Origin of the sequence: Bacillus cereus group sp. BfR-BA-01522, from assembly GCF_022662635.1 — a bacterium.
Classification (GTDB): domain Bacteria; phylum Bacillota; class Bacilli; order Bacillales; family Bacillaceae_G; genus Bacillus_A; species Bacillus_A cytotoxicus.
The window spans coordinates 115344-173014 of the sequence record NZ_JAKUDY010000005.1 but is presented as its reverse complement, the minus strand read 5'-3'; the positions used below and the strand labels follow the sequence as shown (position 1 = coordinate 173014).

Sequence of the window (57671 nt, the reverse complement as noted above, 5' to 3'; positions counted from 1 at the left end):
AGTTGTCCTTCGATTTCTGTATAGGGATTATTTTCTTCCGTTATAATATCATCACCTATATATGTGTGAATCCAGACACCTTCTTCTTTACTAATCTCATATAAATTGTGAACGATTTCAGGTGATAACGTACTGCTAAATATTTTTTCATCTGTTTTACAATTAATAATTTTTGCACCGTTAAATGATAAGATAAAGCTTCCATATTCTTCTAAACGAAGTTCTTTCGCAATATGACGCATACCAAATGTTGGGCGTCCTGAAGCAAGTACGACTTTAACACCTTGTTCTTGAGCTGTCATTAAAGCTCGCTTTGTACGCTCTGAAATCGTGTGATCATCACGTAATAAAGTATCATCTAAATCTAAAACAATCATTTTATAAGACATATAGAAAGTTCCTTTCTGTATCGGAATAATAAATAACATTACTAGAGATAAAAATATGAAGAAGCAAATCGTAAGACGTCAAACTTCTTCTTGCATAACGAAAAGGTAATTACATTGTTAGTATAAAATATCAAGGGCGATATGCCCATGATATTTTATGACTATCGTAGCAACTTGAAAAGTAGAGTGTAATAATAGAAGTTCTGCTATTTACGAAAATTGTTTGTCTTTTGAACGAGAAAATAGAACTTCAAGTAAAATGGCCATAACGGAGCCAAGGACGAGACCGTTACTAAAAAATGATGCGAAAACGGGTGGAAGGACGGAGAATGCCTCTGGTGGTACAAACATAACTCCAATTCCAGTAAAGAGCGATAACCCAGCAACGCGAAATAGACGTTCTTTATTTTGTACTGAATCATATTCACGAAAGGCAAGGCCAATCATACTTGCAAATACGGGATAAATGGCTGCGTATCCAACGGCGATAGGAATAGCTGCAAAGAATGAAGTAATCTTTGGAAATATGCTAATTAGAATAATAAAACTTGATCCTAATATAAAAGGAATTCGCTTATAAATATTTGTTGTTGCGATAAAACCAGCTGATCCTGAAATAGCTACAGGTCCTACCGATGAAAATAGACCGCCTAATAATTGATTGATACCTGTTATAATACCAGCTTGCTTGAAGCGATTTTGTACTGCATTTTCTTCGTATTGGGAAACTACTTTTTGAACAACGCGAATACTTGCTAACATGTTTGTAAGAAGAAGTAGTGTGACAAACAGAACTGTGATTGCCATATTCCATTCAATACGAGGTGATCCAAAAACAAATATAGATGGAAGCTGAATGATCTCTGTTACAGGCGGAATCGGATTAGATAAACCGAAGCAAGCAAATAAAACCCATCCGAAGACAATACTAAACAGAACAGAATATTGCCCAATAATAGGTAGCTTCATAATGAAAAAAGATAGTACAATAACAACAAGTGAGAGAATAAATACGTTTATTTGCACTTTCGTATGACTTCCATCCAGCCCAAACATTCCTTTTAAGAAAGCACCGCTCAGCTGTGCAACAAGAAGAAATAAATACGTTCCGATTACGGTTGGTGTAAAATAATGAACGAGCTTATCAATAAGTCCAAAAACACTAAGAATAATACAAATCATACCGCTTAATAGGAAAGCGTATTGTAAGACGCGGAGCGTTTCAATGTTTGATCCGAATAGTACGATACCTAAACTTGCATAAAGAGAGAAGACGCCCCACCAAAGGCCGGCCGGACCTTCTTGAATAGGTAGCTTATGGCCAAACAGAGCTTGCAATAAGCCTGCAAATCCAAGAACAAATAATGTCCTTTGTATAAAAGCAATTGCTTCGGTACCACCCAGTCCATAACTGGTGGCAACGCTAATCGGTACAATTAGGCTACCGGCTAAAATAAATAGTGCCCACTGCAGGGCAGAAAGAAATGTTTTCATGATATCGACCTCTTTCATAGATTCCATTTCTAGTATATATGTATTTTATTTTATCTGGCAAAGATTTGTAGATTGAGAAAGGAGTTGAGGAACCATATGAATGCACGCAGGCAATTGTTAATAGCGATTATATGTATGTGTTTTGTTGTCATACTTGGAACAATTGGATTTATGGTAATAGAAGAAATTAGTTTGTTTCAAGCTTTTTGGATGACAATGATTACAGTATTAACAGTAGGGTATGGAGATGCAATTCCAGTAACACAAGCTGGGAAAATTTTTGCACTTTTAATTATACCTATTGGAGTAGGGATTGTTACATATGCCATTGGGGTAGTAGCGGCAATGATTATAGAGGGCAATTTATTTCATGCAGTTCGGAGGAAGAAAATGGATAAACAAATAGCGGGATTAAAAGATCATATCATTGTATGTGGCTGTGGTAGAGTAGGACTTCAAGTTGTACATGAATTACAGGAAAAGAAAGTTCCTTTTGTTGTGGTCGATAAAGATAGAGAAGTACTAGAAAAAGAAAAAATTTTATATGTACATGGTGATGCTACGGAAGATCAAATATTAATGAAAGCTGGAATTAAGAGAGCTGCTGGGCTTGTAGGGATTGTTGCCAATGATGCTGAAAATGTATTTATTGCGTTAACAGCAAGAGGACTCAATCGTAACATCAAAATTGTGGCTAGAGCTGAAAAGCCAGAAACGGAAGAAAAGTTACGTCGCGCTGGTGCGGATAAAGTGATCAATCCATCCAGTATGGCTGGAATTCATATTGCAAAAGGTATTGCAAATCCATTGGCGGTTCATTATATTGATACAGTGCTATATGGGACAGAACAATCCTTTGCAATAGAAGAGTTTCAAATCGGAAAAGATGCGATTGTGATTGGAAAAACATTGCTGGAAAGTAACGTGAGAAACCAATTTGATGTCACCATTTTAGCGATTTTAAGAAATGGAGATATGATCCATAATCCGACCGGACAGGAAAAACTACAAGAACGTGATATGATAATAGTATTTGGTCCGGTAGAGAGGCTGGAGCAATTTAAGAAAGAAATAGAAAGTAAGAGGTGACGATGTATGCAAGTGTCTAGTGACAAAATTTTAAATAAAATGGCAAATGAGATTGCAAAAGCAAAAGGGAGTGAAGGGCAGAAGGTGAAGGAGCATTTGTCAGTTGTTCGCGCACTATGTGATTTACTATTAGATGAACAGACTGAAACAAGTGTGTATGTAGAACCGAAATTACAGTCACAAGTGATTTCATCTCATCCGATGGCAGCGCCAGTAACCCAACAAGTAACGACAGTATCGGCTGGGGAACCTGTATATATGAAAGAAGAAGATGCAAACGGAAGTTCCTTATTTGATTTTTAAAGGGTAAAACGTTTGGCTTATATGTAAAAATTTCTTATCATAAAGATAAAAAGGGGAATTCTTATGAAAATTTTCTTCTTATTAGGTTGTATTGCAGCAGGACTATCAGTGGCATTAGGGGCTTTTGGCGCACATGGTTTAGAAAACAAAGTCTCCGCTAAAATGTTAGAAGTGTGGAAGACAGGGGTTACATACCAAATGTTCCATGCAGGAGGATTGTTGATTGTTGCATTATTAATGGATAAACTTCAGTCATCTCTTGTAAGTGCAGCAGGTTGGTTTATGGTAGCCGGAATTATTATGTTTTCTGGAAGTTTGTATGCATTAAGTATAACTGGCATTAAGTTTTTTGGACCAATTACTCCTCTTGGCGGTGTCGCGTTTATTGTAGGATGGATTTTATTAGGAACTGCAGTTGTAAAAGGATTATAAAACAAAGCTGGCATTTGCCAGCTTTGTTTATTATCTTGGAGCATAAGTCGCTTGTTGACTAGGTAGATACGTAATTTCTTCGGGGAATTCAACGTAATCTAAATAAATCATAAGCAATAAATAGCGTTTTCCAGACTGTGGTTCGCTAATTACGATATGGTCGCGCCCAGCAGCCTCAATAATACCAGTATAAGATTGAGTCCCTAAAGAACTACTGCGTTCATATGTCATAACGACAGTCGCTTGTTTCCCTTTATTTAAGCGAAGAATATTTTCGATATAGGATTGCTCTAATGGAAGCATTCCTTGAGATATTGCATATTGTGCTTGTGCAGCTTGTTGCTGCAAAGCTTGCTGTTGTTGCGGAATTATTTGTTGTTGCTGTGGTTGTTGCATATAACCTCCTGAAGGTTGATAAAAACCTGTTCCGTAGTATGGATTTTGTTGCTGTGCCATTCAAAAATCCCTCCTCAGTTTATTCTTTAATACACTCTTGGACAATCTGCACTGGAAGGTTGAAAGAAACAATGCTTTTTAAAACGGCCGGAATTTTGCTGGTTATACCAAGTTGGTGGACAATCACCTTCAGGCCTAAAGAACCATAATGCAAAATTTGCAGGCCAAAAACGCTGACCTTGAATATTCCGTCTGGCAAGTGCAATATCTTGCTCGCGTGCTCGTTGATAGAAATAGCCTTTTTGAGTTGCTTCAAATCCACCAGGTCTTTGATAAACCATTTGACGTAAATTTCGTATGTTTTTAAAGTCTAAACAATTTCCACGAACACGGTTTACCCCAACATTCCCAACCATTAGCATACCTTGTTTCCCTTCACCTTCAGCTTCGGCACGCATTAGCCTAGCTAATAACTTCACATCTTCTTCTGTATGCGAAATAACAGTCATTATGTCTCACCTCTCTGTTTGGAATGCATTAGAGAAAGAGGTTTATTTCTGGATGAAGTTTAGAACAATTACTAGTTCATACGTATGAGGAAAAGGAAGCAGATATGACAACCAAACAAAGTTTTAAGAAGGAGAATTTTAACTGTAAAGGGAGGAAAATAATAAAAAAGGCTAGCACTTTGCCAGCCCTTTATGATTCAAATGTGTTTGCCCATATGTTTGAAAAGAAACCACCAATGGATCGCAACGTTAATATAAACCAATTCGCTTTTTCCACTTCTTCAGTTGTTTTAGCCGCAACTTTCAGCTGTTTACTACCATCTAAGAATCCATATCGATCGGTTGTTTCTAAGACAATTGAACCTACTTTCGCATCCTTCTTAATAGGAGCAATTAGCTTTCCCTCTTCAGCAAGTGAAGGAATAGCCTCGGTTGAAGTTTTGTAAGGTGGTTTACTTCCTTTTTTTGTGACAACTTCTATTTCCTTTTCAGGTGCTATAGATACGGCATCTTCTTTTCCTTTTACGACAGAAATCGTATTGTTTTTATCTAGTGTTAACTTTTTCTTTTCAAAGTTACGAAATCCGTAATCAATTAATTCGCGAGATTCTGTAAAACGTTCATCCATTGATTTTGTTTTTATAATGACAGAAATAAGGCGTAAGTCGCCACGTTTTGCTGTAATGGTAAAACCATATCCCGCTGTGTCAGAGCTTCCCGTCTTTAATCCATCTGTTCCTTCATAAGCGAAGGCAGCACCAGGGAGCATCCAATTCCAGTTTTCCATTCGAATTGGTTTTGGGTGATTATCAGGGAAGTTTCGAAACCTTTGTTTTGTATCTTCTAGCATTTCTGGATACTTTGTAATCAGTGTTTTTGCTAGAATACCCATATCGCGAGCTGATAAGGAATTTTCTCCATTTGGATCGGTTCCTTCAGGATGTTTTCCTTTTAAATCAGCGTTATTTAACCCTGTCGCGTTTACAAATTTATATTTCTTTAACCCTAGTTTTTTGGCATATTCATCAGCAAGCTTTAAGAAGTTTTTTTCACTTCCTGCAAGAAGTTCAGCAAGTGCAATGCTAGATCCATTTGCGGAAAAGATAACAATAGAGTGATATAATTCTCGCACTGTATATTGTCTTCCCTTTTCAAATGGAACATTAGAAAATTCATTATTACGCGATACTTCGTAAGCGTAGTCCGAAATATTTACTTTTGTATTCCAAGTAATCTTTCCTGCTTTAATTGCTTCTAAAACAGCATACACAACCATCAATTTCGACATACTCGCAACAGCTAGTAATTCATCGGGATTTTGTTCATGTAGTACCTTTCCCGTGTCTGCATCAAATAAAATAGCAGCAGCAGCTTCTATATGTATGTTTTCTTCTGCATGGGAGTTAGTTGCTCCTAAGGAAGAAAATAACAATAGAAAAGCTAGTAAAATAGATAAGATTTTCCTCATATACATAATCACCTTCGCATCGTTATTAGCATATAGCTTGTATCATTCTAGCATGATTTTGTGAGGATTTTGACAAAACTTTCTCTATTTTAATTTAAAATTGCCGAAAAATGAGGATTTTAATGGAATATGAAAAGATATAAAAAAATGGGTAGGTCTATTTGTTATGAAGAAATGTAAAATGGGAGGAAGGGGTATCCCCTGCCTCCCGTTTTACATTCAATATTTTTCATTATTTTTTCTAAAACGACTTATCTCATTATAAGAAGAAATCTGTCTCCAAAAGATCAGTATGTAAGGCTTTTTGGTACAGGCTTTCGTTTTCTTATACATGTAAAAAGCTTGTTACTTTTTCGCTTGGTAAAATGTTTCCAACAAAGAATGTGCCAAATTCGCCGTAGCGTGCACTTACTTCATCAAAACGCATTTCGTATACGAGTTTCTTAAACTGAAGGACATCATCAGCAAATAGTGTTACACCCCATTCGTAATCATCAAAGCCAACGGAACCTGTAATCACTTGACGTACTTTACCAGCATATTGACGACCAATTTTACCATGGCTATACATAAGTTTTTTGCGTTCTTCCATCGGAAGCATGTACCAGTTATCATTACCTTGACGACGTTTGTCCATTGGATAGAAGCAAATGTGATTTGCTGTTGGTAATTCAGGATATAAACGTGCTAGAATTTGAGGGTTTTGATATGGATCTTCATCAGCTGGAAGATAATTACTTAACTCAACAACAGATACATAAGAATATGCTGGAATCATATATTCAGCTAATGTTGTTTTATTTAATTCTGTTTCAATTTCATTTAACTCTTCCATTGTTGGACGCAGTAGCATGAACATAATATCAGCCTTTTGACCAACGATTGTATACATTGCATGGCTACCTTGTTTTTCTGCAGCTACTTTATTCCACTTTTCAATTATATTTAAAAATTCAACGATTGCTTGCTCACGTTCTTCGCTAGATAATGTTTTCCAAGATACCCAATCGATAGAACGTAAATCGTGCAAACAATACCAACCATCTAATGTTTTTGCTGCTTCACTCATTTCTTTCACCTCAGTTAATGATATTTTATACGTTAACTATAGCATATATAGTTTTAAATTCACCTATGTAACGCTTGGGTGCATAAAATTGTCACATTGTAAGATGATAGAAATAAGAGTGAACTGATATTTAACAAGGCCGAATTTTATGAAAATATAATCATTTTGTTTTTCCCTATTTTTTAGGAGCTATAAGTTTAAAATATATGTGAAAAGAAGTATTCTTAAAGGTAGAGTTTTTTAATATTTGTAGGAGGGTTTATTCGTGAGCGATTTATTTACAACAGTAAAAGAAAAGGTTCAAGGAAAAGGCATTTCTATCGTACTTCCTGAAGGAACGGATGAAAGAATTTTAGGCGCTGCAGAGCGTTTAGCAAAAGAAGAAATTGTAAAACCAATTCTAGTTGGTAATAAAGAAGAGATTAGCGCAAAAGCTGCTAGCCTGAATTTAACATTAGCAGGCATTGATATTTATGATCCAGCTACATATGAAGAAATGGATGCAATGGTAGCGTCTTTCGTTGAGCGTCGTAAAGGGAAAGCAACAGAAGAAGATGCTCGTAAAATCTTAAAAGACGAAAACTACTTTGGCACAATGCTTGTATATATGGGAAAAGCACACGGTCTAGTTAGTGGGGCAGCTCATTCTACAGCAGATACAGTTCGTCCGGCACTTCAAATCATTAAAACAAAACCAGGCGTTACAAAAACTTCAGGCGTATTCATTATGGTACGTGAAGATGAGAAATATGTATTCGCTGATTGTGCAATTAACATTGCACCAAACAGCCAAGACTTAGCTGAAATTGGTATTGAAAGCGCAAAAACGGCAGAATTATTCGGTATCGACCCACGCGTTGCAATGTTAAGCTTCTCTACAAAAGGTTCTGCGAAATCTCCAGAAACTGAAAAAGTTGTAGAGGCAACTCGTATTGCAAAAGAAATGGCTCCTGAATTAACATTAGATGGAGAATTCCAATTTGATGCAGCATTCGTACCATCTGTAGCTGAGAAGAAAGCTCCAGGTTCTGTTTTAAAAGGTGACGCTAACGTATTCGTATTCCCAAGCTTAGAAGCTGGTAATATTGGTTACAAAATTGCTCAACGCCTAGGTAACTTTGAAGCTGTAGGACCAATCTTACAAGGTTTAAATATGCCGGTAAACGATCTATCTCGTGGTTGCAACGAAGAAGAAGTGTACAAGCTAGCGTTAATTACAGCAGCTCAAGCACTATAATGATAAACCCCGCCTATTAAAGCGGGGCTTTTTTCGTTATTTCTCAAGGCCGAGCGCTTTATTATTACGATCAATAATGCGCTGTAAGTTCATCTCATATAATGGAACTTCATCTACTGTTAGTTGTGAAGGAGTTAACTTTTGTGCAAACTGTTGCAATGTTTTTAACAGGCGCAGCATTAAGTCTTGAACAGTAATTGTTTCACCTAGTAATTCAGATAATGAAGCCATTGTACTTGGTACAATGTTAGGATACGTAAACCTTGTTTGTTCTCCTTGAATTGCTATATTGTAAAAATCACGAACAAGAGCTGCGCGCCCAGAGCCGCTCCCTGTAACGCATAAATAAATTTGTACAGCTACTCCTCCGCGAATACGGCGCTGTGAAATACCAGCAAATTTTTGATCATGAATGCTTAAATCATAGCTTCCAGGACAATAAGAGCCGACGATTTCCTTTGCTTCAATATTTACATCGTAATCTTTTAGCATTTCTTTAATTAAGTGCCACATTGTATCATATCCAAGGTCAATATCGATACCTTTATCAGATTCTTGGAATAAAAGTGATACATTTAAAACTCCTTCATCAAGTACGACTGCAAGTCCGCCGGAATTGCGGACAATGACATTGAAATTCTGCTCTTTTAAGAAAGAAATTCCTTCTTGTAAATGAGGAAGCCTTGAATCCTGGATTCCGAGAACAATTGTATTGTGATGAACCCAAGAGCGCATTGTTGAAGCTGAAGCACCATTTCCAATTGTTGTACATAGCGTATCATCCATTGCAAATGATTGCAGAGCATGGAACGTAGGCCCTAAACTAGACTGATCAATAATGCGCCACTCTGGTTGAGATAAAATCGAATGGGAATTTCTCATATCATTAACCCCTTATCTATAAAATGACAATCTTTATTATAGCAAAAAAAGGTTGCGGGGGAGATTGTAAAAGAATCTTACTGGGGCTAGGATGGTTGGAGATATAGTGATGAAAGAGAATGTGATCAATTAGAGAGAAATACGGAAATTTAATTGCAGAATAAAAAGGATGCCTTATTCGCATCCTTTTTATTCTGCAATTTTTTCTAAGTTACCGTTTCGGTCCATTCGGAAAGAGGTTTGCGTGCGTTCTTCTTCGTCCATCAGTGCCAATTTACGAGCACGATTCATAATATTCATCAGTGTTTCGTAATCTTCTTGCACTGTATTCGATTGTTTTTCTAATTTTTCCAGTTTCTTTTCTAATTCTTCGTTGCGAAGGATTTGCTTTTTTAATTCTTGATTTAATCTCGTATTCTCGTTTTCGAGTGCGGTTACTTTCACATTGGAAGATCCTACTGTTTGTAAAAATTGAATGACATCTTGCATTGTGATAGAAGATTCAGAAGCAGTTGATGGTACTTGTACTGCTTGTTCCTCATGCGACGTTATTACTGATGGAGTTGGCGGTGTATAGAGTAGACGTTTTTTTGCATGTTCACCGCCAGCAGCTCGCATTTTATCTTTGCGATGTTTTTTTGCTAACTGAAGAGCTTGTTCATAGCTATAGCGAACGACAGCATTCCAACGAAACCCACAAGCTGCTGATGTCCGGTTTAAACGATCTCCAACTTCCTCAAATGCATTTAACTGTGTACTTCCTTCTCGAACATGACGGAGGACTGTTTCGGCGAGTAATAAATCATCCTCATCTGTCCAAGCATCTTGTCTTACTTTCATAGATTCAACTCCCTTTCTTTTTATGAACTTCCTATTTTTATATTGGGCAAAAAGAACAGCTTTTATACAAAGCTTTTAAAATTATGGTAGATTTTGATGATTTATTTCGTCTCTTTGCTGGGGATACGGTATAAGGTTTGAATGAAGGTGATTTACGTAGGGAAAGGTAAAAAATAAAACAAAGGTTTTCTGCTGTGCAAAGCGATAGAGGAAACTTGCATCCAGCTTCAAAGAGCGGTAAAATACCATTTAGTGTTTAGGTTAAATGTACTTGTGAAAAGTTTAAAATAGAGGAAGTGTTATATAAAATGGGAAACGAATTTCGCGTTTGTGATGATTGCCAAGCAACGAACATTAAAACGTTGATACCGAAGCTCAAAAAAATAGATTCATGTGCAAGTATTGAAATTGGATGCCAATCTTATTGTGGACCGGGTCGGAAAAAATCATTCGCTTTTGTAAACAATCGTCCAGTTGCAGCACCTAATGAAGACGAGTTAATTAAGAAAATTGAAGCAAAGTTAAATAAATAAGAGGAAGAGTGAGCGTTTCACTCTTCCTCTTATTTATATTCAAATGGCAGTTCGATTCGAATGCTTGTAATTGTATATTGCAAAATAATAGTTGACAGCCTTTTATAGCGCTAGGTAGAATAAGGAATATGATGATGAGAATCATTATCAAAAAAAGTAAGAAAGTCAATATTCTTTTTATTATTTCTTGAGAATCAATCTCATTTTGTTACATATATTATTGGTTAGGATGGTTGAGGGATGGGAGCAAGTGCGAGGAGTATAGAGCAGCAAGTAAATATAAAAGAGATTAAGAGCAGACCGCTTATTGCTTCTATTATTTTAATAGCAGGCACGATTTTGTTGGCTATAAGCATGGCAGTTTCCATTTCATTTGGAGCTGCAGATATTAGCTTAAAGACGGTATGGCAAGCTGTTTTTCAATTCGATAATTTATTGACACATCATAATGTCATTTGGGAGCTTCGCATGCCAAGAGCAATTGGAGGCGTAGTTGCAGGTGCGTTTCTAGCAGTATCAGGAGCAATTATGCAAGGGATGACGCGAAATCCGCTTGCATCGCCATCTTTAATGGGAATTACAGATGGAGCAGTATTTGGAATTGCGATTATGTATGCGTTTTTTCCAAATTCACCATACTTAATGTTTGTGATTGCTTCGTTTGTTGGAGCGGCATTTGGTGCAAGTATTGTATACGGTGTGGGAGCTTCCTCACCAGGAGGACTAACACCTGTTAAGTTAGCGCTAGCTGGAGCGGCAATTAGCGCCCTGCTTGGTGCCATCTCATCTGGTATCGCCCTTTATTTTAATCTCGCTCAAGAAGTAAGTATGTGGAATGCAGGTGGCGTTTCAGGGGTGAAATGGGCAAGTATTAATATGTTGTTACCAATTGGACTTGTTTGTCTTGTTCTAGCAATTATAATGTCTAGATACATTACAATCTTAAGCTTCGGTGAAGAAATTGCGATCGGACTTGGACAAAATACAACTTTAATTAAATTTATTGGAACTGTAATTGTCCTTGTTTTAACAGGATCAGCCGTATCGATGGCCGGATCAGTCGGGTTTGTAGGTCTTGTGATTCCACATATGACACGCTTTCTCGTTGGGTCTGATTATAGATGGGTCATTCCATGTTCCGCTGTATTAGGTGGCTTATTAATTGAATGTGCAGATATGTTATCTCGCATTATCAATCCTCCATTTGAAACACCAATTGGTGCGATTACAGCCTTAATCGGTGTTCCATTCTTCCTTTACTTAGCTCGTAATGAAGGGAGAGGAAAAATGTGAGGACAAGTATTTTAACAAAAAAGAACATTTCTGTTTTAACGATTATAGCGGGGTTAATTGTGTCCGTATTTTTCATTAGTTTAAATACAGGGACATTTAAAATACCGCCGATAGATGTATTGAAATCGTTAGTAGGATTAGGGGTTGAAGAGCAATCCGTTATTTTATTTGAATTTCGTATGCCTCGAATGGTTATTGCTATTTTAGTGGGTTCAGCATTAGCGATATCAGGGGCAATCATGCAAGGTTTATCAAGAAATCCACTTGCTGACCCTGGAATTATCGGTATTAATGCTGGAGCAGGATTGACAGTTGTAGTTTTCGTCTATTTCTTCTTTGGAAAAGTAGGAACCGGTACGTTCTTATCCGTATTCATCCTTCCATTTTTTGCTTTGGTTGGTGCGATATTGGCAGCAGTTATTATTTATACACTTGCATGGAAAAATGGCGTTTCATCAACGCGTCTTATTCTTGTTGGGATTGCAGTGGCAGCAGGATTTGGAGCGGTTAGTTTAATTTTCTCCATGAAGATGACTTCGAATGACTTTCGCTTTGCAACGATTTGGTTAGCAGGTAGTTTATGGGGGACGGATTGGAAGTTTGTATTAAGTGTGCTTCCATGGATGCTCATTTTTTTACCGATTGCAATCCGAAAGGCTCATGTACTGAATGTCATGAATTTAGGTGATGCAGCGGCAGTCGGTCTCGGTGTCAATGTTGAGAAAGAAAGACGTAAATTATTATTTATTGCTGTTTGTTTAGCTGGTGCATCTGTAGCTGTTGCAGGTGGAATTGGGTTTATCGGATTGATGGCACCACACTTAGCAAGGCGCCTTGTCGGAGGGAAGCACCAAATTATGTTACCGACAGCAGCATTAATTGGAACTTTTCTGTTATTGTTTGCAGATTTGATTTCTAGAAGTGTACTCACAACTTCAGAAATACCAGTAGGTCTTGTTATTTCTGTTATTGGTGCACCATATTTCATTTATTTACTTATGAGGACAAAATAAAGGGAGGCGCGTTTTGAATGGTGACTTTAGCAGTTGATTCGGTATCCGTTGGCTACAATGAAGGATTAATTATTGATGGATTATCAGTGGAAATTCCCGAAGGAAAGATCACGACAATTATTGGACCAAACGGATGCGGGAAATCCACATTGTTAAAGACAGCTTCTCGTATTTTAAAAGCAAAACGAGGGACTGTTTATCTGGATGGAAAAGCAATTGAGAAACAGCCAACAAAAGAAATTGCAAAAAAAATGGCGATTTTACCACAGACTGCAGAAGTGCCAACAGGCCTTACTGTGTTTGAACTTGTTTCATATGGTCGTTTTCCGCATCAAAAAGGATTTGGAACGTTGAAAGAAGAAGATTATCGCTATATTCATTGGGCCCTTGAAGTGACAGGGATGACAGAGTTTGCGCATCGACCAGCAGAGGCATTATCAGGTGGTCAACGTCAACGAGTATGGATTGCAATGGCGCTTGCGCAAGGAACAGACTTACTTGTATTAGATGAGCCGACAACATATTTAGATATGGCTCACCAGTTAGAAGTATTAAACTTATTGAAGAAGTTAAATCAAGAGGAAGGCCGTACAATTGTTATGGTTATTCACGATTTGAATCACGCTTCTCGTTTTTCTGATCATATGATCGCGTTAAGATCTGGCAAGCTCATTAAGCAAGGCACTCCAGATGAAGTTATGACAAGTGAGACATTGCGCGAAGTGTTTGAAATCGAAGCGCAAATTGTTCCGTGTCCTGTAAATTGTAAACCGATTTGTTTAACGTACGATTTAATGATGATTAATCAACAATTGCGTAAAAAAGCATAAATAGGGAAGCTTCCTCTCTTCATCGGATAGAGGGGAAGCATTCTAATGAATGTTGAACTTCTCACTTTCGTTTGGGAAGTTGAACACCCGTTAGAATGGGATGTACGAAACTTATAATAGGGATATATTGATAAATTGCTTTTATTGTTTCGTATAGTGATATACAGCTTATAAAGAAAATGATATCCAGGAGGAGAAAAGAATATGAAGAGATTCAAACTAACATTATTAGCAATGGTACTTGTTGTTACTTCTGTATTATTTGCAGCTTGTTCTTCTGATAAGAAGGAAGAAAAGAAAGCTGACGCAAATGCGAAAGAGCGCACTGTACAGCATGCAAAAGGGGAAATAAAAATTCCTGCAAAACCAAAGAAAATTGCTGACCTTAGTGGTTCGACGGAAGAATTATTAATCTTTGGAATGAAACCAATTATTACTGCAAATACGTCTCAAGAAAAAATTGATGCTCATATTGCAGATAAATTAAAAGGTGTAAAACCAGTTGGCTCTGCTTGGGGCGACAAAATCAACATTGAGGCAGTAGCTGCTGCAAAACCAGATTTAATTCTTGTGAATAATCGTCAAGAAAAAATCTATGATCAACTATCTAAAATTGCACCAACTGTTATGTTAAAAACTCCATTAGATCAATGGCGTCCGAAGTTTAAAGAATTAGGTAAAATCTTTGATAAAGAAAAAGAAACAAAAGAATGGTTTAAAAAGTATGATGATAAAGCAAGCAAATTACATGATAAAATCGTTGCGAAAACTGGCGATGCGAAGTTCATGAAAATGGCTGCATATCCAAATGCATTCCGTGTATATGGTGATTACGGTTACGGTAGCGTAATCTTTACAGATTTAAAATTACCGGCAGTTGCAGGGACACCAATGGATAAACCGTTAGTACAAGTACAAAAAGAAGCATTAATCGACTACAATCCAGATTACTTATTCGTATTTACAACAGGTGACGGTTCTCAGCGCTTAAAAGAATTCCAAGAAGAAACAATTTGGAAAAATATGAACGCTGTTAAGAACAACCACGTATTTACAATTAAAAATGATGCAGTAAACAAAGGATACTTCCCACTTGGTAAAGAAATGATTTTAGACGAAGTTGCGAACTTTGTTTTAGGGAAATAATAAAAAAGAAATCACTTTCGGAATCGTGAAAGTGATTTCTTTTTTATATAACAGTATTTTTATACAGTCTTTCATTTCTTTCTCTTTCCTATTTCGTTTATAATATAAAGTAAGAATGTAGTAAAGAAAGGAGGATGTCGATGGTATATTTAAACGACAAACTCAGCGAAACGAAAGTATTTAAAGACCCAGTACATAAATATGTGCATGTACGTGATCGCGTCATCTGGGATTTAATTGGGACAAAAGAATTTCAACGTTTACGCCGTATTAAGCAACTTGGAACGACATTTTTCACATTTCATGGCGCGGAACATAGTCGCTTTACTCATTCATTAGGTGTATATGAGATTATTCGTCGTATGATTGATGATGTATTTGATGGCAGACCAAATTGGAATGCAGAAGATAGATTATTATGCTTATGTGCTGCGCTCTTGCATGATGTTGGCCACGGACCATTTTCGCATTCATTTGAAAAGGTGTTTTCACTTAATCATGAGCAATTTACACAAAAAATTATTGTTGGTGATACCGAGGTTCATGAAGTTTTACGCCGGGTAGATTGTGAATTTCCGCAGAAGGTAGCAGACGTGATTGCGAAAACATCTCATAATAAATTGGCAATTAGTATGATTTCAAGTCAAATTGATGCGGATCGTATGGATTACTTGTTGCGAGATGCCTATTTCACGGGGGTAAAGTATGGGAATTTTGATATGGAGCGTATATTGCGTGTAATGCGTCCATATGGTGATCAAGTTGTTATTAAGAGCAGTGGTATGCATGCTGTTGAGCATTATATTATGAGCCGTTATCAAATGTATTGGCAAGTATATTTTCATCCTGTAACGCGCAGTGCTGAAGTTATTTTAACGAAGATTTTACACCGTGCGAAAACATTGCATGAACAATATTATACATTTAAGTATCATCCAGTACATTTCTATTCTTTATTTGAAGAAGAAGTAACAGTAGAAGATTACTTAAAACTAGATGAAAATGTGATGTATTACTACTTCCAGGTATGGCAAGAGGAAGAGGATTCAATCCTTAGCGATTTATGTCGCCGTTTTATGAACAGGAATCTTTTTAAATATGTAGAATTTACCGAGAAGCATGGTTTAGATAATTGGATGGAGTTAAGCAGTTTATTTAAAAAGATTGGTCTAGATCCAGAATATTACTTAGTTGTTGATTCAACGTCAGATTTACCATATGACTTTTACCGAGCAGGAGAGGAAGAGGAACGTCTTCCGATTTTACTTCGTATGCCAAATGGAGAACTTCGAGAACTTTCTCGTGAATCAGATATTGTCGAGGCTATTACTGGTAAGAAGAGAACGGATCAAAAGTTATTTTACCCACATGATTTAATCTATGAAGATGGACGAAAAGGAAAATATAAAGAGAAAATTATCCAGCTATTAGAAGGGAAAAAGTAAGAAGCAGTCTTATCGCTGCTTCTTACTTAAAAAGATTGAAATTATTTGTCGCTTAAGCGTTTTCCACCAACTGCGTAATGATTTTTAGACATTTCTTCAATGAAAACAACGATGTTTTCTTCTGGAGCACCAGTTGTTTCGCTTACTGCTGCAGTTACTTTTTCAGCAAGAGCTTTTTTTTGTTCTTCTGTGCGTCCTTCTAGCATTTTCACTGTTACGTATGGCATGTATATTCGCTCCTTTATGTAAGTTACAATCTTATTATAACGGATTTTAAGGGAGAACAATCGCAAAAAAACAAATATTTTCTTTTTTGACATAATGAAGAGGAGATGAAGTATGGATCAGTTATTTAGGTATCCATTGCACCAAATTCCACTTGTAGCAATGGCTATTATTATCGCTTTATCTGTGCATGAATTTGCACATGCATATGTTGCATATAAGTTCGGGGATGACACAGCAAAAAGACAGGGGCGTTTAACGTTGTCTCCAATGTCTCATCTAGACCCAATTGGTATGATTGCTGTACTTATTTTAGGCTTTGGTTGGGCACGTCCTGTACCTGTTAACCCATATAATTTTAAAAGGCCACGTCTTGCTGGCATTTTAGTATCTATTGCAGGGCCGATTAGTAACTTTCTTTTGGCAGCAATCGGCTTAATCATTTGGTATGCTCTAATAAGGATTGGTGTTTTAACTGCAATTCCATTTGCAGTTGCAGATACATTAGGACAATTTTTTGAAATTTTTATTGTTCTTAATGTTGTTTTGCTTGTTTTTAATTTATTACCGATTCCGCCACTTGATGGATATCGTGTTATGGAAGATTTAGCGCCAGCAAATATTCGCGCCAAAATGACGCAGTATGAAAAATATGGAGCAATTGCGTTATTAATTCTTGTGATTACACCGCTTGATCGCTATACAATTCAACCTATTTTCAGCGTGGTCATTCCGCAAGTATTAAGGTTTTTAGAAAGTATCATTGTGCCTATCTTTGGGCTTATATAATCTGTGAGTGAGGAGGAATTGTCTATGACAGAGAAAAAGAAAAAAATCGGTTTTAATATTATAAAGAACGATTCAACAGATGGACATGGTGGTTTTGGTGTGGGCGCGCTTAGCCTAGAAAACATTTCACCTGTTATTGTAGATGTAACAGAACAAACAGCCTTTGTTGATATCGGAGCAATGCATGCGCGCAGTGTGGTAGAAAAGGGAATTAAATTTTTAATAAATAAAGAAGAAGTTCCGAACGGAAAACCGTATTGGCTCGTTTGGGTAACGATTGAAAGAACGGAAAAAGGTGCGTATTATGCCGGTGTCACAGCCTGTGAAATGACAGTTGACCGCGAAATTCGCCGCGGCTATAAATCACTTCCTGAACATGTAAATAAAATGGATAAATCATTAAAGCGTCACATCATCGTTGATCATATGGATGAATCGTCTAAACAAGTATTGGGAAGATTCCTAAAAGAGCATAATGAAGCAATTTGGAATGAATCGAGCGCAGAATTACGTCATGCATTATTAGGCGAATAAAATCGTTGGTGTATAATATCTTCAAACCAATTGAGGATAAGAAAGGGAAAGGCTACTAGAAGTAATTTGAACTGTCCCCCGAATCGTGGACACTTAAAAAAGGTCCATCATTCGGGGTTTTTGTATATTTTTCTAAGCAAACCTCGTTATAATGGATACAATGATAGAAGTGAGGTACGGAACATGAGTAAAATAATTTTAATAAACAACAAATGAAGCAACTAGAAAAGAAGGAAAATGTGGTAAAAGGATCAAAACGTTCGATTCGCTATTGTCCAGATTTTAAAGTAAGAGCTGTGAAAAAAATCAACAAGGAAAAGGGCCAAATCAAATTTTTTTAGAAAATGGATTCGATTTAGAGATAATTGGTGAAAAGAAGCCAAACCAATGTTTAAAACGTTGGAGAAAAACATATGAACAATTTAGCGAGGAAGGATTTTATACAGAGCGTCGCGGAAAAGGACGTACGGGTCGCCCCTCTTCCAAACCACTCTCTTCTGACGACAAGTTAAAGAAAGCGGAAGCTCGTATTGCGTTTCTGGAGGCAGAACTGGAATTCTTAAAAAAGTTAGACGAACTCGAAAGGCAGGCGTTACAGAAGAAGCGATTTTAACACCTCGTGAAGCCTATACACTTATTGAACAAACGATTCGTCGCTTCCGATTTCCTCGTATGGTGCGTTATTTTTACGAACTCGCGGGCGTAAGGCGTAGAGGATATTACGCTTGGCTTCGTCAAACAGATCAGCATATGGAGAGGGAACAGAATGACGAAAAAGATTATGAACTGATTCAAGAAATTAAAGAGGAATCACCAAGTCATAAAGTAGCGATACAATGTTTCAAACGTGTAATATTAATTTAATTAGAATCAAAAACATGAATTTAGTACAGTACTAAATTCATGTTCTAGAGGTTATTTATTTTTTTACTTATCCTCTGTAATATTCTCGTAATCCGATACCCAAATAACACTGTCCTTAATTAAATATTCATTAGAGGTTTCATCATCGTAGGAGATAACCTTTCGGACCTCTAGTAAATTATTTAATAATAATTCTTGTTCTGTTGCAGATAGAGTATTTACTTCATCTTCTAGCCAAATAGAAATTAAATAATATGCTCGCCAATTGAGAGCGATGTTATTTAAAAATAACGGTTTTTCTAATTGAATTTGATATTCGACGAATTTATTTTTATACTCTACTATTTGTTCCTCTATAGCTATAATCAACTGCGAATCTAATAACTCATTTTCATTTATATGTAGCCTTAAATAAAAGTGATTAAACTTAGATTCGGCGGCCAATTTCCAACTTTGGAAAACTTCAACCAATGCACAAATCACTTTCTTTTTATACCAAATTGGTAAATTCTGTGTGTCTAGATAATTAAAAGTTTTTACATAATCAAAATGGTTATCCTCTAAAAATTTATTATCAAATTGACTATTCTCTATTTTCCATTCATTCAACTTTCTAACTCTTCTTTTCCAACCTCTAATTTTTTTCAAGAAATAGTACACCTCTATTCAAACTATTATATTTTTATAGATCTACCTTTAACGGGACCTTTAATCATGTCACCAGTAAGGGGATCCATACTTCCTAGATGCTTACCTTTACTATCATAAACCTCAATGTCATTATGGGTATGATCCCATTCATAGTATTTCTTTTTTGAACCTTTACCACTAGTTTTAGTTTTTCCTTTGTGTGGTGATAAGCCTTTCCACACCGGGCTATTTGATTTTGTTAGTTGCTTAGAAATTTGTCTTAAAGCAGTTTTTCCCCATTTTTTAATAGCAGCTTGGATACCTGCTCTGGCTACTAAAGCTAATACCACTGGAACGGCTGGTATGAAAGAAGCTTGAAGTTTTGTTGTATCGTACTCATATATTTTACCAGTTTTTAGATCTTTAAAGTTGGCGATGAATACTTCTTCATTGGATTTAATTACTTCAACATCAAAATTTACTTTTATTTCTTCCCCATTTGCATCAATAAAGTTCCCATTAACCTGGATATCACCTGTTTCTTTATCTAAAGAAACAGCCGTTGATGCAGTAAAATCTTCGGCAGTTACTGCACTTTCTACTATGATTTTTGTACTATTATTTGTAATAATGTCAACGTTCAATCCTTCTGAAATGCTGCTATCAACTTGTTGTTCTACACTTTGATCAATTAGATTTGTTTCTTGTGTTGCAGCGTTAGCTTCTTGAACACTAGTCCCTAAATTGGGAATTAAAGTAATAAATAAAGTCAATATCATTATTTTTATTAACCATTTTTGCACCTTTAGTCACTCCTAGTCATTTTTGTATTAAACCATAGCCAAATTCATTATCATACCCCCTACTTCCTAGATCTATTGAACGCTCAATTAAAATTTTTTTAATTTGGTCCAAGTTAAGCATATTGTCACTTTCAGCTAATAATACAGATATAACACCAGTTGCAAATGCAGTAGCAAATGATGTTCCACTATATATGGAATACCCTCCGTCTTGATTGGTTGATAATATATCAACTCCAGGGGCTGCAAAATCTATTTTTCCTTTGGCGGATGAGCTAGCACGTTTAAATTCTTTATTTACTGATGATATAGATATAACATTTTCATACTTAGCAGGGTAATCTACACCCAATCCATATGTATTACCGGAAGCTGCTACTACAATAATTCCGGAATCTACTGCCTCATCTATTGCTTTTTTTAATTCAGGAGTTTCAGATTGTAACCCAAAGCTAATGTTTAATATATTAACTCGTTGTTCTATACACCACCGTATCCCTTCAATAAGATGATTAACCTCGCCTTTACCCTGATTATCAAGGACTTTGACATCATAAAGTTGAACGTTTGGAGCTACACCTAAAATTCCTAATGTATTATTTTCAGCGGCTATGATTCCAGCAATAGCAGTTCCATGACCAGTTTCATCAATAATAGGATTATTTAAATTAATCGTATTGAATTCTTTTACAATTTTACCTTTTAAATCTTCATGTTCTTTATATATACCACTATCCAAAATAGCAACCTTGATTGTATTTTGGATATGAGTAAATCCATTTTCTATTACAGCTTTTCTTCCCCAAGTTACAGATTGTTCTTCTTTTTTATAGGGAATGTTAGATTTTGTTTTTGATAATGTAGACTCACTATAAAAAAGAAAATAAAAAAGTGAACTGCACAAAACTAGTCCTGTTAGCATAGAAATTAAAATCTTTTTAACCTTATTCACCTCTTTTCTACATGTTTTCAAGGTAAGTATTGTAATTAATAATGCATAATCCGAATATAAAAATATCATTTATAAAAACGTTTTATAAGACTGCGAATTATTTCTTTTTTATGTTAATATTTATATATGGAAACTGATATAATTAACGTGATTTACTATATATGATATTAATGATGGAGAAGGTTTATTTATCATAAGGTAAGTGAACAGAAGGTTCCAAATCTTTTTGTTATACTATAAAAAGTGCATTAAAAAAGTTCTTGAACCAAATTAATGAACTGTACCCTGAATCGTGGACACTTAAAAAAGGTCCATCATTCGGGGTTTTTGTATATTTTTCTAAGCAAACCTCGTTATAATGGATACAACGATAGAAGTGAGGTACGGAACATGAGTAAAATGATTTTTAATGAATTACAAACGAAGCAACTAGAAAAGAAGGAAAATCAACAAGGAAAAGGACCAAATCAAATTTTTTTAGAGAATGGATTCTCTTTAGATATCATTGGTAAGGGGAAGCCAAGCATCTCGTAACGAAGATTCGTCGGGCGAATTCTTATAAACAGATCGCAAAAGCGACACAAGAACATAAGACCTGTCCGAAGCTGTTGAACCGCCAATTTCATCAGGGAGAACCGGAACAAAAGATGGTAACCAATATATGACGTATTTATTGTATGGGAAAGAGAAAAAAGCATATTTATCAGGTGTAAAAGATTGTAAGACGCGAGAGATTTTAGCCTATCACATCTCTCCCTCTTGACAAATGGAGATTGTTTATCAAACACTCGAAAAATGGAAAGTGAGATTAGGAGGCACCATTTATTCAGAAGCCATGCTGTATTCCGATCAAGGTTTTCATTACACTCATTCGGAATACCAAAAGCGAGTAAGAGAAATGGGGCTTAGACAATCTATGTCACGTAGAGGAAACTGCTTAGATAACACTCCAATGGAATCTTTTTTCGGTCATATGAAGGATGAATGCAATGATAAATGTTGTCAAACATTCCAATCTCGTCAAGAAGTAATAAATGAGTATATGCAAGATTATCATTATGATCGTTATCAATAGACACTCAAAAAAATGGTTCCGGTACAATACCGGAACCATCTTTTAAGTGTTTAATTTTTAAGGCCTTTTTATGAAACTGTCCATTTTATAGGGTACAGTTCAAATTTTCTAGTAGCCTTTCATTTCGTTTACCATGGGATGTATTTTTTCCACCAGCTATCCTTTTTCTTCTCTTTACTAATTTTCTCAAAGTCTTCTTTATCATCAACATGGTCCATACAATATTCAGTTGGCTCCGTCCCTTTTGTAAAATACATTTTTACAAAGGTAGGGCATCCTTTTGTCGCGATTTTTCCATTTTCAGGATTAATATTTAAAGCGATAACATCACTTGGTTGCTTCAACTTTTTCTTCGGCTGACCATCTAATCCTTTTTCCATTGTATCTGCCCAAATTCTTTTTGCATAGCCTTGTTCAGCTGGGTTGGAAATCGGTTTTGGCTGGTCATATCCGACCCAAACTCCTGTGACAAGTTGCGGTGTGAAGCCAATCATCCAACTATCTGTTTCGGTTGAACCTGATTTTCCGGCATATGTTCGTGACAATTTTGGAAGAAGGGATTGTCCTGTTACAGCGGCATAACTGCTTAATTTTTTGTTAAACATTCCAGTCATCATCTCTTCCATAACAAATGCTTTATTTTTATCAAGAACTTGCTTACTTTCTAAGTGTGCATCGTATAAAATATTTCCCTCGTAATCAACAACGCGGCGAATAAAGGCTGGTTTCACCTGTTTTCCGCCATTAGCAAACATACTATAGGCATTTACCATTTCAATTGGTTTTACAGGAGATGTACCGAGAGCGAGAGAAGGAACATCTTGCAATGAACTTGTAATACCAAATTGTTTCGCTGTTTTTATGAGAGTTTCAGTCCCTAAAAATAAGTTTGTTTTGACAGCATACACATTATCCGATACGGCAAGAGCTTGTGCCATCGTTACAAAATCATCTGCATAATAGCCCTTATAATTTTTCGGTTGATACTTCGAAACACCGTCTCCTAAAGTAAATACGGTATATTCACTTTTTAACCGAGTAGCAGGTGTAAAGCCTTTCTCTAGTGCCGCGTAATATAAAAATGGTTTAAAGGTTGACCCCGGCTGACGAGCAGCTTGGATGGCCCGGTTAAATTGGCTCTCCTTATAATCTTTTCCTCCTACAAGAGCAGCTACTTCCCCTGTTTTCGGATTCATGGAAACAAGGGCGGTTTGGATATCTGTTGTCTTTGGAATATGATCCTTCACAGCTTGTTCTGCAATGCTTTGTAGCTTTGGATCTAATGTTGTATAAATACGAAGACCACCGCGTTGCAATGTTTGTTCATCTAATCCAACATCGTGAAGAAGAGCAGCTTGTACGGCATCTTGGAAGTACGGTGCTATTTCTGTCACTTCTTTTGTATCTAATGAAGAAAGTGCTAGCCTTTCTTTTTTTGCAGCTTCAGCTTGTTGTTTTGTAATATATCCTTGCTCGACCATTTCATTTAAAATAAGCGATTGTCTTTGTTTAGCACGTTCTTTTTTTAAGTAAGGTGAATAAAGGCTCGGCCCTTTTGGAATTCCAGCAAGCATACTCGCTTCTGCCAATGTTAAATCTTTTGCTGCTTTATTGAAATATAGCTGGGCAGCTGCTTCAATTCCGTAAGCGCCATGTCCATAGTAAATGGTATTTAAATAGCCTTCTAAAATACGATCCTTACTATAATTGACTTCAAGGCGGATTGTATAAATAGCCTCTAATAGCTTTCTTTTCCATGTCTTATCATGGTCTAAGTAAAGGTTACGAGCGTATTGTTGTGTAATAGTACTAGCCCCTTGTACTTTAGCCATCGCCTTTATATCAGCAATGATTGCTCCAATGATTCGCTTCGTATCGAAACCGTGATGGTTATAGAATCTTTGGTCCTCGATCGAAAGCGTCGCCTCTTTCACATAAGGAGAAATCTGTTCAAGTGGAATATTATAGCGCTTTTGCATCTTATTGCTTTGTCCCATAACTGTATCGTCATTCGCATAAAAAATACTCGTTTGTGGGACCAAAGTGGGAGGTGGTCCCATTATTTTTGCAACGATAATAATGATAAAAAAGGAACAAACGAAAAATAGAACAGATGAAAAAGCCACGGTGAAGAAAAGACGTTTATATGTTTGTAGTTTGGAATTGATAGTTTGATCCATCTTCTTCATCCCCTCGTTATATACTTTTACTAGTATTGAGGGTTTTATTGTATTTTAAACACAAAAAAGAGCCCTTTCCGTTAAGAAAGGAGCTCAAGAGCACGCGTAGGCCAGTCTGTAATGATGACATCTACTCCGTAATCTATCATGGTTTGCAAGTCTTGCTCTTCATTAATTGTATAAGGGCGGAAGATAAATCCTTGTTTCTGCGCCATTTGTACGAACTCTTTTGTTAACAGTTTAAAATTAGGGTGTAGCCCCGTTGCTTCTCTTTTTCTCGCTTCCCCAACTGGATCTAACATGGGTTCATCGTATAAAAGAGCTCTCGGAATTTCAGGTGCTATTTCAGCTAATAATGAAATAGAATCATGATGAAATGATGAGAATATAATTTTGTTTGATAGATGGTACTCGCGTACAAGATCGACAACTTTTCGTTCAATATTCGGATAGTGAATCACATCTGTTTTGAGTTCAATATTTAGCTGCAGTTTTGTTGTAGAGAGCCAAATGAGTACTTCGCGCAAAGTAGGAATCTTCGCTTCATGAAAAGAAGGGTGCTTATGACTCCCAGCATCTAAACTTTGTAGTTCCGCTACTGTTTGTTCAGAAACGAGTCCCACACCATTTGTTGTGCGATCAACAGTTTCGTCATGAATAACAACAAGTTCGCCATCTTTTGACAGATGGATATCAAGTTCGATCCCGTCAGCACCAATGCGCTCTGCTTCTTTGAAAGCAATCATCGTATTCTCTGGATGGCTACCTTTCGTCCCGCGGTGTGCGAAAATAAGTGGTTTCTTCATTTCAAAATCTCCTTATTTATGTATTTTCTCCATTATGAAACTGATATAGAAAAAATACAATCAAAATTACAAATATTTACAAGTGTATAATAGTTGCGTAAAAGTTAACGTTAACGTAAAATGTAATAATGTGATAAGAGGAGGGATACATATGTATAAAATCGATGAAGTAACGAAGCAAGTCGGTTTAACAAAACGCACACTTCGTTATTATGAGGAAATCGGTTTAATTCATCCGCCGGAACGAAGTGAAGGAAACATTCGTCTTTATACAGATCGAGATATTGAGAGAATTAAGAAGATTGTAGAAGCAAAGGAAGTATTAGGAATTACTCTGCAAGAAATGCAGCATTTCTTATCATTGAAAGAGCGAATGGAAAAAAGAAGAAATAGTGATAATCCGCTTGACCGAGCGATGATTCAAGAAATTAAAGATATGCTTGAAAGTCAAGTACAAACATTAGATATAAAAATGAAACAAATGGAGCGAGTGAAAGCTGAATTAGAAGACAGCTTAGAGCGCGCGCGTAATTTCTTAGAGAAAACAAAAGGAGAGTAAGTGAACATGGGGAGTAGACAGAAAATGGGAAGATTCATTACAGTATTGGCTACATTCTTGGCTTTCTCAGGTATTGGAGTTGTTGACCCTATTTTGCCAATTATAGCTGAGAAAATTGGTGCCACACATTGGCAAGTAGAAATGCTGTTTACAGCGTATATTTTAACGATGGCAATTATGATGTTACCAGCAGGAATCTTTGCTTCCAGATTTGGAGATAAGCGAATGATGACAATTGGTCTTGCGATTGTAACTGTTTTTGCATTTACATGTGCTATATCACAAACAATTGCGCAATTATCTCTTTTCCGTGCAGGATGGGGACTAGGGAACGCGATGTTTTTTGCAACTGCAATGACATTATTGATTGCTCTAAGTAAAGAAGTTCATGAGGCAGTCGGTTTATATGAGGCAGCAATTGGTTTCGGTATGGCTGGCGGACCGTTATTAGGTGGTATATTAGGCGGATATTCATGGCGTTACCCATTTTTTGCAACGAGCTTTTTCATTTTCTTAGCATTTATTTTAGTATTCTTTTTTGTAAAAGAGCCGGAGCGAAAAACGAAGCGTAAGGTAGCTGGTGTAGGAGAATTAATTAATTTAGTAAAATATAAACCATTTATGCAAGGTGCGATTTCAGGTATGTTATATTACTATGGTTTCTTCGTTGTGCTAGCGTATTCACCACTTATTATGCATGTATCAGCAATCCAACTTGGATTTGTATTTTGCGGATGGGGGTTGGCATTAGCATATGGTTCTGCAATATTAGCTCATAAATTAGAAGGGAAATATGAACCGAAGGCATTGCTACGTTTCAGCTTATTTGTATTTGCCATCCTATTAGTTGCATTATTCTTTGTTCAAATCATGTGGTTACAAATTGTTTTCATTGTTTTATCTGGGTTAGCATCTGGCTTAAATAACGCTCTATACACAAGCTATGTGATGGATATTTCACCTTATGAAAGATCGATTACATCGGGTGTGTATAACTTTGTGCGCTGGTTAGGCGGAGCAATTGCTCCTATTTTATCGGGAATTATTGGTCATGCAATTTCACCACAGAGTCCGTTTTTAGTAGGTGGAATCGTTGTTTTAGTTGGATGTATTATGATTTTTATTCCAGTTCGTCAATCAGCAGAAATAGAGACAAAGGCCCTTTCTTAAGAAAGGGTTTTCTTTATATCGATATATAAGAGTCAGTTGACTTAAATATATTTTTAGTCTTTTTACACTTTTAACTATACTTTTCCGATGTTTTGTTTTATTTTTGTTAGGGGACATTAATGATGTCCCTATTATAAATTTGCAATGAAAGGCGTGATTGTACGATGGAACTATGGTTCACTGAGAAACAAACAAAACATTTTGGAATTACGGCGCGTATTAACCGCACATTACATACGGAGCAAACAGAATTTCAAAAGCTTGATATGGTAGAAACAGAAGAGTTCGGAAACATGCTGATTTTAGATGGTATGGTAATGACAACAGAAAAAGATGAGTTTGTCTATCATGAAATGGTAGCGCATGTTCCTTTATTTACACATCCAAACCCTGAGAACGTATTAGTTGTTGGTGGTGGCGATGGTGGTGTCATTCGCGAAGTACTAAAACACCCAAGCGTGAAGAAAGCAACACTTGTTGAAATCGATGGGAAAGTAATTGAGTATTCTAAGAAATATTTGCCATCTATTGCAGGAGCATTAGATCATGAACGTGTGGAAGTAAAAGTAGGAGATGGTTTCCTACATATCGCAGAAAGTGAAAATGAATACGATGTAATTATGGTTGACTCTACAGAGCCAGTCGGACCAGCAGTTAACTTATTTACAAAAGGATTCTACGCTGGAATCTCTAAAGCGTTAAAAGAAGATGGGATTTTCGTTGCACAAACGGACAACCCTTGGTTTACACCAGAATTAATTACAAATGTAGTGAAAGATGTGAAAGAAATTTTCCCAATTACTCGTTTGTATACAGCAAACATTCCAACGTACCCAAGTGGACTTTGGACATTTACAATTGGATCTAAAAAGTATGATCCACTAGAAGTAAGTGAAGACCGTTTCCATGATATCGAAACGAAGTATTATACAAAAGAACTTCATAAAGCATCATTTGCTTTACCGAAGTTTGTTGGAGATTTAATTAAGTAAGGGCGGGGAACGGTTAGAAGGGATAATCTCTTTTAGTCGCCGCTAAAGCATAAATAACTCATTTAAGGTGTTTGTCTATAAGGCTTGAACATGCTAGTTATGTATGCTTTAGAAAATAAAAAAGTCTTCTTACTATTGCTAAGAGGATGAAGAGTGATCGAGAAAGAGGAGTACAGCACTCCAAATTTGAGAAATAATGAAAGGTTGGGATACCTTAGGTTCCACATAAGGAGGAAAAGAATATGCGTTTTGATGAAGCTTATTCAGGTAAAGTATTTATTAAAAGTCATCCGAGTTTTGAAGAGGCAGAAGCTGTTATTTACGGGATGCCAATGGATTGGACTGTAAGTTATCGTCCAGGTTCTCGCTTCGGCCCTGCACGTATTCGTGAAGTATCAATTGGACTAGAAGAATACAGTCCATATTTAGATCGTGAACTAGAAGAAGTAAAATATTTTGATGCTGGTGATATTCCACTACCATTTGGAAATCCACAGCGCAGCATAGACATGATTGAAGAATATGTAACAAAACTATTAGATGCCGGTAAGTTTCCACTAGGTCTTGGTGGTGAGCACCTAGTGTCTTGGCCAGTTTTTAAGGCAATGGCAAAAAAATATCCGGACTTAGCAATCATTCATATGGATGCTCATACTGACTTACGTGAGTCCTATGAAGGGGAGCCTTTATCCCATGCGACGCCAATTCGCAAAGTATGTGATTTAATTGGGCCGGAAAACGTATATTCTTTCGGAATTCGTTCTGGTATGAAAGAAGAATTTGAATGGGTAAAAGAAGTGGGCATGAACTTATATAAATTTGAAGTGTTAGAGCCATTAAAGAAAGTATTGCCAAAACTTGCAGGACGCCCAGTCTATGTCACAATCGACATCGACGTATTGGATCCAGCACATGCACCTGGCACAGGAACGTTAGAAGCTGGCGGTATCACATCTAAAGAATTATTAGATTCCATCGTAGCAATTGCAAATTCAGATATAAAAGTAGTTGGAGCTGACCTAGTCGAAGTAGCCCCAGTCTACGACCATAGTGACCAAACCCCAATCGCAGCAAGTAAATTCGTGCGGGAAATGCTACTTGGTTGGGTAAAATAAAAGCGGAGCCGATCACAAATTCAGACATCGGCGATTCGACACATAATATCGACCGCTCTTCAAATTTTGACAATGATTATAAGTTATATGAAAAAAGAGCGAGTTCACGCAGGGAACTCGCTCTTTTTTATGCGACTTTTTCTTTTGAAGAAATTCCGCGGATTTCATCAGCGGTACGGATTGGGTATTTACGGAAGACAAGCGTTCCGATATAACCGATAATTGTGGTAACAATCCCACATAATATAGCGGCGATTGTAACTTTTATTGCATCGTTAAATCCAAAAAGAACAAGAAGTCCTGGAATTGGTGATGCGGTACCAGGTGCATTATTTACGAGTTGAAATAAAGATGTGATAATACCAGCTAATGCACCGCCGACAAAGTTTGTCGTATAGATTGGAATCGGATTGGCAGCGACAATATCAGCTTGTGTCAATGGTTCAATAGCGACAGCAATCGTATCTTTTTTGGAACTAATCTTTAAACGTTTAAAGAAAATAAAGTTCAGTGGAGCTGAAGCTGCTACGGCAAGACTCCCAATCGCCATTGGTAAGCCTGTTAACTGAAGCATAGCAGTTAAAGCCATGGAGCTTAATGGAGATGTAGAGATAACTGTGATGAGCCCACCAAGCATAACGCCCATAATAATTGGGTTTTCTGTAGTTGCAATCGAAATAATAGAACCAATTTTCCCAAGTGTTGCATTTACAACAGGGTCTATAAACATAGCCATACCGCGTGATAGCGGTGCCGCAATAAATAAAATTGCTAAAAATTCAACGCCAGCTGGTAACCTTTTTTCAAGGAACTTTACAATAAAGGCGCAAACATATCCGGCGAAAAATCCGGGTAAAATACCGAATCCGCTAGTAGCAATACCGATTAATACAGCATATACAGGAGATACACCAATTGCTAATGCGACTAAAATGGCCGATGCAACACCGCTCATACCACCAGATGCCTTTCCGACAGCAAATAAAAATTCGCTATGAAACATTTCGCCACCAATATAACGGTGAAATGCTTCAATGAGAAAGCTGGCAATTGCGGCATTTGCTAAAGCTCCCATCGCTTTCATTCCGTAAGGAGCGCGGTAGCTAAAAAGTGTAAATAGAAAAAGTACAACAAGTAATAGTGCTAAACCTTGTAAGATAGCCATTTAAAAACTGTCTCCTTTGATTTTTGTTATAAAAATTTGTATTATTCAATAATAATACAAAAGAGGATGAAACGGAAAAATTTTTTATTAGGAAAATACTGCAAAGTGAGTCAATCTTACGCTCATGTAAGATAAATGTAATGCATTTCAATAGAGTATAGTATACCCTTTTCTTTATAATACAGATATAAGAAATTTAGACAGGAGGCGCATCTATGAAGCTGGCAATGAAAGTGATAGCAGTTTTTGCTATTATTTTAGGTGGAACAGCATATTATTTACAAACAAAAACAGAAGGCGTGGATGCCTTTGTAGACAACTTCTTTTCAAATAAAGAAATACAAGATTATTATGCGGTGATCAATAAAGGTGAGAAAAAAGGTGATGAGTATTTATATACTCTTAAAGGATATACAGAAGATGGGAAACAACAAATGATTAAAAAGATGGTGAACCGTCAATTACAGGAAGGGACTTTTATAAAAATTTACGCAAAAGGTATACAAGGAAAAGGCTGGGCAGAAGTACCAAAGGAATCGATTCCACCAAAAGCGTTGCAAAAGATAGAAAAATCATAAAAGGAGCGAAGGGGTTCGCTCCTTTACTAATGCGTTAAAATCGTAATCGACGAACTTGTTTTATGCGAAATCATTTTTACCCGGCCACCAATCGGAAAAGTAAAAATAGGAGTTGTATGTCCAAAGTTAGCGTTAGCAATGACAGGAATATGTGTGAGTTCAGGTTTTGAGTCAATCATTTCTTGAATGTCCTCCATAGTGGAAGCTGCTCCTTTTTGCATTCTTCCTAATACAATGCCTTTTATATGTTCAAATCCAGGCTGCTGGATGAGAGAGTGTAAATAGCGATTGAAAGTTTGAATGGTAGATTTACCTGTTAAATCATCTTCTTCAAGGAACAAAATTTTATCACATAAGCTTGGCATATATGGCGTGCCTTGCAATAAATTAAAAGTGCTCATATTTCCGCCAACAATCTCGCCAGTACTTTCACCCTCATGTATGGAAATATATCCTTCGTTACTCATAAATTCTCGCTGCTCTTGGTCGATATACCATAGGTCATCGCTCCAAGTTTTAGAAGGGACTATTTCTATTGCATCATTAGTAGTCAGACACTTTAAAAAGTAATCTATCGTATAGTCGAGCCCATGTTTCATTCCAAATGATGAAAAATGTGGGCCTGAATATGTAACTAAACCTGTTTTTTTATAAATTGCATTACTTAAAGCGGTAATATCAGAGTAACCACAAAGAATTTTCGGGTTTTGACGAATGTAATCATAATCGAGATATTTCAATAAACCATTAGAGTTATATCCCCCAAGTGTTGTTAAAATAGCTTTTACATTCGGATCAGAGAATGCTTCATGCAGGTCTTGAACTCTTGAAGAAATAGAAGAGGAAGCGAATCGATCTATCTCTTCAGCATGTTTCGAGAATGTAACTTGAAAGCCCATATCTGTTAATCTTTCAATTGCGAGATTACGGTTGTAATGCGAAACGATACTTAAGCTACATGAAGGTGAAATGACTCGGATTTCATCACCTTGCTTTAATTTTTGTGGAAACATGTTTTTCGCTCCTTAAATGATAGAATATTTAGATTTAATGATTATTTTAACATATAAAGGAAACAAAGGATGAATTATTTTACGAAAAGGAGTTTTCCTGATTTTTCAGCAGACAGATATGGGTTTTTTTTGATATGATAGGAAAAGTGAATTATTTTAATATCTATAATAATGTTGAAAGGTGTGCAAGACGTGGAAAAACAACTTGCAGGCTTGCCGGTGGATGTTCATTTCGTCACAGAAATCCGTGAAGGGGCACGTAAGGAAACCGTTGCTTTTCAGGCAAATGGTCAATACTATGTAAAAGGTGAAAGTACATATGTAACATTCCAGGAGCCAAATGAACAAGGCGAAGTGAGGACGATAATTAAAATTCAAGATGGACAAGTGCTCATTATGAGGTCAGGTGTCGTTTCAATGCGTCAGACGCATGTAAAGGGTGAATGGACAACTGGTACATATAAGAGTGAACTTGGCACGTTTGCATTGCAAACAAAAACAGATAATGTTCTTTTTAAATGGTCGGATGAAAAGAAAAAAGGACAGCTCTTTTTAGCGTACGCATTGCTTCTAAGTGAACAAGAAGCTGGCAGATATACAATTACGATTAATTTAAAGGAGGCAAAATAATGAACTCTTTAGAACAAGTAAAAGAATTGATTAAAGAAGAAATTAAAGCTGCTGTATTAAAAGCAGAATTAGCAACAGAAGAACAAATTCCAAATGTTATATTGGAAACTCCAAAGGATAAAACACACGGTGACTTCTCTACAAATATGGCAATGCAGTTAGCGCGCGTTGCGAAAAAAGCTCCTCGTATGATTGCAGAAGAGTTAATTACAAACTTTAATAAGGAAAAAGCCTCTATTGAAAAAATTGAAATCGCTGGGCCTGGTTTTATTAACTTCCACATGGATAACAGTTATTTAACAGATTTAATTCCAACGATTGTAAAAGCTGGTGAAGCTTACGGTGAAACAAACACTGGTAAAGGTGAAAAAATTCAAGTTGAGTTCGTATCTGCAAATCCAACAGGAGATCTTCACTTAGGACATGCGCGCGGAGCAGCAGTCGGTGACACTTTATGTAACGTATTGGCAAAAGCAGGATACGACGTATCTCGTGAGTACTACATTAACGATGCAGGCAACCAAATTCACAATCTAGCTCTTTCAGTTGAAGCACGTTATATGCAAGCATTAGGTTTAGAGAAAGAAATGCCAGAAGATGGATATCACGGTGCGGATATTATGGAAATCGGAAAGCGTTTGGCTGAAGAATTTGGCGATCGCTATGTAAAGGCTGATGAAAAAGAAAGCTATGAATTCTACCGTCAATACGGTTTAAAATATGAATTAGCGAAACTTCAAAAAGACTTAGATAGCTTCCGTGTGAAGTTTGATGTATGGTTCTCTGAGACATCATTATATAAAAACGGTAAAATTGACGCAGCACTTGCTGTATTAAAAGAGCGTAATGAAATCTTTGAAGAAGGTGGGGCAACTTGGTTCCGCTCAACAGCTTACGGTGATGACAAAGACCGTGTATTAATTAAAAAAGATGGTTCTTACACATACTTAACACCAGATATTGCGTATCACCGCGATAAATTAGAGCGTGGATTTGATAAACTGATTAATATTTGGGGTGCGGATCATCATGGTTACATTCCTCGTATGAAAGCTGCAATTCAAGCGCTTGGCTATGAGAAAGAAACACTTGAAGTAGAAATTATCCAAATGGTACAACTATACCAAAATGGTGAAAAAGTGAAGATGAGTAAGCGTACAGGTAAAGCAGTTACCCTTCGTGAACTTATGGAAGAAGTAGGCGTGGACGCAATGCGTTACTTCTTTGCAATGCGCAGCGGTGATTCTCATTTAGACTTTGATATGGATTTAGCTGTATCAAAATCAAATGAAAACCCAGTATACTATGCACAATATGCTCACGCGCGCGTATGCAGCATCCTTCGTCAAGGAGAAGAGCTTGGATTACATGCAGGTGGAGATGTAAACTATAAACTGGTTGCTTCTGAAAAAGAAATTGACTTACTGAAAAAACTTGGTGAATTCCCAGCAGCAGTTGCAGAAGCAGCACAAAAACGTCTACCGCACCGTATTACAAGCTATGCATTTGAATTAGCAGCAGCCCTTCATAGCTTCTACAATGCAGAAAAAGTATTAAATCAAGATAACTTAGAATTAAGTAAAGCTCGTTATGAATTAATGAAAGCAGTGCGCATTACACTTCAAAATGCATTAGCATTAGTAGGAGTATCAGCACCAGAAAAAATGTAATAAAGAAAAGCAAAAAAAGGCAATCACACCATATTGTGATCGCCTTTTTTTTCATTGAATTGTATAAGTAACAGAAAAACTAATAGGGCTATAATAAGTAGATGGTGCATGATATTGTACGTACATATTTCCATCTGTTTGCGCAGTGAAAATGCGGCTGTAACCATCAAAGTAGTGTCCGATTAGATTATGATTTGCATCATAAACGCTATAACTAGGAGTCTTACTATTAGGATGGATTGTGAGCTCCTGTCCTTTTTTTAGAAAAATAGCCTCTTTTTCAGAGCTAGTACTTGGTTGAAGAGCATAGAACTTTGTAAAGCTTTGTTCTTGTGTAGCTGCTGCTACCTTTGTTTTAGGGATGACAGCAGTAGCTCCTGTAATTCCAGCAAGTGTTAATGCACCAGCAATAATCATGTTTTTCATAATAGAAATGCCTCCTTTTAGGTGTAATCATTTATGTTACAACTAATATTTTACATGAAGAAAACAGGGAGTGAATATGCTTTTATGCATATTTATTTTTTCTCAATAAAAAACCACCGAATAATCGGTGGTTTGACGATTAAGCTGCTTTTTGCTCTGTTTGCACATTCGTATTTTGAATTGAGTTATAAACACCAGTACCAATGACTTCTAATGCCATTTTCATACGTTCTGGTGAGATGTTTTCTAGTACATTATCTTGAGGCGTATGGTATACTTTCTCAATATGATAGATTAATGGATCCCAGCTATCGACGCCCATCCAAATAAATAATGCAGAAGGAATACCAACCTCAGCAAATGGAACATGGTCGCTTGAACCGAACTTTCCTTGAAGAACAAGGTCATTATTTAGCTCCTTACTAGCTTGTAATGCAGCATTCGTTACAAGATTTGTTGAACCATCAAGAGTCATAGCATATAAGTTCTTAGCCTTCTCATAGTTTGTAGCAACCATGTCAGCATTGAACACACCTAAAATACGATCGCGTTCTTTCTGCGATAAGTTTTGTACATAATGATCGGATCCTAGTAATCCTCTTTCTTCTGAGCCGAAAGCAATGAACCGAATTTCCTTATCTGTTTCTACATTTTGAAAAGCACGAGCTAACTCTAATACTAATCCTGTTCCAGAAGCATTATCATTTGCCCCAGGTGCTCCTACGACACTATCATAGTGAGAGCTTATAATGACAGCTTTTTCATTTCCAGTACTCTTTTGTGGTTTCTTTTTTGCGATAACATTTACAGATTGTAGATTTGTCTCATGTCTTGCTTTTAAAGAGAGCGTTATCGTTTTGTTTGTCGCAAGTTCTTCTTTAAATGCATTCCCTTGTGCATAAGCAAGACCAAATACAGGAATGGATTGTTTTTTTGTTAACTGTGGATTAAAAGTTTGCCCATAATTTCCGCGACCGCCAATTAGGCTATATAATAGGACACCTTTAGCTCCCTTTGCTACAGCATTTTCGACTTGTTTGTTATAGTCTGTTACCGTGTTACCTCGTTCAAATAAAACAATCTTTCCGTTTACCTCATTTGGAATATCATTTAAATTTGTTCCACCTTGTACAAAAATGAGAGAAGCAGTAACAGGGTTACTAGAAATAAGCGCATTTGAGGCAGCCCCAGCTTGCCAACTTTTTGATTGTGATAATGATGAGTCTATAAAGCCTACATATTGATCGGGTACAGAGAAAGGCTGATATTCTACCTCATATCCTAGTGATTGTAGTTTCATTCCAACATAACGGGAAGCCCATTGTTCTGATTTTGTTCCACCAGGGCGCGGACCGATGGTTTCGGATAAGAATCGGACGTGTTCGATGGCGCGATTTGCATCAACTTGTTGGGTAATAGGTGGAGTTTTTATAGTTTCTGGTGGGGTATCAGCCTTTGCTTGTCCGATTGGAGCGAGGCTAATAGCGAGTGTAGCAGCAAGCAAAGAGCTTACTATTTTTTTCTTTAGTAATCTTTTCATATTTTTCTCTCCCATTCTTCTAATCTTTATGACTGACAAAAGAAGATGGCTAGTACTCCGTATTTTATTATAAAATTTCTGTATTTTCAATTATTTCCATTTGAGAAATAGGGTAGAACGATAAAATATGTATATTTACATATTTTTGATAAGGATATGTATGTTATCATTCTAACTGAAGGCTCGCTTTCTCTTTGAAAGCCCCTAAATTGCATGGATCTAGTGTACCCAAACTTTAGATTATGTAGAGAAAAGAGATCCCATTTAGGATTTCTTTTTCTTATTGCTTGAACCTTATGAAGGTGATAATCATGTTTTCGCATTCCATGATTATCATCAGTGATATATGTAAGGCATCCATATGAAAAAAGAGGCTGTTCAAGATTTGAACAGCCTCGCCCCGTTTAAAAAGGTGATTCTGAAAAAGAATCACCTTTTTATTTTAGTCTTGTAATTGTGTTAAAATAATTGGTTCACCACGTGTAACAATAATGGTATGTTCGCATTGTGCAACAAGACTTTTATCTGGTGTAATGAATGTCCAACCATCATCACCGCGTTCGATAATATGATCAGCTTTCATAGAAATGAATGGTTCCACAGCAATAACAAGTCCGTCTTTTAAAAGTGCATTATCCATTGGATCATAGTAATTTAAAATGTGATTTGGTGCCTCATGAAGACTAAGTCCGATACCGTGTCCAGTTAAGTTTTGAATAACGTTATATCCGTTTTTATGTGCAAAGTTGGAAACTGCACGACCAATTTGATTTTGTTTTGAACCAGCTTTCACCTTTTTCATAGCTGCCCAAAATGCATCTACTGCTGCTTGGCAAAGCTTTTCTTTTTCTTCATCTGTTCCAAGGACAAATGAAATGCCTGTATCCGCATAATAACCATCGAGTGCAGCAGATACATCTACGTTTACTAAATCGCCTTCTTTTAATACACGATCTCCTGGGATACCATGGGCAACTTCTTCATTTACACTAATGCACGTTACACCTGGGAAATCGTATTCTTTTTCAGGTGCAGAAATAGCACCGTGTTCATCTAATACTTTTTTACCAATTAAATCAAGTTCTTTCGTTGTCATACCCGGCTTCGCTTGCTTTTTCATTTCCTCGCGTGCAAGCGCAACAATACGGCCGATTTTTCGTAAACCTTCTAAATCTTGTTCATTACGAATAATCATGAAAACCACTGTCCTTCCTCGAATGTATCTTACCCGATTGTATCATGTTTATTTTTGTCCTGCTACTTGTGTGCAATATACAGGGGTGATTCTGCTCATAGAGAATATGTGACAATTGTCATGTGCAAGTCATGACGCATCATACTGTTTTCTTAGTTTTCCAATTTATACAATATAAACATAAGAAGTAACGGGGGTAGAGAGATGGAAAAGATTATTGAAGTAAATAATGTTTCAAAAATATTTAAATATAAAAAAGCAGTAGATAACGTTTCGTTTCATGTGGAGAAAGGACAGATTGTCGCATTGCTTGGTCCGAATGGTGCGGGGAAAACAACAACCATTTCTATGATGCTTGGATTAAAAGAGCCATCAAAAGGAAATGTGTCCCTATTTGGAAAGAGTCCGAAACATCAAAGTGTTCGAAATCGCCTCGGTGCAATGCTACAAGGGGTTAGTGTGATTGATAGTGTAACAGTGGAAGAAGCAATTGAATTATTTCGTAGTTATTATACAAGCCCGATTGCAAAAGAAACATTACTGCGACTATCGAACTTAGAGTCAGAGAGAAAACAACGATGTGAGAAATTATCAGGTGGACAAAAGAGAAGGTTAAATTTTGCCCTTGCACTTGCAGGGAACCCAGAATTGCTATTTTTAGATGAGCCTACTGTAGGTATGGATATTACATCGAGGAAACATTTTTGGGAAACAATTCGAAAACTAGCAAGTGAAGGAAAAACAATTATTTTAACAACACATTATTTAGAAGAGGCGGATGCTTTAGCTAATCGAATTTTGTTGTTTGCAAATGGAAAAATCATTGCTGATGGAACACCAGAAGAAATGAAAGCAACCATTTCACAAAAAACGATTTCTTTTTCTATGAAGGAGAAAATCCCAACAGCTTTATTGAAGGAATTACCACATGTTACGGGTGTGCAGTTTCATAATCAGCGCATCATTTTAACAACAGATGATATAGACGATACATTGCGGGCCATTTTTCAAAAGAGTTTACCTGTTAAAGATATCGCAGTGGAACGTGGAAGTCTTGATGAGGCTTTTGAACAGTTTGTTGCAAATCAGAAGGAGGGAATTGTATGAGAGCGATATGGATGCAGTGTAAAATAGAGATTTTCCGTACGTTTCGTAATAAACTATTTATCTTTTTCTCTTTATTAATGCCAGTTATGTTTTATTACATTTTTACAAATGTTATTCAGGTGCCACAAAACGGAGATGCTTGGAAAGCGCATTATTTAATTTCGATGGCAGCCTTCAGTATTGTAGGAACTGCACTTTTTAGTTTCGGTGTAAGGCTATCACAGGAAAAGGGACAAGGCTGGACTCATCTTTTAAAAGTTACTCCCCTCCCGGAAGGAGTATATTTAACAGCTAAAGTTATTGCTCAAACAGCAGTAAATGCTTTTTCTATCCTAGTTATTTTTATCGTAGGCAAGGTGATGAATCATGTAGATTTAACATTGGGACAATGGGTCGGTGCTGGATTGTGGCTTTTATTAGGGGTTACTCCATTTTTAGCGCTTGGAACAATTATTGGATCTATTAAGAAAGCGGATGCCGCTTCAGGGCTTGCTAATATTTTAAATATGAGTTTAGCGGTGCTAGGCGGTTTATGGATGCCGATTGAAGTATTTCCAAAAGTATTACGATCGATTGGTGAATGGACACCAACATATCATTTTGGAAGTGGAGCATGGGATATTGTAGCTGGTAAGTCTATATCGTTGGAAAGTTTCGTAATTTTAGGAGGTTATTTCCTTGTTTTTGTTGTAATATCAATATATATAAGAAAAAGACAGGAAGCGGTATAGAGTGATAGAGAAGAAGCAGTTTGAAATATTTCCAAAAAATATGGGTTTTTTCCCGTACGTCTGGCTTGTCTATTTAGCATTTCCGATTTATTCACTATCTCAACAGACTGGTTGGAAGTTAGTAATAGGATCCGGTATGCTAGTTGTTTTTGTTCTAGCATACCGGCAACTTTATTTTGTAAAAAGAACATTTATAGTATGGGCATGCTTTCAAATGTTTATTGCGTTTTATTTAGGGATTTTTTATAGCCCCTATCTTATTTTTTTATGCTTTTTTACAGCAAATGCAATCGCATTTGCACCAACAAAAAGATCCTTTCGCGTATTGTTTTCTTTATTAGTGTTAACTGTTGTTGCTTTTATATTAACGTTTAGTCAAATTTTTTCAGTCAACTCTTTTTTAAGTGGAGTACCGATGTTTATTTTAATGCTTATGATGCCATTTGCGATGCGTAATTTTAATCAGAAAAGGATGCTAAAGAATCAATTGAATGAAGCAAATGAACAGATTAAAGAGTTAGTAAAACGCGAAGAGCGCCAACGAATTGCAAGGGATCTCCACGATACGTTAGGACATACATTATCTCTTATTACTTTAAAAAGTCAGCTCGCTGAGAAGTTAATTGTAAAGAATCCAGAGCGTGCTAGCATAGAAGTAAAGGAAATTACACAAACATCGCGAACAGCCTTAAAGCAACTTCGTGAACTCATTGCTGATATGCGAATGATTACCGTAGAAGAAGAGTTAGAACAAATCAAGATGATTTTACACGCTGCTAATATTTCATTAGCAGTGAATCAGCAGGTGAGTTTTCATTCCTTATCACCGCTTGAACAAAATATTGTAGGAATGTGCCTGCGTGAAGCCATAACGAATGTTGTGAAACATAGTAAGGCGACATCATGCGAAGTGTCTTTATGTGAAACACAAGGAAAACTGATTTTGCAGGTGAAAGATAACGGAGTAGGTTTCCAAAAACGAAGTCATGATGGAAATGGGATTTTGGGAATGAAAGAGCGGCTTGCGCTTATTGATGGTTCATTGGAACTAAAGGAACTGCAGCAAGGAACGATGTTAATGGTGACCGTTCCTATTGTAATTAGAATAGGAAAAGATGGGGTGAGAGCATGATTCGAATTATCCTTGCTGAGGATCAACGAATGCTGCGCGGCGCATTGGGGGCGTTGCTTGATTTAGAAGACGATATGGAAGTGGTTGGACAAGCGGAAAATGGAGAAGAGGCTTTCACATTAATTGAAAAGCTACAACCGGATGTTAGTATCATGGATATTGAAATGCCGATTCAAAGTGGATTGGATGTTGCTGAAACATTGCAGAAGAAGAAATCATCATGCAAAGTAATGATTTTAACAACATTTGCACGTCCTGGTTACTTTGAAAGAGCGATGAAAGCTGGTGTGCATGGATACTTATTGAAAGATAGCCCGAGCGAAGAATTAGCGGAAGCCATTCGCAATGTGATGAAAGGAAAACGCGAAATTTCTCCAGAGCTCATGTTTGGATTATGGCAAGAACAAAATCCATTATCAGATCGCGAGAGGGAAGTCCTGTTATTAGCAAAAGAAGGAAAGACAACAAATGACATTGCAAAGGCACTGTATCTTTCTCCTGGTACAGTAAGAAACTATATTTCAGAAGTATTAACGAAGCTTAATGCGAAAAATAGAATTGAAGCCATTACAATTGCAGAAGAAAAAGGATGGATATGAAAAAGGAAGTTTACTAATTACATGTTGGTAAACTTCTTTTTTTATAGACGGCCGTTTTAGTAAAATATTTGAATTTATTATGATGTAATGTAGATTTTATTTCATTTTTCGACAAAAAATTTGTTATAGTAAAATGAGATTGTTGATTTTAGGTGATTTTACCGCGAACAGTTGTAATTACTCCATTGCCTGAATCTCTTATCGTGCTTATATGTTTGTATAAGGCGTACTTCATTTCTTTATCTGTAGGTTGAAAATCTCCATATTTTAGTAGTGACCTGTTCTGTTGAACTTTAGCCTCATTTATTTTACCTTTCAAATACTTTTGGCAATATTTTCGTTTATATTATTTTGAGACTTGTTAACTTTTTAATGGTCAAACTAGGCTGAGTAATTTTTATTGGGATTTTGGGTGGGGATTACTTCCATTGATAATGGAAGAAGTAGACTGAAGACAATGAAAACTCCATGAATTTTCACATGGTTTGAGGAGAATGTTATGAAAAAAATGCCGAATTTTACACATATTATGCATGATTTCATATCAAATAATGTCGAATTAACATTATTGTAGTTGTATGACAACTTAAGAAGAATAGATTGCTGTAATGGGATGGTGAGCAAGCGTGCAAGCAGAAAAGCTAGGAAGTGAAATAAAGAAAATTAGAGTGATGAGGGGTTTAACGCAAAAACAGTTATCTGAAAATATATGTCATCAATCAGAGGTGAGCAGAATTGAATCTGGTGCAGTGTACCCAAGCATGGACATACTGCAAGGAATTGCAGCAAAATTACAAGTTCCAATTACCCATTTTTATGAAGTTCTCGTCTATTCTGATATCGAAAGGAAGAAAAGGTTCAAAGATCAAATTCAGTTGTTGAGTAAGAAAAAACAATATGATGAAATTTATAAAATCGTTTCTAACGAACTTAAAAAGGAAAAGAGTCATCCTGAGTTTAAACAATTTCTTCTTTGGTACTATTATTTATCAGCATATGTTTTAAAGAAAATTAGTTTTGAATATTGTGTATTAGAATTGAAAAATATTATTCATCAGCAATATAGTAGTGTGGATGTATTTCAGAACTTATATATTGAAAATTCAATAGCTAGTATTTATGCAGAAAATGAACAATTGGAAAAAGCGATAACTTTATTTCAAAACATCTTGAAACAACTAGAATCCTTACATAATAACGAGGCATTTATAATTAAGGTGAAATATAACTATGCAAAATCATTATATTTAAGTGATCAATATAATGAGGCTCTTTATCAAGTGAACCAAGCTATTGAGGTTTCATGTAATATCGGTAGTATGATGTTACTGGGGCAATTGTATTATCAAAAAGGGGAATGTTTAGAAAAGTTAGGCTATCCATCAAAGGAAATTGAGGAAGTTTATAATAAAGCGCTATTATTTTTTGAATTATTGGATCTACATTCATATAAAAAGATATTGTTATGTAAGAAGAAATACATAAATAATTAAGTATGGTTAGAATATGCAAAATTGCATGTTTTATGAGGGCGATTTCATGTTATATTTAGGAAAAATAAAACATAGGGTGATAAACATGAAGAAATTTCTTGCTTGTAGTTTAGTAGCAGTAGCAATGCTAGCTGGTGTTGCTTTTGGTGTGGGTCAAGATCAGGCCTTAACAAATCAACAAGAAGAAGTACAGTTAGCTTCAGATTTACCTTTTGAACATTAAAATAAAAACAACTGTCTATATTTTAGACAGTTGTTTTTTTGTAGCAACATTTAGAGATTTTCCTCATTAGCAAGGTTTGAATGTAATGATAGGTGCAGTAATCATTATTTGCGTGCGTTGATATTTTAAGCAATGCTATATAGATGTGATTCTGTTTTTCATTTTTTAATTACAGACGCTTTATAACGTTATCGTGCACGGGATATATGAAAAAACGCATGAAACATTTTTTGTAAGCCCTCCTATAAAAAAAACGCTAATATCGTCCCCAGCAATTCCTTCCCTCTATCAATAAGGGAAAGAGAACTAACATCTTGAAAGGAAAGTAATACGGAAGATTGAATATCTTTGTTAAATTTCTTTTGGATTGCATGTATAAAGTCCTCGTCATACAATAAGCAATTCATCTCATGGTTTATATATAAACTCCTCATATCCACATTGGCAGTTCCAATATCGCATATACGATTATCTATGATAATAATTTTTGCATGGAAGAAACCTTCTTGAAATGCATAAATGTTACACCCAGCTCGCATGAGTTTTCGGCAGTATGGTAATTTTGCTTCTCTTACAAGAGGGTGGTCGGCTTTGTTAGGAACGAGAATGGTAATTTGCACACCTCTTTTTCTCGCTTGTAATAAGGCGTTCATAATTTTTTTACCGGGGATAAAATAAGGTGTTCCAATATAGATTTTTTTATTTGCACTTTCAATTAAATGTAAAAATGTAGACTGTAAATAAGCACCATCTGTCGGGATAAACCGATGAAGAATACTACCTGGTGCTTGTTTTGGAAAATAGATTGTATCCTGTAGTAAATCTTGCTTTGTCTCGTCACGCCAATCATGTAAAAATTGATTTTGTAAATCTTGCACACCCTCTCCTGTAAGTCGCAAATGATAATCGCGCCACAATCCTAATTTAGGATTGTGGCCTAAGTATTCTTCCCCGATATTAAAGCCACCAATATATCCTATTTTCCCATCGATGATTGTGATTTTTCGATGATTTCTTTGATTTGCTGAAAAGAAGAAAAAAGGGAATTTTACTTTGTGGCAAAATGAAAAAGAGACGCCACTGTTTTGTAATGATTGAATAGCTTTTTTTGATAATTGATGACTTCCAATTTGGTCAAGAAGGAGACGCACTTCAACTCCTTGTTTCGCTTTATCACATAGTAATTGTAAAAAGACTTGACTGATTTCATCATTTTTCACAATAAAAAATAAAATATGGATATGGTGCGTTGCTTTTTGAATATCATGAAATAAACTATGATATAAGTCCGTTCCGTATGTATAAAGCTGAAAATTACTACGGCGCAAAGGGAAAGTACGAGGCTTTAGCCGTCTGAGATGAAGGCTTCTGCCATACGAGAGATCGATTGCAATCCAAAGGACAACACTTATTAGTAAAAGAGCTGAAAAAACCATTACCACTCTTCCTTCCTCGCGCTCATTTTTAATGCTTATAGTTTAAACAAAAGAATGGAAAGTGATTCAATCCTAGTTTCTCGTGTTCATTTCTTATAGCTACATGTGATGTAAGAGTATGAAAATAAACAGACCAATGAAAAAAGATGTTGTTGTATAACAAAAAACTGTTGACTGAATGCTCACTCATTATATAATGAGGATAGGGGGTATAATTCAGAAAATTATATATTTTCGAAGATTCAAAAAGAAGTAAGGCTTATAAGGAGAGGGGTAGCATAAAATGAATAGCTTACTAATCGTAAATTGGCTAGCTTCTATTGCGATTATTGCTTATGCGGTATATTTGTTTGTATACCTCATACGAACGAGGATGGCCTATATACAATTAGGAAAAAAAGTAGAGTTTGACCGCCGATTTAAAGAGCGATGGGATATCCTCAAAGTAAATGTCTTTGGGCAAAAAAAATTGCTCAAAGATAAAAAGAGCGGTATTATGCACGTTATGTTTTTTTACGGATTTATTCTTGTCCAATTTGGAGCAATCGACTTCATTTGGAAAGGTCTTGCACCAGGATCACATCTTCCACTAGGACCGCTATACCCTGCATTTACATTCTTCCAAGAAATTGTCACACTTATGATTTTAATCGCAGTTGTTTGGGCTTTTTATAGAAGGTATGTTGAAAAGCTCGTTCGTTTAAAACGAAATTTTAAGTCAGGCCTCGTCCTTATTTTTATTGGAGGCTTAATGCTTTCCGTATTACTTGGTAACGGAGTAGGCATTATTTGGCACGGAGAAGAGCTTTCTTGGAGCGAACCAATTGCTTCTGGAATCGCTTATGTTCTTTCGGGAATAAATGAAACCGCATCCATTTATATATTCTATTTTTCTTGGTGGGTGCATTTACTTATTTTGTTAACATTTTTAGTTTATGTTCCGCAGTCCAAACATGCACATTTAATTGCAGGACCAGTAAATGTGTTTTTTACTCGTCTTACAAATCCGGGAAAACTTGAAAAGATTGATTTTGAAGATGAAACACAAGAAACATTTGGTGTTGGAAAGATTGAAGATTTTCGGCAGACGCAGCTTATCGATTTATATGCGTGTGTAGAGTGCGGACGCTGCACTAACATGTGTCCAGCAACTGGAACTGGGAAAATGTTGTCGCCGATGGATTTAATTGTAAAGCTTCGCGATCATTTAACAGATAAAGGAGCTGCGGTAACCTCAAAAGTACCATGGGTTCCAGCTGTTGCTTTTCATAATACAAAAGGGAATCAATTGGCGCTTAGGGCTGCTAGTAAAGGACAGCAAGAATCAGCAGCTACAGCACCTTTATATGATCCAAGTTTAATTGGAGATGTCATTACAGAAGAAGAAATTTGGGCTTGTACGACGTGCCGTAACTGTGAAGATCAATGTCCGGTCATGAACGAGCATGTTGATAAAATTATTGATTTGCGCCGCTACCTTGTTTTAACAGAAGGAAAGATGGATGCTGAAGCGCAGCGTGCCATGACGAATATTGAGCGGCAAGGAAACCCATGGGGACTAAATCGTAAGGAGCGCGAAACGTGGCGTCAGGGTGACGATGAGGTAACCGTGCCAACTGTGAAAGAGAAAACGAAGGCTGGCGAGGAATTTGAATATTTATTCTGGGTTGGTTCTATGGGATCATATGATAACCGAAGTCAGAAAATTGCGATATCATTCGCGAAATTAATGAATAAAGCGGGCATTTCATTCGCGATCCTTGGAAACAAAGAAAAGAACTCGGGAGACACGCCGCGCCGTCTCGGAAATGAATTTGTATTCCAAGAGATGGCAACGAAAAATATTGCCGAATTCGAGAAATCGGGTGTGAAGAAAATTGTTACGATTGACCCGCACGCTTATAACACATTTAAAAATGAGTATCCAGACTTTGGGTTACAAGCAGAAGTCTATCATCATACAGAACTATTAGCCCAATGGGTGAAAGAAGGGCGCTTAAAACCCATCCATCCAGTTGAAGAGACGATTACGTACCATGATTCTTGTTATTTAGGAAGATATAACGAAGTATATGAAGCGCCGCGCAGCATTTTAAAGGCGATTCCAGGTGTTACTGTTGTAGAAATGGCGCGTAATAGAGAAACAGGAATGTGCTGTGGTGCAGGTGGCGGATTAATGTGGATGGAAGAGACCACAGGCTCACGCATTAACGTGGCTCGTACGGAACAAGCACTTGCTGTGAAACCATCTATTATCGGTACAGGATGTCCGTATTGTTTAACGATGATTAGCGATGGAACGAAAGCGAAGGAAGTTGAAGAACAAGTACAAACATTAGATATAACAGAGATTTTAGAACGGTCTGTTATTGGACCAAAAGTAGAAGCGATGTAACGTAGAAGAATTCATACAACTTTAGATAGAGGTGCAAATTGCACCTCTTCTCAACGCAAAGATATCGAGCGAGCGCTCGGCAGTCAAAAAGAAATGGGGGAATTGAAGTTGGTAAGAACAGTTATTTTAAGTGCCGCAAGAACACCAGTTGGAAAATTTGGCGGAGTATTAAAAGATGTGAAAGCGTCGAAGCTTGGAGGAATTGCCATTCAAGCTGCACTTGAGAGAGCAAATGTGAACAAAGACGATGTAGAAGAAGTGATATTCGGGACGGTTCTGCAAGGAGGACAGGGGCAAATTCCTTCTCGCCAAGCAGCGAGGGAAGCCGGACTTCCTTGGGAGACGCGTACGGAAACAATAAATAAAGTTTGTGCATCAGGTCTTAGAGCTGTGACATTAGCGGATCAAATTATTCGCGCAGGGGATCAAACGTTAATTATAGCGGGCGGAATGGAGTCCATGAGCAACAGTCCGTACATTTTAGAAGGTGCGCGTTGGGGATATCGAATGGGACATAGTCAAGTTGTGGATTTAAATATAGTAGATGGCTTAACATGTTCATTCTCTGGCATCCATATGGGCGTATACGGTGGTGAGGTAGCGAAGGAAGAAGGAATTTCTCGCGAAGCACAAGATGAGTGGGCGTATCGCAGTCATCAACGTGCAATTATGGCACAGAAAGAAGGGAGATTTGACGAGGAAATCGTACCTGTAGCTGTACCGCAGCGCAAAGGTGATCCGATCGTTGTGGCGAAGGACGAGGCGCCACGTGCAGATACAACAATCGAAAAATTAGCTACATTAAAGCCTGTTTTTGATAAGACAGCGGCAGTAACAGCTGGAAATGCACCGGGCCTTAATGATGGCGGGGCGGCGCTTGTATTAATGAGCGAGGACAGAGCGCGGCAAGAAGGCAGAAAGCCAGTAGCGACAATTTTAGCGCATACCGCAATTGCTGTAGAAGCAAAGAATTTTCCGAGAACGCCAGGTTATGCAATAAATGAACTGCTGAAGAAAACTGGAAAAACAGTGGATGATATTGATTTATTTGAGATCAATGAAGCCTTTGCAGCAGTTGCAATTGCGAGTGCAAATATTGCCGGAATTGACCCTGAAAAGATTAATGTAAATGGTGGAGCAGTTGCGATGGGGCATCCGATTGGAGCGAGCGGAGCACGGATTATTGTTACCTTGATTCATGCGTTAAAGCAACGCGGCGGCGGAATTGGAATCGCTTCGATTTGTAGCGGCGGTGGCCAAGGTGACGCAATTATGATTGAAGTTCATTCATAAAAAGGGGGAGAAGAAATGAGTATACAAAAAATTGTGGTAATCGGTGCCGGACAAATGGGATCAGGTATTGCACAGGTGTGTGCAACGGCTGGCTATGAAGTGTTTATGCAAGATGTAAAGCAAGAGCAATTAGAGAGGGGATTCGGTGTAATAACGAGAAATTTAGCGCGCCAAGTAGAAAAGGGACGTATGGATGAAGAGACGAAGGACGCAACATTACGCCGTCTTACAACTATACTTGAATTAGATTGTGTGAAAGAAGCAGATCTTGTGATTGAAGCTGCTGTAGAAAAAATGGATATCAAAAAGAAAATTTTTGCAAATTTAGATGAAATTGCTCCGGAACATACCATTTTAGCGACAAATACTTCTTCATTGCCAATTACCGAAATAGCAGCAACAACAAATCGGCCAGAGAAAGTGATTGGTATGCACTTTATGAATCCTGTACCAGTAATGAAATTAGTGGAGATTATTCGCGGACTTGCAACAGATGATGCCGTGTATAAAGCAATTGAAGATATTACAAAGAAAATTGGGAAAGTGCCCGTTGAAGTAAATGACTTCCCTGGTTTTGTTTCGAATCGTATTTTATTACCGATGATTAATGAAGCAATTTATGCGCTATATGAAGGTGTCGCAACGAAAGAGGCGATTGATGAGGTCATGAAGCTTGGCATGAATCATCCAATGGGACCATTAACATTGGCAGATTTTATCGGCTTAGACACATGCTTATACATTATGGAAGTATTGCATGAGGGCTTAGGAGATAGCAAATATCGTCCATGTCCGCTCTTGCGGAAATATGTAAATGCTGGCTGGCTCGGTCGAAAAACAGGTCGTGGTTTTTACGTATATGAGTAAAGGGGAAGAAAAGGTAGGTCTCCATCTTTTTTCAAAGTAGTAGTCTTACCAGAGAATTGAAAAGACCGATAGCAAACGGAGGCGAGGTATATGAATTTTCGTTTCACAGAAGAACAACAAATGATGAGGAAGATGGTTCGGGATTTTGCTCAAAAGGAAGTTGCACCCTTTGTTCCAGAAATGGAACAAGGGGTGTTTCCTAAAGAGATTTTAAAGAAAATGGGGGAACTAGGATTGATGGGAATTCCAGCACCGGCAAAGTATGGTGGTGCTGGAATGGACTTTATTTCTTATATTTTAGCGATTGAAGAACTATCAAAGGTAAGTGCAGCCATTGGGGTAATTTTAGCGGTACATACGTCCGTTGGAACAAATCCTATTTTATATTTTGGGACAGAAGAGCAAAAGAAAAAGTATGTTTCAAAGCTTGCAACAGGTGAATATTTAGGGGCATTTGCTTTAACGGAGCCAGGTGCTGGATCTGATGCGGGCAGTTTGAAATCAAGAGCTATCAAAGATGGGAATCAGTATGTAATAAATGGCTCCAAAATATTTATTACAAATGGGGGCGAGGCAGATACATATATCGTATTTGCTTCTACCAATCCAGAGGCAGGAAAGAGCGGAATATCTGCATTTATTGTAGAGAAGGGGACGCCAGGCTTAATTATTGGAAAAGATGAACATAAGATGGGGCTTCATGGCTCTCGTACGGTGCAGCTTACTTTTGAAGATATGAAGGTTCCAGCTGAGAATTTACTTGGCGAAGAAGGACAAGGCTTCAAAGTTGCGATGGCGAATTTAGACGTTGGTCGCATTGGAATTGGAGCACAGGCGCTTGGCATCGCCGAAGCGGCACTCGCTTGTGCAGTAGACTATGCAAAAGAACGCAAGCAATTTGGGAAGCCGATCGCCGCGCAGCAAGGAGTTGGCTTTAAGCTGGCAGATATGGCAACGAGTGTAGAAGCCGCACGACTGCTTGTATATAGGGCGGCTTCGCTTAGAGCACAGGGACTTCCGTGCGGGAAGGAGGCTTCAGTTGCGAAGCTATTTGCTTCTAAAACTGCAGTGGAGGTTGCAATTGAAGCAGTTCAAGTATTGGGCGGTTACGGTTATACAAAAGAGTATCCCGTAGAAAGATTTTTCCGCGATGCGAAAATTTGTGAAATTTATGAGGGAACGAGTGAAATACAAAGACTTGTAATTAGTAGAGCACTGTAATAGAAGAGCATGGGGAGGAAAGGGTTATGCATTTCAATCTATCTGCAGAACATGAAATGATCCGAAAAATGGTGCGCGACTTTGCGAGGAATGAAGTTGCTCCCACAGCGGCAAAGCGAGACGAAGAAGAAAGTTTTGATCGCGCTTTATTTGATCAAATGGCAGCCCTTGGATTAACAGGAATTCCGTGGCCTGAAGAATATGGCGGAATTGGAAGTGATTACTTAGCATATGTAATCGCAGTAGAGGAATTATCGCGTGCTTGCGCTTCGACAGGTGTAACGTTATCTGCACATACTTCTTTGGCAGGATGGCCTATTTTTACATTTGGCACAGAAGCGCAAAAACAACAGTTTTTACGCCCGATGGCAGAAGGCAAGAAAATCGGTGCATATGGTTTAACGGAGCCAGGTTCAGGATCAGATGCAGGCGGGATGAAAACGACAGCAAGGCGCGAGGGAAATCACTATATTTTAAATGGTTCTAAGATTTTTATTACAAACGGTGGTATTGCGGACATTTACGTTGTTTTTGCGCTGACTGACCTAGAAGCGAAGCAGCGCGGCACAAGCGCTTTTATTGTAGAAAGTGATGCGCCGGGATTCTTGATTGGTAAGAAGGAAAGTAAGCTTGGCATTCGTTCTTCGCCAACGACAGAAATTATATTTGAAGATTGCCGCATTCCTGTTGAAAACTTACTTGGCGAAGAAGGGCAAGGATTTAAAATTGCCATGCAGACGCTAGACGGCGGTCGCAATGGCATTGCCGCGCAGGCAGTAGGGATTGCCCAAGCTGCTTTAGATGTTTCTGTGGCATATGCGAGGGAGCGACATCAGTTTGGAAAACCAATCGCTGCGCAGCAAGGTATTAGTTTTAAATTGGCGGATATGGCAACGAATGTAGAAGCAGCGAGGTTACTCACTTATCAAGCGGCTTGGCTTGAATCTGAAGGGCTTCCTTACGGAAAAGAATCCGCGATGTCAAAGTTATTTGCTGGAGATATAGCGATGAAAGTAGCAACGGAAGCAGTTCAAATATTTGGTGGTTACGGATATACAAAGGATTATCCAGTAGAGCGCTTTATGCGCGATGCAAAGATTACACAAATTTATGAAGGAACGCAAGAGATTCAAAGGCTTGTCATTTCTCGTATGTTAACAAAATAAGAGGAAAAAGCGTAGGGAGTCTCCTGTGCTTTTTCTGCAAATGAAAGAGGGGTGAAGGGGATGGTTAAGCATAACGTGCAGGCATCAGTAAAAGATGAGAAATTAGTTGCACTAAGACGTGAACAAATGATTAAAGGAGCTGTACAGCTCTTTAAGCAAAAAGGGTTTCCGCGTACGACGACGAGAGAGATTGCGAAAGCGGCGGGATTTAGCATTGGTACATTGTATGAATATATTCGTACAAAAGATGATGTTTTATATTTAGTTTGTGATAGTATTTACGAACATGTAAAAGAACGGTTGGAAGAAGTCGTTTGCACAGAGAAGGGTAGCGTCGAAAGTTTAAGAAAAGCGATAACAAATTATTTTAAAGTGATGGATGAATTACAAGAAGAAGTATTGATTATGTATCAAGAAGTTCGCTTTTTACCAAAGGAATCTTTGCCATATGTATTAGAAAAAGAGTTTCAAATGGTGGGGATGTTTGAAAAGATTTTAGAGCATTGTACAGAAAATGGAACATTCACATTAACAAAAAAGGAAATTCAATTGCTTGCTCATAATATTTTTATTCAAGGGCAAATGTGGGGATTTAGACGTTGGGCGCTGCAAAAAATGTATACACTAGAAGAGTATACAGAAATGCAAATTAGATATGTATTGCACGGAGCGCATATGCTTCCGAAATAGACAAATCGGTCATATGAAAAAATCTTGGATGAAAATGGATTCTAGTTGTGATTATTTTGTTCAGCACTTGTGAAAGTTTCACGTTTTTTTTGTAGCATATTTGCTGGAGTTTTGTTTATAATGAATAGTATGGATTTTTTTAAATAGGCCGTTATATATAGGATTATATTTTTAGAAAGGAAGTGCCGCATAAGTGGATTTTAAGCAATATTCTCCAGAAGAGCTACAAGAATTTTCCATGATTGAAGTTGTACATAGTGTGTTAGAGGACAAAAAACAAGCAACGTCATTCCAGGATTTAGTTCAAGAAGTTGCTCAAGTACTTGGATTATCTCAAGAGCAAGTGAATGCGCGAATTGCACAATTTTATACAGATTTAAATATCGATGGACGTTTCATCAATTTAGGAGAAAATCGTTGGGGCCTTCGCACTTGGTATCCATATGAACAAATTGATGAAGAAATCTTACCTCAACCTAAAGCTAAGAAGAAACGTAAAGTTGAAGAAGATGACGACTTTGATGATTACATTGAAGACGAGGATGACTTCAACGATTTAGATGAAGAAGATGAGGAAGACATCGATGATTTAGACGAGGTTCTTGATGAAGACGATGATCTTGATGATTTAGATGAAGACGATGATTTTGGTGATGACGAACTTGAGTATGATGAAACTGAAGAGGAAGATGAAGAGCTGTAGTCCTTGACTTTTCATTATCGTCCATGTAGAATCATTTTTGGGCTCTTTAAAAAAGGACGATCATACTTTTTAAGTGTAAATATAAAAGAAAATTGCTCCCTACTTATTGCGTTTTGTAATGAGGGGAGCAATTTTCTTTTTTGTTTTTTGTTTAGAAAATAAAAAGAGTCTAACAATAAGATAGATACATTGTTATCTACATACGTTGCGCTTTGCAACGGTGATTATATAACAAGAAAGCAGAAGGGAGTACTTTCATGACTAAGTATATTTTTGTAACAGGCGGTGTAGTATCGTCTTTAGGTAAAGGGATTACAGCAGCATCTCTTGGAAGACTTTTAAAAAATCGTGGTTTAAATGTAACCATCCAAAAATTTGACCCATACATTAACGTAGACCCAGGGACAATGAGTCCATATCAACATGGTGAGGTATTCGTAACAGATGATGGTGCGGAAACAGACTTAGACCTTGGTCACTACGAGCGTTTTATCGATATTAATTTAAATAAATACAGCAACGTAACAACTGGTAAAATTTATTCTTCGGTTCTTCAAAAAGAGCGTCGTGGTGAATATTTAGGAGGAACAGTACAAGTTATTCCTCATATTACAAACGAAATTAAAGAGCGTGTATTCCGTGCTGGTCGCGAAACAAATGCGGATGTTGTTATTACAGAAATTGGTGGAACTGTTGGTGATATCGAGTCTCTACCATTCCTAGAAGCAATTCGCCAAATTAAGAGCGACATTGGTCGCGATAACGTAATGTATATTCACTGTACATTAATTCCGTACTTAAAAGCAGCGGGTGAAATGAAAACAAAGCCAACGCAACATAGCGTTAAAGAACTTCGTAGCTTAGGTATTCAGCCAAATATTATCGTTGTTCGTACAGAAATGCCTGTTTCTCAAGATATGAAAGATAAACTTGCATTATTCTGTGATATTGATCCAAAAGCAGTTATTGAAGCTGCAGATGCAGACACATTATATGCAGTTCCATTATCTCTTCAAGAGCAAAATATGGACCAAATCGTTTGCGATCATTTAAAACTAGACAACGCTCCAGCAGATATGACAGAGTGGAAAGCATTAGTTGATAAAGTACGTAACCTGTCTAAGAAAACAAGAATTGCTCTTGTTGGTAAATATGTAGAGCTTCAAGATGCATACATTTCTGTTGTAGAAGCACTTCGCCATGCAGGATACACATTTGATACAGATGTAGAAGTAAAATGGGTAAATGCTGAGCATGTAACAGCAGAAAATGTAAAAGAATTAGTTGGCGACACAGATGGAATCCTTGTACCTGGTGGCTTTGGTGACCGCGGTGTAGAAGGAAAAATCGTTGCAATCCAATATGCACGTGAAAATAAAGTTCCATTCTTAGGAATTTGCTTAGGTATGCAACTTGCATCAATCGAATTTGCACGTAACGTATTAGGATTAGAAGGAGCGAATTCTTCTGAAATCAATCCTGACACGCCTTACGCAATTATCGACTTATTACCAGAACAAAAAGATGTAGAAGACTTAGGTGGTACACTTCGTCTTGGTTTATATCCATGTAAGCTGACTCCAGAAACAAATGCTTACAGAGCTTATAACGAGCCAGTTGTATATGAACGTCACCGTCATCGTTATGAATTCAATAATCAATTCCGTCAAGAGATGGAAAACGCTGGATTTATCTTCTCTGGTACAAGTCCAGATGGCCGTCTAGTAGAAATCGTTGAATTACAAGATCATCCATGGTTTGTGGCTGCACAGTTCCACCCAGAACTTGTATCTCGTCCAAATCGTCCACAACCATTGTTCCGTGATTTCGTACAAGCTTCTATTACAAATAAAGAAAGCAAGTAAGAAAAAAGGGCTCGTTCCAAATGTATACTTTTGGACGAGCTCTTTTTCGATTCTTCGTATTGGTTTGTCAGTTAGCCGACATGTATCATGTATATTCTTCAATCATCTCATCAATTGTAAATTTTAAACCATGATATGCAAATAAGGATAAGATTAAACTTGGGAACCCATAACGGTTACCTTCATCATTTGGAATTAAGCCTTTTAATAACCTTGTATCAATATGTACATCTGTAAAGTGTTCTAGGGATTCAGCGCCTTCTTGAATCGCTGAAATGCCAACGATAGAGTGGCCCTCTTCTTGCAATTTCTTGGCGATGGAAACAACTTCTTCATCTGTTGAGAAACGACTGATGAGGAGTACACGATCTGCGGAAGTGACTTCTGCTTGCTTTCCATGTTCTATGAGGTGCTTCGCTCTTGGAAGTGGCTCTGCACCATATAAAGCTTCGGCTACAACACCTTCCATTTCGTTTTTACCATGCAAATAAATGATACCATCGCCGACTAATGCTTGTGCAAGTAAGCGCGCACTATCTTCTATATTCATCTCTTCTTTTTGAGAAATTCTTGTAAAGTAACCGCTAAGTTGGGTGGAAAAAATCTTTAACATTGTAAGGCTCCTTTCAAATATGTTGAGGCGGCTTTCATTATATCTTATTTTTAAAAGAAAGGAGAAGTGATAAGGGTAGCATATCAAAATGGGAAGCGGTAAAATAAGAAAGAACAGGAAGGAATTTGATAAAAAATAAAGAAAGTAAATCGAATAAGATATTAAGAAGCTTCAAATCTTGTACTTACATAGAAAGGTTGGGGATTATGGAAGGGAAAATTTTAATCGTTGATGATCAATATGGCATTCGCGTGTTATTGCACGAAGTGTTTCAAAAAGAAGGTTATCAAACGTTCCAAGCTGCAAATGGATTTCAAGCTTTAGATATTGTAAAAAAAGATAATCCGGATTTAGTAATATTAGATATGAAAATCCCAGGGATGGATGGTATAGAGATTTTAAAGCATGTTAAAGAAATCAATGCAGATATTAAAGTGATTTTAATGACGGCTTATGGAGAGCTAGATATGATTCAAGAAGCGAAAGATCTAGGTGCTTTAATGCATTTTGCAAAACCATTTGATATCGATGAAATTCGTCAAGCTGTGAGAAATGAAATCGCTGTAGAATCATAAAAAATGAATTTTTTATAAAAAAAATGGAAAAAAGCGTTTACATGGGTTGGTGAGCAGGTGAATACAGTTGAGTTTTTGAGTACAAGTTGTTATCCTATTGAGTGTAGAAAAAAGTCCGGTATGTTGATATACATAATCTTCCTTATTCTGGTCATACTACCAGCGATAAGAACTTATCGGATACAAAAAACGTTTTTTAGGAGGATTCACCATGCCTTTAGTTTCCATGAAAGAAATGCTAAACAAAGCACTAGAAGGAAAATACGCAGTTGGTCAATTCAATATTAACAACTTAGAATGGACTCAAGCTATTTTAGCAGCTGCAGAAGAAGAAAAATCTCCTGTAATCCTAGGTGTATCTGAAGGTGCAGCTCGTCATATGACTGGTTTCAAAACAGTTGTAGCTATGGTTAAAGCTTTAATCGAAGAAATGAACATCACTGTTCCTGTAGCGATCCATCTTGATCATGGTTCAAGCTTTGAAAAATGTAAAGAAGCAATTGATGCAGGTTTCACATCTGTAATGATTGACGCTTCTCACCACCCATTTGAAGAAAACGTTGAAACTACTAAAAAAGTAGTAGAATACGCACATGCTCGTAACGTATCTGTAGAAGCTGAACTTGGAACAGTTGGTGGGCAAGAAGACGACGTAATCGCTGATGGCATTATCTATGCTGATCCTGAAGAATGTAAACACCTTGTTGAAGCAACAGGTATCGATTGCCTAGCTCCAGCTTTAGGTTCTGTACACGGTCCTTACAAAGGTGAGCCTAACTTAGGATTTAAAGAAATGGAACAAGTTCGTGACCTAACTGGTGTACCTTTAGTACTTCACGGTGGTACTGGTATCCCAACTGCTGATATCAAAAAAGCTATTTCTTTAGGTACTTCAAAAATCAATGTAAACACTGAAAACCAAATCGCGTTTACAAAAGCTGTTCGTGAAGTATTAAACAAAGACCAAGAAGTTTACGATCCTCGTAAATTTATCGGACCTGGCCGCGAAGCTATCAAAGCAACTGTTATTGGTAAAATTCGTGAATTCGGTTCTAACGGTAAAGCGTAAGAATAAAATTCCGTTTTGGAAACCGTCTACTCTTTTAGACGGTTTCCTTTCGTTGTATAATGAAAGCGTGAACAAGTCTTAAGATTAATTAAATTTCTAAATTTCTTTGTACGCCCTATATAGAAATTGAACAAAACGCAGTCCTATTAAGAAATGTAATAACGTATGTAAGATGATGAACGAATCAATCTTGACAGGCAGTGAGTCTTCATCTATTCACGAAAGATATAACAATTTTTAGGTGAGGTCTTACTGCTTGTTAAGTTCAGACTAAAATAAAATGTTTTACATAGTTTGTTGACCAAGTGGGGGATTCTTAAGGAAAGTAAATACATTCACAGGAAGGGAGCTCAACATGGAAAAGTTGCTGATTGAAGGTGGAAGACCTTTAAATGGATCAATTCGCGTGAGCGGTGCAAAGAACAGTGCTGTCGCTCTAATTCCAGCGACAATTTTGGCTGATACTCCAGTAACCATTGGTGGTGTGCCTAATATCTCAGATGTAAAAATGTTAGGGGACTTATTAGAGGAAATTGGAGGAACTGTAACGTATGGGCAAGAGGAAGAGATGATTGTTGATCCTTCCCAAATGGTTGCCATGCCTTTGCCAAATGGAAAAGTAAAAAAATTGCGTGCTTCATACTATTTGATGGGCGCTATGCTTGGCCGTTTCAAAAAAGCTGTAATTGGGCTTCCTGGTGGATGTCACTTAGGGCCAAGACCAATTGATCAGCACATTAAAGGGTTTGAAGCGTTAGGTGCACACGTAACAAATGAACAAGGTGCTATCTATTTAAGAGCGGATGAGCTGTGTGGGGCGCGAATTTATTTAGATGTAGTAAGCGTCGGAGCAACCATTAATATTATGCTAGCAGCTGTAAGGGCAAAAGGTAGAACGATAATTGAAAATGCAGCAAAAGAACCGGAAATTATTGATGTAGCTACTTTATTGACAAGTATGGGCGCTCGAATTAAAGGCGCTGGTTCAGATGTCATTCGTATCGATGGCGTAGAGTCTCTGCATGGATGTCACCATACGATTATTCCTGATCGCATTGAAGCTGGGACATATATGATTTTAGGTGCTGCTTCTGGTGGCGAAGTAACGGTTGATAATGTGATTCCGCAGCATTTAGAATCTGTTACGGCAAAGCTGAGGGAAGCTGGTGTACAAGTTGAAACGCATGATGATCAAATTAAAGTAAATGGAAATC

58 protein-coding genes and 3 pseudogenes (2 of these 61 cut by a window edge) are annotated in these 57671 nt (G+C 37.1%); 40 read left to right on the top strand and 21 right to left on the bottom strand.

Translation table 11 applies throughout. The annotated features are described in order from the left end of the window. Both MR059_RS09755 and MR059_RS09750 read right to left on the bottom strand, forming a co-directional pair. On the bottom strand, positions 1 to 389 hold the 5' portion of the coding sequence (locus MR059_RS09755) for a Cof-type HAD-IIB family hydrolase (protein WP_012096360.1). It extends 433 nt beyond the left edge of the window; only the first 389 of its 822 coding nucleotides appear in the window; the start codon lies at positions 387 to 389; its stop codon lies off the left edge, out of view. A 210-nt stretch (positions 390 to 599) separates the two neighbouring features. Next, positions 600 to 1883 carry a purine/pyrimidine permease gene (locus MR059_RS09750; protein ID WP_041810153.1) on the bottom strand — a complete coding sequence of 428 codons (1284 nt, stop codon included), beginning with the start codon at positions 1881 to 1883 and terminating at the stop codon, positions 600 to 602. A 96-nt stretch (positions 1884 to 1979) separates the two neighbouring features. Here MR059_RS09750 and MR059_RS09745 point away from each other — a divergent pair, with 96 nt between their 5' ends. The 3 genes from MR059_RS09745 to MR059_RS09735 all read left to right on the top strand — a co-directional run bounded on the left by MR059_RS09745 (position 1980) and on the right by MR059_RS09735 (position 3707). Beyond that, a complete protein-coding gene (locus MR059_RS09745) occupies positions 1980 to 2972 on the top strand; it encodes a potassium channel family protein (protein WP_012096358.1) in 993 nt (330 codons plus the stop codon). A gap of 6 nt (positions 2973 to 2978) precedes the next feature. Continuing rightward, positions 2979 to 3275 (top strand): YwdI family protein, encoded by a 297-nt coding sequence (locus MR059_RS09740; RefSeq protein WP_012096357.1) that lies wholly within the window; start codon positions 2979 to 2981, stop codon positions 3273 to 3275. Between the two features lie 63 nt (positions 3276 to 3338). Continuing rightward, entirely contained in the window at positions 3339 to 3707 is a 369-nt protein-coding gene (locus tag MR059_RS09735) for a DUF423 domain-containing protein (protein WP_012096356.1), read from the top strand. Positions 3708 to 3737: 30 nt separating this feature from the next. On the opposite strand, the gene gerQ is transcribed toward MR059_RS09735, so the two are convergent. The 4 genes from gerQ to hemQ form a co-directional block, all read right to left on the bottom strand. Continuing rightward, on the bottom strand, positions 3738 to 4163 hold the full coding sequence (gerQ, locus tag MR059_RS09730; protein ID WP_012096355.1) for a spore coat protein GerQ: 426 nt from the start codon (positions 4161 to 4163) through the stop codon (positions 3738 to 3740). Positions 4164 to 4189: 26 nt separating this feature from the next. Next, complete coding sequence (locus tag MR059_RS09725; protein WP_012096354.1) at positions 4190 to 4612, bottom strand: cell wall hydrolase; 423 nt, start codon at positions 4610 to 4612, stop codon at positions 4190 to 4192. Between the two features lie 190 nt (positions 4613 to 4802). Beyond that, on the bottom strand, positions 4803 to 6086 hold the full coding sequence (locus MR059_RS09720) for a serine hydrolase (RefSeq protein ID WP_041810150.1): 1284 nt from the start codon (positions 6084 to 6086) through the stop codon (positions 4803 to 4805). A 319-nt stretch (positions 6087 to 6405) separates the two neighbouring features. After that, positions 6406 to 7149, bottom strand: coding sequence for a hydrogen peroxide-dependent heme synthase (gene hemQ / locus MR059_RS09715; protein ID WP_012096352.1), 744 nt, complete (start codon positions 7147 to 7149; stop codon positions 6406 to 6408). A gap of 265 nt (positions 7150 to 7414) precedes the next feature. Between hemQ and pta the strand changes: the two genes are divergently transcribed. Next, on the top strand, positions 7415 to 8386 hold the full coding sequence (pta, locus tag MR059_RS09710) for a phosphate acetyltransferase (RefSeq protein WP_012096351.1): 972 nt from the start codon (positions 7415 to 7417) through the stop codon (positions 8384 to 8386). Positions 8387 to 8422: 36 nt separating this feature from the next. Here pta and lipL read toward each other — a convergent pair whose 3' ends face one another. Both lipL and MR059_RS09700 read right to left on the bottom strand, forming a co-directional pair. Then, positions 8423 to 9268 (bottom strand): octanoyl-[GcvH]:protein N-octanoyltransferase, encoded by an 846-nt coding sequence (lipL, locus tag MR059_RS09705; protein ID WP_012096350.1) that lies wholly within the window; start codon positions 9266 to 9268, stop codon positions 8423 to 8425. A 189-nt stretch (positions 9269 to 9457) separates the two neighbouring features. Further along, complete coding sequence (locus MR059_RS09700; RefSeq protein ID WP_012096349.1) at positions 9458 to 10108, bottom strand: RsfA family transcriptional regulator; 651 nt, start codon at positions 10106 to 10108, stop codon at positions 9458 to 9460. A 308-nt stretch (positions 10109 to 10416) separates the two neighbouring features. On the opposite strand from MR059_RS09700, the gene MR059_RS09695 reads away from it, so the two are divergent. The 6 genes from MR059_RS09695 to MR059_RS09670 all read left to right on the top strand — a co-directional run bounded on the left by MR059_RS09695 (position 10417) and on the right by MR059_RS09670 (position 16368). After that, complete coding sequence (locus tag MR059_RS09695; RefSeq protein ID WP_012096348.1) at positions 10417 to 10641, top strand: YuzB family protein; 225 nt, start codon at positions 10417 to 10419, stop codon at positions 10639 to 10641. Positions 10642 to 10881: 240 nt separating this feature from the next. Then, positions 10882 to 11934, top strand: coding sequence for a FecCD family ABC transporter permease (locus MR059_RS09690; RefSeq protein ID WP_012096347.1), 1053 nt, complete (start codon positions 10882 to 10884; stop codon positions 11932 to 11934). After that, the gene (locus MR059_RS09685; protein WP_012096346.1) at positions 11931 to 12947 is read left to right on the top strand and encodes a FecCD family ABC transporter permease; all 1017 of its coding nucleotides are present in this window, start codon (positions 11931 to 11933) and stop codon (positions 12945 to 12947) included. The genes MR059_RS09690 and MR059_RS09685 overlap by 4 nt, the downstream gene beginning before the upstream one ends. 17 nt (positions 12948 to 12964) lie before the next feature. Next, positions 12965 to 13777, top strand: coding sequence for an ABC transporter ATP-binding protein (locus tag MR059_RS09680; RefSeq protein WP_012096345.1), 813 nt, complete (start codon positions 12965 to 12967; stop codon positions 13775 to 13777). A gap of 204 nt (positions 13778 to 13981) precedes the next feature. Next, positions 13982 to 14923 carry an ABC transporter substrate-binding protein gene (locus MR059_RS09675; protein ID WP_012096344.1) on the top strand — a complete coding sequence of 314 codons (942 nt, stop codon included), beginning with the start codon at positions 13982 to 13984 and terminating at the stop codon, positions 14921 to 14923. Between the two features lie 140 nt (positions 14924 to 15063). Further along, complete coding sequence (locus MR059_RS09670) at positions 15064 to 16368, top strand: HD domain-containing protein (protein WP_012096343.1); 1305 nt, start codon at positions 15064 to 15066, stop codon at positions 16366 to 16368. 41 nt (positions 16369 to 16409) lie between these two features. On the opposite strand, the gene MR059_RS09665 is transcribed toward MR059_RS09670, so the two are convergent. After that, entirely contained in the window at positions 16410 to 16595 is a 186-nt protein-coding gene (locus MR059_RS09665; RefSeq protein WP_001147171.1) for a 2-hydroxymuconate tautomerase, read from the bottom strand. A 112-nt stretch (positions 16596 to 16707) separates the two neighbouring features. Between MR059_RS09665 and MR059_RS09660 the strand changes: the two genes are divergently transcribed. From MR059_RS09660 to MR059_RS09650, 4 genes and pseudogenes are all read left to right on the top strand, one after another. Further along, positions 16708 to 17382 (top strand): site-2 protease family protein, encoded by a 675-nt coding sequence (locus MR059_RS09660; RefSeq protein ID WP_087095624.1) that lies wholly within the window; start codon positions 16708 to 16710, stop codon positions 17380 to 17382. Positions 17383 to 17406: 24 nt separating this feature from the next. After that, positions 17407 to 17916: a YwhD family protein gene (locus MR059_RS09655; RefSeq protein ID WP_012096340.1), complete on the top strand. Its 510-nt coding sequence runs from the start codon at positions 17407 to 17409 to the stop codon at positions 17914 to 17916. A gap of 319 nt (positions 17917 to 18235) precedes the next feature. Next, a pseudogene (locus MR059_RS22240) lies at positions 18236 to 18529 on the top strand (IS3 family transposase); the annotation flags it as partial. Positions 18530 to 18588: 59 nt separating this feature from the next. Next, positions 18589 to 18780 (top strand): hypothetical protein, encoded by a 192-nt coding sequence (locus tag MR059_RS09650; protein WP_012096339.1) that lies wholly within the window; start codon positions 18589 to 18591, stop codon positions 18778 to 18780. A 63-nt stretch (positions 18781 to 18843) separates the two neighbouring features. On the opposite strand, the gene MR059_RS09645 is transcribed toward MR059_RS09650, so the two are convergent. The 3 genes from MR059_RS09645 to MR059_RS09635 are packed head-to-tail and all read right to left on the bottom strand — an operon-like array spanning position 18844 to position 21165. Further along, positions 18844 to 19428, bottom strand: a complete 585-nt coding sequence (locus MR059_RS09645) for a hypothetical protein (RefSeq protein ID WP_012096338.1) — start codon at positions 19426 to 19428, stop codon at positions 18844 to 18846. 26 nt (positions 19429 to 19454) lie between these two features. Further along, the gene (locus MR059_RS09640) at positions 19455 to 20213 is read right to left on the bottom strand and encodes an SAR2788 family putative toxin (RefSeq protein ID WP_012096337.1); all 759 of its coding nucleotides are present in this window, start codon (positions 20211 to 20213) and stop codon (positions 19455 to 19457) included. A gap of 16 nt (positions 20214 to 20229) precedes the next feature. After that, on the bottom strand, positions 20230 to 21165 hold the full coding sequence (locus MR059_RS09635; protein WP_087095643.1) for a S8 family peptidase: 936 nt from the start codon (positions 21163 to 21165) through the stop codon (positions 20230 to 20232). A 390-nt stretch (positions 21166 to 21555) separates the two neighbouring features. Here MR059_RS09635 and MR059_RS09630 point away from each other — a divergent pair, with 390 nt between their 5' ends. Both MR059_RS09630 and MR059_RS21995 read left to right on the top strand, forming a co-directional pair. Continuing rightward, entirely contained in the window at positions 21556 to 21699 is a 144-nt protein-coding gene (locus MR059_RS09630; protein WP_012096335.1) for a hypothetical protein, read from the top strand. 232 nt (positions 21700 to 21931) lie between these two features. Beyond that, positions 21932 to 22240, top strand: coding sequence for an integrase core domain-containing protein (locus tag MR059_RS21995; RefSeq protein ID WP_012096334.1), 309 nt, complete (start codon positions 21932 to 21934; stop codon positions 22238 to 22240). Positions 22241 to 22368: 128 nt separating this feature from the next. On the opposite strand, the gene MR059_RS09620 is transcribed toward MR059_RS21995, so the two are convergent. Together MR059_RS09620 and MR059_RS09615 are read right to left on the bottom strand one after the other, a co-directional pair. Continuing rightward, positions 22369 to 24420 (bottom strand): transglycosylase domain-containing protein, encoded by a 2052-nt coding sequence (locus MR059_RS09620; protein ID WP_012096333.1) that lies wholly within the window; start codon positions 24418 to 24420, stop codon positions 22369 to 22371. Between the two features lie 80 nt (positions 24421 to 24500). Next, entirely contained in the window at positions 24501 to 25226 is a 726-nt protein-coding gene (locus MR059_RS09615; RefSeq protein ID WP_087095623.1) for a glycerophosphodiester phosphodiesterase, read from the bottom strand. Positions 25227 to 25377: 151 nt separating this feature from the next. Between MR059_RS09615 and MR059_RS09610 the strand changes: the two genes are divergently transcribed. The 4 genes from MR059_RS09610 (at position 25378) to speB (ending at position 29062) form a co-directional block, all read left to right on the top strand. Next, positions 25378 to 25785: a MerR family transcriptional regulator gene (locus MR059_RS09610; RefSeq protein ID WP_012096331.1), complete on the top strand. Its 408-nt coding sequence runs from the start codon at positions 25378 to 25380 to the stop codon at positions 25783 to 25785. 6 nt (positions 25786 to 25791) lie between these two features. Beyond that, positions 25792 to 26955 carry an MFS transporter gene (locus MR059_RS09605; RefSeq protein WP_087095622.1) on the top strand — a complete coding sequence of 388 codons (1164 nt, stop codon included), beginning with the start codon at positions 25792 to 25794 and terminating at the stop codon, positions 26953 to 26955. Positions 26956 to 27119: 164 nt separating this feature from the next. Then, a complete protein-coding gene (speE, locus tag MR059_RS09600; protein ID WP_012096329.1) occupies positions 27120 to 27947 on the top strand; it encodes a spermidine synthase in 828 nt (275 codons plus the stop codon). A 242-nt stretch (positions 27948 to 28189) separates the two neighbouring features. Next, positions 28190 to 29062 carry an agmatinase gene (gene speB / locus MR059_RS09595; protein ID WP_012096328.1) on the top strand — a complete coding sequence of 291 codons (873 nt, stop codon included), beginning with the start codon at positions 28190 to 28192 and terminating at the stop codon, positions 29060 to 29062. A gap of 127 nt (positions 29063 to 29189) precedes the next feature. Here the strand turns inward: speB and MR059_RS09590 are convergent, their stop codons facing one another. Further along, positions 29190 to 30227: a PTS sugar transporter subunit IIC gene (locus MR059_RS09590; protein ID WP_012096327.1), complete on the bottom strand. Its 1038-nt coding sequence runs from the start codon at positions 30225 to 30227 to the stop codon at positions 29190 to 29192. A gap of 215 nt (positions 30228 to 30442) precedes the next feature. Here MR059_RS09590 and MR059_RS09585 point away from each other — a divergent pair, with 215 nt between their 5' ends. Further along, positions 30443 to 30805 (top strand): YxeA family protein, encoded by a 363-nt coding sequence (locus MR059_RS09585; RefSeq protein ID WP_012096326.1) that lies wholly within the window; start codon positions 30443 to 30445, stop codon positions 30803 to 30805. Positions 30806 to 30831: 26 nt separating this feature from the next. On the opposite strand, the gene MR059_RS09580 is transcribed toward MR059_RS09585, so the two are convergent. Further along, positions 30832 to 31818: a S66 family peptidase gene (locus MR059_RS09580; protein WP_012096325.1), complete on the bottom strand. Its 987-nt coding sequence runs from the start codon at positions 31816 to 31818 to the stop codon at positions 30832 to 30834. A 192-nt stretch (positions 31819 to 32010) separates the two neighbouring features. Between MR059_RS09580 and MR059_RS09575 the strand changes: the two genes are divergently transcribed. Together MR059_RS09575 and argS are read left to right on the top strand one after the other, a co-directional pair. Beyond that, complete coding sequence (locus MR059_RS09575; RefSeq protein ID WP_041810142.1) at positions 32011 to 32448, top strand: YwiB family protein; 438 nt, start codon at positions 32011 to 32013, stop codon at positions 32446 to 32448. Next, positions 32448 to 34118: an arginine--tRNA ligase gene (gene argS, locus MR059_RS09570; protein WP_012096323.1), complete on the top strand. Its 1671-nt coding sequence runs from the start codon at positions 32448 to 32450 to the stop codon at positions 34116 to 34118. Before MR059_RS09575 ends, argS begins: the two co-directional genes overlap by 1 nt. Before the next feature lie 51 nt (positions 34119 to 34169). On the opposite strand, the gene MR059_RS09565 is transcribed toward argS, so the two are convergent. From MR059_RS09565 to map, 3 genes and pseudogenes are all read right to left on the bottom strand, one after another. Beyond that, the gene (locus MR059_RS09565; RefSeq protein ID WP_087095621.1) at positions 34170 to 34544 is read right to left on the bottom strand and encodes a hypothetical protein; all 375 of its coding nucleotides are present in this window, start codon (positions 34542 to 34544) and stop codon (positions 34170 to 34172) included. Positions 34545 to 34683: 139 nt separating this feature from the next. Beyond that, on the bottom strand, positions 34684 to 36084 hold the full coding sequence (locus MR059_RS09560) for a M28 family metallopeptidase (RefSeq protein ID WP_012096321.1): 1401 nt from the start codon (positions 36082 to 36084) through the stop codon (positions 34684 to 34686). Positions 36085 to 36526: 442 nt separating this feature from the next. After that, a pseudogene (map, locus tag MR059_RS09555) lies at positions 36527 to 37325 on the bottom strand (type I methionyl aminopeptidase). Positions 37326 to 37483: 158 nt separating this feature from the next. On the opposite strand from map, the gene MR059_RS09550 reads away from it, so the two are divergent. From MR059_RS09550 to MR059_RS09525, 6 genes are all read left to right on the top strand, one after another. Then, on the top strand, positions 37484 to 38386 hold the full coding sequence (locus MR059_RS09550) for an ABC transporter ATP-binding protein (protein ID WP_012096319.1): 903 nt from the start codon (positions 37484 to 37486) through the stop codon (positions 38384 to 38386). After that, complete coding sequence (locus MR059_RS09545; RefSeq protein ID WP_012096318.1) at positions 38383 to 39117, top strand: ABC transporter permease; 735 nt, start codon at positions 38383 to 38385, stop codon at positions 39115 to 39117. The genes MR059_RS09550 and MR059_RS09545 overlap by 4 nt, the downstream gene beginning before the upstream one ends. A 1-nt stretch (position 39118) precedes the next feature. Next, positions 39119 to 40249 carry a sensor histidine kinase gene (locus MR059_RS09540; protein ID WP_012096317.1) on the top strand — a complete coding sequence of 377 codons (1131 nt, stop codon included), beginning with the start codon at positions 39119 to 39121 and terminating at the stop codon, positions 40247 to 40249. Beyond that, a complete protein-coding gene (locus MR059_RS09535) occupies positions 40246 to 40848 on the top strand; it encodes a response regulator transcription factor (RefSeq protein ID WP_012096316.1) in 603 nt (200 codons plus the stop codon). The genes MR059_RS09540 and MR059_RS09535 overlap by 4 nt, the downstream gene beginning before the upstream one ends. A 626-nt stretch (positions 40849 to 41474) precedes the next feature. Further along, on the top strand, positions 41475 to 42341 hold the full coding sequence (locus MR059_RS09530) for a helix-turn-helix domain-containing protein (protein WP_012096315.1): 867 nt from the start codon (positions 41475 to 41477) through the stop codon (positions 42339 to 42341). 46 nt (positions 42342 to 42387) lie between these two features. Continuing rightward, on the top strand, positions 42388 to 42564 hold the full coding sequence (locus MR059_RS09525; RefSeq protein ID WP_242161739.1) for a quorum-sensing peptide PapR: 177 nt from the start codon (positions 42388 to 42390) through the stop codon (positions 42562 to 42564). Between the two features lie 242 nt (positions 42565 to 42806). On the opposite strand, the gene cls is transcribed toward MR059_RS09525, so the two are convergent. Next, the gene (cls, locus tag MR059_RS09520; RefSeq protein ID WP_012096313.1) at positions 42807 to 44000 is read right to left on the bottom strand and encodes a cardiolipin synthase; all 1194 of its coding nucleotides are present in this window, start codon (positions 43998 to 44000) and stop codon (positions 42807 to 42809) included. A gap of 283 nt (positions 44001 to 44283) precedes the next feature. Between cls and MR059_RS09515 the strand changes: the two genes are divergently transcribed. The 8 genes and pseudogenes from MR059_RS09515 to pyrG all read left to right on the top strand — a co-directional run bounded on the left by MR059_RS09515 (position 44284) and on the right by pyrG (position 54200). After that, on the top strand, positions 44284 to 46395 hold the full coding sequence (locus MR059_RS09515; RefSeq protein ID WP_242161738.1) for a (Fe-S)-binding protein: 2112 nt from the start codon (positions 44284 to 44286) through the stop codon (positions 46393 to 46395). Positions 46396 to 46404: 9 nt separating this feature from the next. After that, a pseudogene (locus tag MR059_RS09510) lies at positions 46405 to 47688 on the top strand (acetyl-CoA C-acetyltransferase). Between the two features lie 15 nt (positions 47689 to 47703). Then, positions 47704 to 48555 (top strand): 3-hydroxybutyryl-CoA dehydrogenase, encoded by an 852-nt coding sequence (locus MR059_RS09505; protein WP_012096310.1) that lies wholly within the window; start codon positions 47704 to 47706, stop codon positions 48553 to 48555. 90 nt (positions 48556 to 48645) lie between these two features. After that, positions 48646 to 49776 carry an acyl-CoA dehydrogenase gene (locus MR059_RS09500; RefSeq protein WP_012096309.1) on the top strand — a complete coding sequence of 377 codons (1131 nt, stop codon included), beginning with the start codon at positions 48646 to 48648 and terminating at the stop codon, positions 49774 to 49776. 26 nt (positions 49777 to 49802) lie between these two features. After that, positions 49803 to 50942: an acyl-CoA dehydrogenase gene (locus MR059_RS09495; RefSeq protein ID WP_012096308.1), complete on the top strand. Its 1140-nt coding sequence runs from the start codon at positions 49803 to 49805 to the stop codon at positions 50940 to 50942. A 60-nt stretch (positions 50943 to 51002) separates the two neighbouring features. After that, complete coding sequence (locus MR059_RS09490) at positions 51003 to 51632, top strand: TetR/AcrR family transcriptional regulator (RefSeq protein WP_012096307.1); 630 nt, start codon at positions 51003 to 51005, stop codon at positions 51630 to 51632. Between the two features lie 193 nt (positions 51633 to 51825). Beyond that, entirely contained in the window at positions 51826 to 52335 is a 510-nt protein-coding gene (rpoE, locus tag MR059_RS09485) for a DNA-directed RNA polymerase subunit delta (protein ID WP_012096306.1), read from the top strand. Positions 52336 to 52592: 257 nt separating this feature from the next. Continuing rightward, on the top strand, positions 52593 to 54200 hold the full coding sequence (gene pyrG / locus MR059_RS09480; protein ID WP_012096305.1) for a CTP synthase: 1608 nt from the start codon (positions 52593 to 52595) through the stop codon (positions 54198 to 54200). An 85-nt stretch (positions 54201 to 54285) separates the two neighbouring features. Here the strand turns inward: pyrG and MR059_RS09475 are convergent, their stop codons facing one another. Beyond that, positions 54286 to 54813: a DUF2529 domain-containing protein gene (locus MR059_RS09475; RefSeq protein ID WP_012096304.1), complete on the bottom strand. Its 528-nt coding sequence runs from the start codon at positions 54811 to 54813 to the stop codon at positions 54286 to 54288. Positions 54814 to 55019: 206 nt separating this feature from the next. Here MR059_RS09475 and spo0F point away from each other — a divergent pair, with 206 nt between their 5' ends. From spo0F to murA, 3 genes are all read left to right on the top strand, one after another. After that, positions 55020 to 55388 carry a sporulation initiation phosphotransferase Spo0F gene (gene spo0F / locus MR059_RS09470; protein ID WP_012096303.1) on the top strand — a complete coding sequence of 123 codons (369 nt, stop codon included), beginning with the start codon at positions 55020 to 55022 and terminating at the stop codon, positions 55386 to 55388. Positions 55389 to 55599: 211 nt separating this feature from the next. Next, positions 55600 to 56457: a class II fructose-bisphosphate aldolase gene (locus MR059_RS09465; RefSeq protein ID WP_012096302.1), complete on the top strand. Its 858-nt coding sequence runs from the start codon at positions 55600 to 55602 to the stop codon at positions 56455 to 56457. 355 nt (positions 56458 to 56812) lie between these two features. After that, positions 56813 to 57671 carry the 5' portion of a UDP-N-acetylglucosamine 1-carboxyvinyltransferase gene (gene murA / locus MR059_RS09460; RefSeq protein WP_242161737.1) on the top strand. The gene runs 431 nt beyond the window's last position, so 859 of the gene's 1290 nt are visible here — the first part of the coding sequence; the start codon lies at positions 56813 to 56815; its stop codon lies off the right edge, out of view.

Bases quoted from the DNA above. Each gene is read 5' to 3' on its own strand.
- MR059_RS09515 (WP_242161738.1), top strand. From the start codon at position 44,284: ATGAATAGCTTACTAATCGTAAATTGGCTAGCTTCTATTGCGATTATT.
- MR059_RS21995 (WP_012096334.1), top strand. From the start codon at position 21,932: ATGGAGATTGTTTATCAAACACTCGAAAAATGGAAAGTGAGATTAGGA.
- MR059_RS09620 (WP_012096333.1), bottom strand. From the start codon at position 24,420: ATGGATCAAACTATCAATTCCAAACTACAAACATATAAACGTCTTTTC.
- MR059_RS09465 (WP_012096302.1), top strand. From the start codon at position 55,600: ATGCCTTTAGTTTCCATGAAAGAAATGCTAAACAAAGCACTAGAAGGA.
- MR059_RS09535 (WP_012096316.1), top strand. From the start codon at position 40,246: ATGATTCGAATTATCCTTGCTGAGGATCAACGAATGCTGCGCGGCGCA.
- pyrG (WP_012096305.1), top strand. From the start codon at position 52,593: ATGACTAAGTATATTTTTGTAACAGGCGGTGTAGTATCGTCTTTAGGT.
- MR059_RS09590 (WP_012096327.1), bottom strand. From the start codon at position 30,227: ATGGCTATCTTACAAGGTTTAGCACTATTACTTGTTGTACTTTTTCTA.
- MR059_RS09580 (WP_012096325.1), bottom strand. From the start codon at position 31,818: ATGTTTCCACAAAAATTAAAGCAAGGTGATGAAATCCGAGTCATTTCA.
- MR059_RS09615 (WP_087095623.1), bottom strand. From the start codon at position 25,226: ATGAAGAAACCACTTATTTTCGCACACCGCGGGACGAAAGGTAGCCAT.
- MR059_RS09725 (WP_012096354.1), bottom strand. From the start codon at position 4,612: ATGACTGTTATTTCGCATACAGAAGAAGATGTGAAGTTATTAGCTAGG.
- spo0F (WP_012096303.1), top strand. From the start codon at position 55,020: ATGGAAGGGAAAATTTTAATCGTTGATGATCAATATGGCATTCGCGTG.
- MR059_RS09745 (WP_012096358.1), top strand. From the start codon at position 1,980: ATGAATGCACGCAGGCAATTGTTAATAGCGATTATATGTATGTGTTTT.
- MR059_RS09505 (WP_012096310.1), top strand. From the start codon at position 47,704: ATGAGTATACAAAAAATTGTGGTAATCGGTGCCGGACAAATGGGATCA.
- MR059_RS09665 (WP_001147171.1), bottom strand. From the start codon at position 16,595: ATGCCATACGTAACAGTGAAAATGCTAGAAGGACGCACAGAAGAACAA.
- lipL (WP_012096350.1), bottom strand. From the start codon at position 9,268: ATGAGAAATTCCCATTCGATTTTATCTCAACCAGAGTGGCGCATTATT.
- MR059_RS09670 (WP_012096343.1), top strand. From the start codon at position 15,064: ATGGTATATTTAAACGACAAACTCAGCGAAACGAAAGTATTTAAAGAC.
- MR059_RS09525 (WP_242161739.1), top strand. From the start codon at position 42,388: ATGTTATATTTAGGAAAAATAAAACATAGGGTGATAAACATGAAGAAA.
- MR059_RS09740 (WP_012096357.1), top strand. From the start codon at position 2,979: ATGCAAGTGTCTAGTGACAAAATTTTAAATAAAATGGCAAATGAGATT.
- MR059_RS09695 (WP_012096348.1), top strand. From the start codon at position 10,417: ATGGGAAACGAATTTCGCGTTTGTGATGATTGCCAAGCAACGAACATT.
- MR059_RS09545 (WP_012096318.1), top strand. From the start codon at position 38,383: ATGAGAGCGATATGGATGCAGTGTAAAATAGAGATTTTCCGTACGTTT.
- speB (WP_012096328.1), top strand. From the start codon at position 28,190: ATGCGTTTTGATGAAGCTTATTCAGGTAAAGTATTTATTAAAAGTCAT.
- MR059_RS09655 (WP_012096340.1), top strand. From the start codon at position 17,407: ATGACAGAGAAAAAGAAAAAAATCGGTTTTAATATTATAAAGAACGAT.
- MR059_RS09650 (WP_012096339.1), top strand. From the start codon at position 18,589: ATGGTGCGTTATTTTTACGAACTCGCGGGCGTAAGGCGTAGAGGATAT.
- MR059_RS09475 (WP_012096304.1), bottom strand. From the start codon at position 54,813: ATGTTAAAGATTTTTTCCACCCAACTTAGCGGTTACTTTACAAGAATT.
- MR059_RS09750 (WP_041810153.1), bottom strand. From the start codon at position 1,883: ATGAAAACATTTCTTTCTGCCCTGCAGTGGGCACTATTTATTTTAGCC.
- hemQ (WP_012096352.1), bottom strand. From the start codon at position 7,149: ATGAGTGAAGCAGCAAAAACATTAGATGGTTGGTATTGTTTGCACGAT.
- MR059_RS09630 (WP_012096335.1), top strand. From the start codon at position 21,556: ATGAGTAAAATGATTTTTAATGAATTACAAACGAAGCAACTAGAAAAG.
- MR059_RS09700 (WP_012096349.1), bottom strand. From the start codon at position 10,108: ATGAAAGTAAGACAAGATGCTTGGACAGATGAGGATGATTTATTACTC.
- MR059_RS09610 (WP_012096331.1), top strand. From the start codon at position 25,378: ATGTATAAAATCGATGAAGTAACGAAGCAAGTCGGTTTAACAAAACGC.
- speE (WP_012096329.1), top strand. From the start codon at position 27,120: ATGGAACTATGGTTCACTGAGAAACAAACAAAACATTTTGGAATTACG.
- MR059_RS09605 (WP_087095622.1), top strand. From the start codon at position 25,792: ATGGGGAGTAGACAGAAAATGGGAAGATTCATTACAGTATTGGCTACA.
- MR059_RS09550 (WP_012096319.1), top strand. From the start codon at position 37,484: ATGGAAAAGATTATTGAAGTAAATAATGTTTCAAAAATATTTAAATAT.
- MR059_RS09565 (WP_087095621.1), bottom strand. From the start codon at position 34,544: ATGAAAAACATGATTATTGCTGGTGCATTAACACTTGCTGGAATTACA.
- MR059_RS09500 (WP_012096309.1), top strand. From the start codon at position 48,646: ATGAATTTTCGTTTCACAGAAGAACAACAAATGATGAGGAAGATGGTT.
- MR059_RS09495 (WP_012096308.1), top strand. From the start codon at position 49,803: ATGCATTTCAATCTATCTGCAGAACATGAAATGATCCGAAAAATGGTG.
- MR059_RS09680 (WP_012096345.1), top strand. From the start codon at position 12,965: ATGGTGACTTTAGCAGTTGATTCGGTATCCGTTGGCTACAATGAAGGA.
- MR059_RS09735 (WP_012096356.1), top strand. From the start codon at position 3,339: ATGAAAATTTTCTTCTTATTAGGTTGTATTGCAGCAGGACTATCAGTG.
- MR059_RS09690 (WP_012096347.1), top strand. From the start codon at position 10,882: ATGGGAGCAAGTGCGAGGAGTATAGAGCAGCAAGTAAATATAAAAGAG.
- MR059_RS09675 (WP_012096344.1), top strand. From the start codon at position 13,982: ATGAAGAGATTCAAACTAACATTATTAGCAATGGTACTTGTTGTTACT.
- argS (WP_012096323.1), top strand. From the start codon at position 32,448: ATGAACTCTTTAGAACAAGTAAAAGAATTGATTAAAGAAGAAATTAAA.
- MR059_RS09660 (WP_087095624.1), top strand. From the start codon at position 16,708: ATGGATCAGTTATTTAGGTATCCATTGCACCAAATTCCACTTGTAGCA.
- MR059_RS09585 (WP_012096326.1), top strand. From the start codon at position 30,443: ATGAAGCTGGCAATGAAAGTGATAGCAGTTTTTGCTATTATTTTAGGT.
- cls (WP_012096313.1), bottom strand. From the start codon at position 44,000: ATGGTTTTTTCAGCTCTTTTACTAATAAGTGTTGTCCTTTGGATTGCA.
- MR059_RS09490 (WP_012096307.1), top strand. From the start codon at position 51,003: ATGGTTAAGCATAACGTGCAGGCATCAGTAAAAGATGAGAAATTAGTT.
- gerQ (WP_012096355.1), bottom strand. From the start codon at position 4,163: ATGGCACAGCAACAAAATCCATACTACGGAACAGGTTTTTATCAACCT.
- MR059_RS09720 (WP_041810150.1), bottom strand. From the start codon at position 6,086: ATGTATATGAGGAAAATCTTATCTATTTTACTAGCTTTTCTATTGTTA.
- MR059_RS09560 (WP_012096321.1), bottom strand. From the start codon at position 36,084: ATGAAAAGATTACTAAAGAAAAAAATAGTAAGCTCTTTGCTTGCTGCT.